General features: G+C 50.0%; 46 protein-coding genes and 1 pseudogene (1 of these 47 cut by a window edge). 27 read left to right on the top strand and 20 right to left on the bottom strand.

Annotated elements, in window-relative coordinates; translation table 11 throughout:
- On the bottom strand, window positions 1–500 hold a 500-nt coding region (locus tag NT002_06605), incomplete at its 3' end, for a potassium channel family protein (protein MCX6828939.1).
- 150 nt (window positions 501–650) lie between these two features.
- Between NT002_06605 and NT002_06600 the strand changes: the two genes are divergently transcribed.
- The 4 genes from NT002_06600 (at window position 651) to NT002_06585 (ending at window position 8,496) form a co-directional block, all read left to right on the top strand.
- A complete protein-coding gene (locus NT002_06600) occupies window positions 651–1,124 on the top strand; it encodes a hypothetical protein (GenBank protein MCX6828938.1) in 474 nt (157 codons plus the stop codon).
- A gap of 652 nt (window positions 1,125–1,776) precedes the next feature.
- Window positions 1,777–5,115, top strand: a complete 3,339-nt coding sequence (locus NT002_06595; GenBank protein ID MCX6828937.1) for a TonB-dependent receptor — start codon at window positions 1,777–1,779, stop codon at window positions 5,113–5,115.
- Window positions 5,116–5,151: 36 nt separating this feature from the next.
- Window positions 5,152–6,105: a PorV/PorQ family protein gene (locus NT002_06590; GenBank protein MCX6828936.1), complete on the top strand. Its 954-nt coding sequence runs from the start codon at window positions 5,152–5,154 to the stop codon at window positions 6,103–6,105.
- Window positions 6,106–6,144: 39 nt separating this feature from the next.
- Window positions 6,145–8,496, top strand: coding sequence for a hypothetical protein (locus tag NT002_06585; protein ID MCX6828935.1), 2,352 nt, complete (start codon window positions 6,145–6,147; stop codon window positions 8,494–8,496).
- A gap of 52 nt (window positions 8,497–8,548) precedes the next feature.
- Here the strand turns inward: NT002_06585 and NT002_06580 are convergent, their stop codons facing one another.
- On the bottom strand, window positions 8,549–10,723 hold the full coding sequence (locus tag NT002_06580) for a glycosyltransferase family 39 protein (protein ID MCX6828934.1): 2,175 nt from the start codon (window positions 10,721–10,723) through the stop codon (window positions 8,549–8,551).
- A 406-nt stretch (window positions 10,724–11,129) separates the two neighbouring features.
- On the opposite strand from NT002_06580, the pseudogene NT002_06575 reads away from it, so the two are divergent.
- The 14 genes and pseudogenes from NT002_06575 (at window position 11,130) to NT002_06510 (ending at window position 23,800) form a co-directional block, all read left to right on the top strand.
- Window positions 11,130–12,401: pseudogene (locus NT002_06575) on the top strand (S8 family serine peptidase).
- A gap of 1,152 nt (window positions 12,402–13,553) precedes the next feature.
- On the top strand, window positions 13,554–13,934 hold the full coding sequence (locus tag NT002_06570) for a T9SS type A sorting domain-containing protein (GenBank protein ID MCX6828933.1): 381 nt from the start codon (window positions 13,554–13,556) through the stop codon (window positions 13,932–13,934).
- 69 nt (window positions 13,935–14,003) lie between these two features.
- The gene (locus NT002_06565) at window positions 14,004–16,754 is read left to right on the top strand and encodes a M6 family metalloprotease domain-containing protein (GenBank protein ID MCX6828932.1); all 2,751 of its coding nucleotides are present in this window, start codon (window positions 14,004–14,006) and stop codon (window positions 16,752–16,754) included.
- Between the two features lie 130 nt (window positions 16,755–16,884).
- Window positions 16,885–17,685: an energy-coupling factor transporter transmembrane component T gene (locus tag NT002_06560; protein MCX6828931.1), complete on the top strand. Its 801-nt coding sequence runs from the start codon at window positions 16,885–16,887 to the stop codon at window positions 17,683–17,685.
- A 2-nt stretch (window positions 17,686–17,687) separates the two neighbouring features.
- A complete protein-coding gene (gene truA / locus NT002_06555) occupies window positions 17,688–18,428 on the top strand; it encodes a tRNA pseudouridine(38-40) synthase TruA (GenBank protein ID MCX6828930.1) in 741 nt (246 codons plus the stop codon).
- Between the two features lie 127 nt (window positions 18,429–18,555).
- A complete protein-coding gene (gene fsa / locus NT002_06550; protein MCX6828929.1) occupies window positions 18,556–19,203 on the top strand; it encodes a fructose-6-phosphate aldolase in 648 nt (215 codons plus the stop codon).
- Complete coding sequence (gene purB / locus NT002_06545; protein MCX6828928.1) at window positions 19,200–20,495, top strand: adenylosuccinate lyase; 1,296 nt, start codon at window positions 19,200–19,202, stop codon at window positions 20,493–20,495. The genes fsa and purB overlap by 4 nt, the downstream gene beginning before the upstream one ends.
- Window positions 20,492–21,151 carry a phosphatidylserine decarboxylase family protein gene (locus NT002_06540; protein MCX6828927.1) on the top strand — a complete coding sequence of 220 codons (660 nt, stop codon included), beginning with the start codon at window positions 20,492–20,494 and terminating at the stop codon, window positions 21,149–21,151. The genes purB and NT002_06540 overlap by 4 nt, the downstream gene beginning before the upstream one ends.
- Before the next feature lie 5 nt (window positions 21,152–21,156).
- The gene (gene pssA / locus NT002_06535) at window positions 21,157–21,921 is read left to right on the top strand and encodes a CDP-diacylglycerol--serine O-phosphatidyltransferase (protein MCX6828926.1); all 765 of its coding nucleotides are present in this window, start codon (window positions 21,157–21,159) and stop codon (window positions 21,919–21,921) included.
- Complete coding sequence (gene purS / locus NT002_06530) at window positions 21,911–22,159, top strand: phosphoribosylformylglycinamidine synthase subunit PurS (GenBank protein ID MCX6828925.1); 249 nt, start codon at window positions 21,911–21,913, stop codon at window positions 22,157–22,159. Before pssA ends, purS begins: the two co-directional genes overlap by 11 nt.
- Window positions 22,156–22,866, top strand: a complete 711-nt coding sequence (gene purQ, locus NT002_06525; GenBank protein MCX6828924.1) for a phosphoribosylformylglycinamidine synthase subunit PurQ — start codon at window positions 22,156–22,158, stop codon at window positions 22,864–22,866. The genes purS and purQ overlap by 4 nt, the downstream gene beginning before the upstream one ends.
- A complete protein-coding gene (locus NT002_06520; GenBank protein MCX6828923.1) occupies window positions 22,853–23,119 on the top strand; it encodes a DUF4321 domain-containing protein in 267 nt (88 codons plus the stop codon). The genes purQ and NT002_06520 overlap by 14 nt, the downstream gene beginning before the upstream one ends.
- A gap of 26 nt (window positions 23,120–23,145) precedes the next feature.
- Window positions 23,146–23,358, top strand: coding sequence for a twin-arginine translocase TatA/TatE family subunit (gene tatA / locus NT002_06515; protein ID MCX6828922.1), 213 nt, complete (start codon window positions 23,146–23,148; stop codon window positions 23,356–23,358).
- The gene (locus tag NT002_06510; GenBank protein MCX6828921.1) at window positions 23,351–23,800 is read left to right on the top strand and encodes a hypothetical protein; all 450 of its coding nucleotides are present in this window, start codon (window positions 23,351–23,353) and stop codon (window positions 23,798–23,800) included. The genes tatA and NT002_06510 overlap by 8 nt, the downstream gene beginning before the upstream one ends.
- An 18-nt stretch (window positions 23,801–23,818) precedes the next feature.
- On the opposite strand, the gene NT002_06505 is transcribed toward NT002_06510, so the two are convergent.
- The 3 genes from NT002_06505 to NT002_06495 are packed head-to-tail and all read right to left on the bottom strand — an operon-like array spanning window position 23,819 to window position 27,713.
- On the bottom strand, window positions 23,819–26,278 hold the full coding sequence (locus tag NT002_06505) for a serine/threonine-protein kinase (protein ID MCX6828920.1): 2,460 nt from the start codon (window positions 26,276–26,278) through the stop codon (window positions 23,819–23,821).
- A gap of 13 nt (window positions 26,279–26,291) precedes the next feature.
- Window positions 26,292–27,020 (bottom strand): metallophosphoesterase family protein, encoded by a 729-nt coding sequence (locus NT002_06500; GenBank protein ID MCX6828919.1) that lies wholly within the window; start codon window positions 27,018–27,020, stop codon window positions 26,292–26,294.
- Window positions 27,021–27,713 (bottom strand): FHA domain-containing protein, encoded by a 693-nt coding sequence (locus NT002_06495; protein MCX6828918.1) that lies wholly within the window; start codon window positions 27,711–27,713, stop codon window positions 27,021–27,023. It lies immediately after the preceding gene.
- A gap of 110 nt (window positions 27,714–27,823) precedes the next feature.
- On the opposite strand from NT002_06495, the gene dusB reads away from it, so the two are divergent.
- From dusB to NT002_06475, 4 genes are read left to right on the top strand one after another with little or no spacing between them, the layout of a single operon-like run.
- A complete protein-coding gene (gene dusB, locus NT002_06490) occupies window positions 27,824–28,804 on the top strand; it encodes a tRNA dihydrouridine synthase DusB (GenBank protein ID MCX6828917.1) in 981 nt (326 codons plus the stop codon).
- A complete protein-coding gene (gene larB, locus NT002_06485; protein ID MCX6828916.1) occupies window positions 28,797–29,567 on the top strand; it encodes a nickel pincer cofactor biosynthesis protein LarB in 771 nt (256 codons plus the stop codon). The genes dusB and larB overlap by 8 nt, the downstream gene beginning before the upstream one ends.
- Window positions 29,568–29,570: 3 nt before the next feature.
- Window positions 29,571–30,764 carry a nickel pincer cofactor biosynthesis protein LarC gene (larC, locus tag NT002_06480; protein MCX6828915.1) on the top strand — a complete coding sequence of 398 codons (1,194 nt, stop codon included), beginning with the start codon at window positions 29,571–29,573 and terminating at the stop codon, window positions 30,762–30,764.
- Window positions 30,761–31,723 (top strand): electron transfer flavoprotein subunit alpha/FixB family protein, encoded by a 963-nt coding sequence (locus NT002_06475; GenBank protein MCX6828914.1) that lies wholly within the window; start codon window positions 30,761–30,763, stop codon window positions 31,721–31,723. Before larC ends, NT002_06475 begins: the two co-directional genes overlap by 4 nt.
- A 49-nt stretch (window positions 31,724–31,772) precedes the next feature.
- Here the strand turns inward: NT002_06475 and NT002_06470 are convergent, their stop codons facing one another.
- Window positions 31,773–32,795 carry a hypothetical protein gene (locus NT002_06470; protein ID MCX6828913.1) on the bottom strand — a complete coding sequence of 341 codons (1,023 nt, stop codon included), beginning with the start codon at window positions 32,793–32,795 and terminating at the stop codon, window positions 31,773–31,775.
- A 310-nt stretch (window positions 32,796–33,105) separates the two neighbouring features.
- Between NT002_06470 and NT002_06465 the strand changes: the two genes are divergently transcribed.
- Genes NT002_06465 through NT002_06450 form a run of 4 tightly spaced genes read left to right on the top strand, consistent with a single transcriptional unit; the run spans window position 33,106 to window position 38,578 of the window.
- Window positions 33,106–35,589 (top strand): hypothetical protein, encoded by a 2,484-nt coding sequence (locus NT002_06465; protein ID MCX6828912.1) that lies wholly within the window; start codon window positions 33,106–33,108, stop codon window positions 35,587–35,589.
- An 8-nt stretch (window positions 35,590–35,597) separates the two neighbouring features.
- Window positions 35,598–36,557 carry a PorV/PorQ family protein gene (locus tag NT002_06460; GenBank protein ID MCX6828911.1) on the top strand — a complete coding sequence of 320 codons (960 nt, stop codon included), beginning with the start codon at window positions 35,598–35,600 and terminating at the stop codon, window positions 36,555–36,557.
- A gap of 8 nt (window positions 36,558–36,565) precedes the next feature.
- Window positions 36,566–37,438, top strand: coding sequence for a PorV/PorQ family protein (locus NT002_06455; GenBank protein ID MCX6828910.1), 873 nt, complete (start codon window positions 36,566–36,568; stop codon window positions 37,436–37,438).
- A gap of 21 nt (window positions 37,439–37,459) precedes the next feature.
- Entirely contained in the window at window positions 37,460–38,578 is a 1,119-nt protein-coding gene (locus NT002_06450) for an isocitrate/isopropylmalate dehydrogenase family protein (protein ID MCX6828909.1), read from the top strand.
- Window positions 38,579–38,754: 176 nt separating this feature from the next.
- Here NT002_06450 and NT002_06445 read toward each other — a convergent pair whose 3' ends face one another.
- The gene (locus NT002_06445; GenBank protein ID MCX6828908.1) at window positions 38,755–39,330 is read right to left on the bottom strand and encodes a hypothetical protein; all 576 of its coding nucleotides are present in this window, start codon (window positions 39,328–39,330) and stop codon (window positions 38,755–38,757) included.
- A gap of 254 nt (window positions 39,331–39,584) precedes the next feature.
- Here NT002_06445 and NT002_06440 point away from each other — a divergent pair, with 254 nt between their 5' ends.
- The gene (locus NT002_06440; GenBank protein ID MCX6828907.1) at window positions 39,585–40,553 is read left to right on the top strand and encodes a hypothetical protein; all 969 of its coding nucleotides are present in this window, start codon (window positions 39,585–39,587) and stop codon (window positions 40,551–40,553) included.
- Window positions 40,554–40,585: 32 nt separating this feature from the next.
- Here NT002_06440 and ligA read toward each other — a convergent pair whose 3' ends face one another.
- The 13 genes from ligA to NT002_06375 all read right to left on the bottom strand — a co-directional run.
- Window positions 40,586–42,595, bottom strand: a complete 2,010-nt coding sequence (gene ligA / locus NT002_06435) for an NAD-dependent DNA ligase LigA (GenBank protein MCX6828906.1) — start codon at window positions 42,593–42,595, stop codon at window positions 40,586–40,588.
- Window positions 42,596–42,633: 38 nt separating this feature from the next.
- Window positions 42,634–45,615: a DNA polymerase III subunit alpha gene (locus NT002_06430; protein MCX6828905.1), complete on the bottom strand. Its 2,982-nt coding sequence runs from the start codon at window positions 45,613–45,615 to the stop codon at window positions 42,634–42,636.
- Window positions 45,584–46,798: a DNA polymerase IV gene (gene dinB / locus NT002_06425; protein MCX6828904.1), complete on the bottom strand. Its 1,215-nt coding sequence runs from the start codon at window positions 46,796–46,798 to the stop codon at window positions 45,584–45,586. The genes NT002_06430 and dinB overlap by 32 nt, the downstream gene beginning before the upstream one ends.
- Window positions 46,799–46,871: 73 nt before the next feature.
- A complete protein-coding gene (locus NT002_06420) occupies window positions 46,872–47,411 on the bottom strand; it encodes a hypothetical protein (GenBank protein MCX6828903.1) in 540 nt (179 codons plus the stop codon).
- Window positions 47,412–47,416: 5 nt separating this feature from the next.
- Window positions 47,417–48,184, bottom strand: a complete 768-nt coding sequence (ybgF, locus tag NT002_06415) for a tol-pal system protein YbgF (GenBank protein MCX6828902.1) — start codon at window positions 48,182–48,184, stop codon at window positions 47,417–47,419.
- A 10-nt stretch (window positions 48,185–48,194) separates the two neighbouring features.
- Complete coding sequence (gene pal / locus NT002_06410; GenBank protein MCX6828901.1) at window positions 48,195–48,707, bottom strand: peptidoglycan-associated lipoprotein Pal; 513 nt, start codon at window positions 48,705–48,707, stop codon at window positions 48,195–48,197.
- 138 nt (window positions 48,708–48,845) lie between these two features.
- Complete coding sequence (gene tolB, locus NT002_06405) at window positions 48,846–50,159, bottom strand: Tol-Pal system beta propeller repeat protein TolB (protein ID MCX6828900.1); 1,314 nt, start codon at window positions 50,157–50,159, stop codon at window positions 48,846–48,848.
- 2 nt (window positions 50,160–50,161) lie between these two features.
- On the bottom strand, window positions 50,162–50,842 hold the full coding sequence (locus NT002_06400; protein MCX6828899.1) for a TonB C-terminal domain-containing protein: 681 nt from the start codon (window positions 50,840–50,842) through the stop codon (window positions 50,162–50,164).
- Window positions 50,839–51,258, bottom strand: a complete 420-nt coding sequence (locus tag NT002_06395) for a biopolymer transporter ExbD (protein ID MCX6828898.1) — start codon at window positions 51,256–51,258, stop codon at window positions 50,839–50,841. The genes NT002_06400 and NT002_06395 overlap by 4 nt, the downstream gene beginning before the upstream one ends.
- Window positions 51,258–51,980, bottom strand: coding sequence for a MotA/TolQ/ExbB proton channel family protein (locus tag NT002_06390; GenBank protein ID MCX6828897.1), 723 nt, complete (start codon window positions 51,978–51,980; stop codon window positions 51,258–51,260). The genes NT002_06395 and NT002_06390 overlap by 1 nt, the downstream gene beginning before the upstream one ends.
- Window positions 51,981–52,278: 298 nt before the next feature.
- Window positions 52,279–53,406, bottom strand: a complete 1,128-nt coding sequence (locus NT002_06385) for a hypothetical protein (protein ID MCX6828896.1) — start codon at window positions 53,404–53,406, stop codon at window positions 52,279–52,281.
- 10 nt (window positions 53,407–53,416) lie between these two features.
- On the bottom strand, window positions 53,417–54,235 hold the full coding sequence (locus tag NT002_06380) for a hypothetical protein (protein MCX6828895.1): 819 nt from the start codon (window positions 54,233–54,235) through the stop codon (window positions 53,417–53,419).
- Between the two features lie 12 nt (window positions 54,236–54,247).
- Window positions 54,248–54,333 carry the final stretch of a glutamate mutase L gene (locus tag NT002_06375; protein ID MCX6828894.1) on the bottom strand. Its footprint extends 1,771 nt past the window's final position, so 86 of the gene's 1,857 nt are visible here — the last part of the coding sequence; its start codon lies off the right edge, out of view — the gene reads right to left on this strand; it ends in the stop codon at window positions 54,248–54,250.

Below are 54,333 nucleotides of genomic sequence, written 5' to 3'. Positions count from 1 at the left end.
TCCTCGGTTGCCGGACCATTAATATATAAGAGACTCTCTTTCTCCAATTCGCCGATAACGGTCGGATTATTCTCTATTACGACAAAGGGGACTTTTCGCCGGGTGTATTCCTCAGCGACTTTACGCCCCACCCGGCCGAAACCGGCAATGACGTAGTGATTACTCAGATTTTTTATTTTGGTATCCATTTTTCTTCTCCCCAAAATGTTGCGAAGCTGGCCTTCCAGGATGAACTGCCCTATGGCCGACCCCGCAAAGGTGACGGTGACGACGCTGGCCACAATGAGAAAGATGACGAAAACCCGTCCGCCCGGATGAAGCGGACTTACCTCGCCGAATCCGACGGTCGACATGGTGATGACCGTCATATAAAGACTCTCCAAAAGCCCCATTCTCTCAACGAGAATGAAACCGGAGGTGCCAAAGGCAACCAGGAAAAGGAGGGCAATAATTGCCAGTTTGATTTTTCCGGTGGGAGTCCAGCCATGATTTTTACTCATGACTCGAAAAGTACAATATGAATGGGCTGCTTGGCAAGACAAAACAAGTGCACTCAAGGGCTTAATTAGCAATATTGGGGAATATGCAATCTCGATTTATTGACACGCTGAAAGGTATGCTTATATTCTTTGGTGTCTTGAAAGGATGATATGTCACAATCCGCGGGATTCTGGTGTACACCGAATTGCGACCCTTATTTGAATATGGCCATTGATGAATGGCTGTTTGGAGCCATGGCTGATTCGGGGCCTTACCTGCCTGCCGCGCTTCGTCTTTATACATGGGCAAGCCCAGCAATCACAATAGGTTACAACCAGGATTCGGCTCGCGCGGTGGATTGGTCTCAGATTGATTCAAACCTGCCTGTTATCAGAAGAATAACCGGAGGACGGGCCATTTTTCATGACCCTTATGAGATTACTTTCAGTTTCTGTGCCCGACTGGAGGCATTGCCGGAGACTTTACAGGGTCTTTCTCAAACCAATGCGCTGATTTCCCTGGCAGTTGTGGAATCATTCAGGGAGGTTGGAATTACGGCCTCCTGGGCCCAGCATTCCGACCGGAGCTTCAGGATGGCCGGAAATTCTGCAGATAAGTCCTGTTTCAATTCCCTATCTAAGTAGGAGATTATTGCAGATGGCAGGAAAATCGCGGGCGGCGCCCAGCGTCGCATAGGCTCTTCTCTGATCCATCAGGGATCGCTCAAGGTTAATGGTATTCAGCCGTTTCCTGCGATAGGGCAGAGGCCCCGGGCGGATGAAGCGATCAGGCCCGGCAATCCGATGCGAAAATATTCTATCGAAGATTTCCGGGCAGTGTTACCAGGAGTTTTTTCTTCAATATTCGGGTTGGCCTTTGTGCCTATGGCTGTTTCCCCTCGGCATCAGCAGGAAATTGATGTTTTGCGGAGGAATCTTCAGCAAAATTCTTTATCACGAAGAGGAATTTTCTAAACGGATTTCCCGATTCGCAAGTCTTTACAGTTGAGAGCAGTAAGGTGTCGGATGAGGTAGCGGGAAAAAAGGAAAAAATCGCTTGACTTGCAGGATGATTGGTAGGTATTTTATAAGCCTATGAGAGATTTTTAGAGGTATGGGAAGTTTGCGACAACCCTGGAGGGAGTGACGCGCAGGGCGGGAAAATTCCTCACATTCCGTCTCTTTCCCCATTTGATGGATAAAACGAAAGGAAATGATTATCTCGATAGATATAGATACAGTGGGAAGAATGATGAAAAAAAAGTTAACGAGTAATAGAGTTGAGGAGGACAGGAAAATGACAGGATTGCCCAGGAAGTTATTATTTTGGGCGGCGATTTTGTCCGTATTGCTGATTTCAACATCTCTCGTTCTTGCCGGAGGCAATGGCAAGATCAAGGGAGTCGTAACGGATAAGGAGACAGGTGAACCAATTCCTGGCGCTTCGGTTTTGCTTACCGGAACTTCTCAGGGTGCAATGACCGATCCCAATGGAAAATATCTCATCAACCTGGTTCCGCCCCAAAAATATATTCTGAAAATCACATCGATTAACTATAGCACAGTTGAGGTTTCCGAGGTGAACGTATCTACCGACCTCACCACGGAAATCAATGTTCAGATGACCAAGGCGGTTACGGATCTCCACACAATCATTAGGGTGACCGCCGACCGCGATGTTATTGACAAATACACGACCACCAACATGGTCAAAATAACGCGTGAAACCATCCAGACCATGCCGGTCCAGAATGTCGACCAGTTGTTGCAGCAGACGGCCGGTGTCGTAACCACTTCCCAGGGTGAAATTATTATCCGCGGCGGTCGTGTCGGCGAGGTGGCCTATGTGGTTGACGGTGTTACTATTGGCGACCCGCTTGGCGGCTATGGCCCGACCTCTTTCGGTCTGTCGCTGACTTCCGGCTCCATTCAGGAAATCAGTATAATTAAAGACGGTTTTGACCCGGAATACGGTAATGCCCTCTCTGGTATCGTGAAGATTACGACTCAGACCGGCGCCGCGGACAAAACCAATATGACCATGCAGTTTGTGACCGACGATTTCGGGAATTCGACGATGAATAAGTACTCCCGCAATTATGACAATATCTATTTCACCCTCAGCGGCCCGGATCCGATTCTGAAAAGCAAGATTTTGCCGGCCCTGAAATTGAATTTCCTCCAGGATAAAGAGGTCACTTACTTCTTCTATGCGGAAATGACCAAGAGCGGAACCGCCTATCCCTATGACAAATATGCAACGCCGATTGCGGCCAAGAAGTATCGTGCATTCAATCTCTTCGGCATAGAGTTGCCGGAACGGCAGGTTAATGATTATAGCATCAATGCCAATGTCATGATGAAACCGCTCAATAATATGAAGATGATTTTCTCCTACAAATCGAGCGTAAATCGCAATACTCTTTTTGACTGGCAATATCGCTATTCTCCCAATACGGCCCCGATTAATGAGACCAAGTGGCAGTCATATGCAGTGGAAATGACTCATCAGCTATCCAAGAACATGCATTACTACCTGAAAGCATCTTATTATAACCGGGAAGTTCAGTACAAACCGGGTGATCCCAATAATCCGGGCAAGGGTCTTAATCCCGATCAGTTCCTGCGCTACTATCAGTTCGAGGGTTATGATGACCGCAACCGCAATGGCGTATATGATCCTCCCGAGCCGGTTATCAATATTTTCCCGGACACGATGATTTACGGAAGGGATCTTGCCGCCCCGGCATATACATACGGTAATTTTCCTTTTCTTAATAACGCTCAGGCCGGATATAACTACATGACCAATTTCAGGTTTAATGATGGGTCTCGCGGCGGCGGGCTGGAAGGCGAGCCATATATTGACCTTAACGGCAACGGGCAATGGGATCGAGGGGATTATCTCTATGATACCGATGGTGACGGCCGTTATGATGCGGACCGCCGGGATGTGATTGATGCCCATGATCCGGAACCTTACCTTGATGGTGATGTCAACCTCGGGGAACCGTTTACCGATGTCAACAATAACGGTTTTTATGATCCGGGAATTGACATTTTTGTCATGTCCCGAGATACTGCTGCTAATCAGGACCTCGACCGGAATTCCCGATATACATACCCGCTTGAACGCTGGACACCGGGAATACCTTTCATCGATCGAAATGGTAATGGTATTTATGACCCGCCGAACCAGAGATATGACGTGGGCGAGCCTTTCACTGACCCTAACGGGAACGGCCGCTATGATTATGGCGGTACCCAGAACTTTTTAAATGTAGGTAGTTATCAAAATGAGACGGTCTGGCATCGTCGCAGTGTTGAGCAATATGTTCTGGAGGGTCGCCTTTTCCGCCAGCTGGGCGCTCACGAAATTAAAGCCGGTGCGGAGTTAAGGAAAGAGTATCTGGTGAAGCAGGATATCCGTTCGCTGGAACAGCCCTATACCGGTCGCTCCGACGCCGGGCTTTATCCCGGTATCGGCGAGTTGCGGGATTTCTATGACTATCGGCCCCTCAACGGCTCAGTTTATCTGAGAGATAACCTTGAGTACGGTTCCATGATTGCCAGCCTCGGTTTCCGTTACGATTTCTTTATTCAGACCAATGGTTTGGATAGTGTGGCGGCCAATGATGATCTGGGCAGCGGGTTGATTCTCGGTGACCGCACAAGGTTTTCGCCCCGTATCGGTTTCTCATACCCGATATCGGATAAGGCCAAGATTCACTTCAACTATGGCCATTTCTATCAGTTGCCTTCCTATTCTTTTATGTATGATAGAAATACCACAGCGGCATCGGCCAACGATGTGGTCGGCAATTACAATCTTGATTATGAGAAGACGATTCAGTATTCCTTCGGTGTCAAATATGCGATGTCGGAGGATTACTCAATTGACGTTTCCGGTTATTTTAAAGACGAATTCGATAAGATCAACAGCGCCAATATCAGGTTGGGTGGCGGTGCTCTGGTGGTTCAGAGATATGAGAATCGAGACTATGGGCGGAGTAGAGGATTTGAGGTCACTGTTGACAAACGGGGCGGCCGCCTGATCAACGGAGAAGTAAACTATACTTATGCCTTTGCTTACGGAAAGCAATCGCAGGCCCGCACCTCCTATTTCAGCGATTTCTATCTCAGCCGTGAATCTCTCTCGGAGAAGCCGCTTGATAACGATATTCGGCATTCGTTGAAATGCGGTATCCAGTTGGTGATCCCTGAAACCATGAAACCGAAATTATTCGGTCTGCCGATTCCTAACGGCTGGACTTTCTCGGTTCAGGGTTCTTATGAAAGCGGAAGACCCTTCACTCCCGGAAAGAAGTATCCCAACCTTAATGTGGAACAGGGAATCGATATCGATGAGAACTCGCTTCGTCGCCCGTCCACGATCAACTTTGATGTTCGCTTCGAGAAATATTTCAAGCTGGTGACGCTCAACTGGCGCTTCATTGTCTGGGTTGACAACCTGCTCAACAACAGAAACGTTCAGGGAGTATTCAGTGAAACCGGCCGTGCCGATACCGGCCAGAATGACGGTTATAATGTTACCGGGGGCACAGAATACGACCGCAATCCCCAGAACTGGCAGTATGGACGACAGATTAAATTCGGTCTCCAGGTGAGTATCTGAAAATTGTGAGTGATTTTTATAGAGGAGAAATGGCAAATGAGGTTTCATAGATTTTACCCAAGTCTGCTGGGCGTGCTGCTTCTGCTCCTGCCGTCACTGGCCTTTAGCCAGGCCAAAGTCGGGACTACGGGACTCAACTTCCTTGAGTTGGGAGTCTCGGCGAGGGCGATGGGGATGGGAGACGCTTTTACCGCCCGGGTCAATGATGCATCGGCGATATATTACAACCCGGCGGCTCTGACCTATGTGTACGGCCGTGAGGCGATGTTCACGCACATCTCCATGCCGTCCGGCATTAATTATGAATTTTTCGCCATGGCCGTTCCGCTGGAAGCGGTGGGGGGAGTTGTTGGCGTTGGGGTTTATTCCCTTAATACAGGGGATATTCTCTATACCAACCACTCCTATCCTCACGGCGTCGATCATGACGGCAATGCGCAATACTTCTCTGCCGGCGATCTGGCGGTCGGTATCAGTTATGGTCGATTCCTTACGGACAAGTTCTCGGTGGGGTTTACGGCCAAATATATTCAGGAGAATTTGGAGACCGTAAGCGCTTCCGGCTGGGCCGCTGATGTCGGCACCTGTTATAACTCGGGGTACCGGAACTTTAAGATCGCCATGGTTATCACTAATTTCGGTCCCGACTTCAAATTCATCGAGAAGGGATTTCCGCTTCCGATCAATTTTAAATTTGGCGCCGCCATCGATCTGCTCAGTAATGACAATCATTCGATGACGATTTCAGCCGAAGGCAACCATCCGTCGGACAATCTCGAGAAATATAATGCCGGTCTGGAATACACCTTTCAGAATAAATTCAGCCTCCGTGTCGGTGAGAGGCTCAACTATGACTCCGACGGATTCACCGCCGGAGGCGGGTTACGCCTGCCCATAGGCGGTGATATGGATCTCTCGGTTGACTATGCTTATCAGGACTTTGGCTGGTTGACCCAGGTTCATAGATTCTCGATCGGTCTGGCGTTTTAGGATGATGGCATCAGGCTTAAATATAATGGAGGAAATAATATGAAGCGGAGTCTGCTGATAATTTCCGCGCTGATATTAGGTATATATATCTGGGGCGGATGCACAAAAGAAATCAAAGGTCCCCCGCGCGTCAATCAGGCGCCGATTGTTGAATTCGTCAACATTCCCGTAGAGGGTGCGCGGTTCTCTTCGGATACGACTGTCTACTGGTATGGCACCGATGTTGATGGCTTTATCAGGCTTTTCCGGTATGCGGTGATTCTTGATTCGATTGTCGGACCCGATCCCGAGGCTTTTCTGGCTGCCAGGCCGGATGATTCTCTGCCCTGGAAAGTCCTTCCGGTCAAGCTGGAAAATCCCAATTCCAAAGACAGGATTAAGATGTCGGCCGACGTCCGAGATCCGGTCAGAAGATACATATCTTCCTGTATCTTTCTTCAGGCCATTGATAATCTGGGCGCCAAATCCAGAATCATTTATCGGAAGTTCAGTAAGAATAATCACTTCCCGGATACTAGGATTTCGGCCAATGAACTCATCGATCCATATGTCAATGCCAAGTCGAGTTCAGGTGTTCTTGAAGGTGTGAGTGTCTCTTTCGAGGGTGAAGACCGGATAGATTATCCTCGCAATGCACCCCCCTTCGAATTTCATTGGAAGTTGTATGGTCCTTTTGACAGTTCGGAGATGGTAAAAATAAACAATGACTATGTCAAGTCCGTTTTTGTCGATTTGTATGGTGATTTCTACAAAAAGGGAGATTTTTATCGGACGATCAGAGATATCGACACGACTATTGATACTACCATCGTCCCGCCGGACACGACCGTCGATACCACCTTCAACTTCATTCTGGTCGATACCTTACAGGCCGGAAGTCCGATTGGGAATTGGTCTAATTTTGTCTTGTTGGACTCCCTGACGGACAGTTTGAATCGTGTGGCTGCGGAGTCGCATGATCCATTAAGCAGCTCCTACTGGACCTATGAGTCCGCTACCAATATTTATGATGTTTTCGGCAAGCAGAGTGTTAAGCCGGCCGAGGACACTACTCGTCTAGAGTATTTTATGTTGTGGTGCCAGGCGCGGGATGATTCCAAGGTACCGGACCCTGTCCCTGAATATAAATGGCTTACAGTCATCGAACCGAAATTTGAGCGTGACGTGCTGGTTCTGGATGCCACCCCGATGGGTTATGCATCCCGCGGCTTCATGAACTGGCCGGTATTCCCGGGAATGAAATATGGTACTGGCCAAAATGACACCTTTCCCTCTACTGCTCCCGCCACGGTAAAGGAAGTCTATGGACGACTTATCAATAATTGGAAACCCGGCTCTTTTGACACGGCCAATATCCTGCCGATGCTTAATATCTATGATACAAACGGAGTATTGGCCGCTGAAATCGACTATCCCAGGTTTCGGTGCACTCAGGATTATTATCAGATTGGCAACCTCAAGAATGCTCCCAGCCTGGGAGTTGGCTCTGTTGGTCTGCGCGATGTTCTCAAGCACAAGATAATAATTCTGATCAAGGATACTCCCAGCAGGCAGTTGCAGATAGCCACTATCGAGGGTCTGGAAATAATTAAGGGAATCAGCGCCGGAATGAGCGCCTGGGCCATGGTGCGCGGGCCGTTCTCGTCGTCACCGACTGATTATATTCCCATGAGAATGGATGCTCCAGAGTCCTACCGGCGCTATTTCGGTGTCGATGCGATTCACTGGACCGCCTGGTTCGGCTTTGATGTTTATTTCCCGCCGCCGGGATCTCCCACTCCGTTTGGGCCCGCGGGCCAGATCCGCATCGAGGATTTTATCGGGGCCTATTCCATGACTTCATTCCTGCCCGATATCAGGCTTGATAGTACTCTTTTGGAGACGCGCTATCTCTGGTATAAGAAGCTTAATACTCCTGGTTTAGGAATCTATGAATTCCCGTATCGCTGCGCGGATGGTTCCATATTGGTTGATTCTGGCGGAGCGCTTCCTGAAGTTGGTTATATTGAGAGGGGGTACGGTACGGAACCGCTTTACCTCTATAGATCGGCATATGGAACACGTTCTCCGAAGATTGAGTATAAGTGCAACATCCGGGTCGGAAATGTGGAGAAGTTTGATGGATCAGTCGTGGCATGCCGTTACGAAACCCCTCTGTTCCGTACTTCTCATTTCTCGTTCACCTTTCTGCCCGTTCCCGAACAGACGGCACAGACGATATTCAATGAGATGATGGACTGGCTGGCGGTTCAGCCATTCGTCACAACGGGAAAGATGGCAAGTTCGGCTCCAGCGGGCGTTGATATCGAGCAATTGCGGCGGATTAACCGCGAGTTGCAGGATCTTAAGAAGAAAGGCCTTCTGCCGAGTATGTCGTCTTTTAACGAATAGGATGAAATAAGCGACTATCGGGCCGGAGATGCGAAAGCACCTCCGGCCTTTTTTATTTTAGTTTTTCCTCGACGGTTTTTATCAATTCATTATTGGGAAATTTCTTTCGGGCGGCGGCAATTACGGCATGCGCCGATTCCCTTTTCCCCTGCAGAAGATATCCCTGAACCAGATTGACATAAGCCTCGACCAGACTTGAATCAATCGCCACGGCCTGACGGCTCATTTCTATAGACAAATCCAGGCGGTTCTGGATTCCATAAAGATAACCCAGCTGATAGGCCGCCTGCGCTCTGATATGCGGCAGTTCGGAACCGGAACCATAGGTAAAAGCATCGTCATCGGTCTCAGCCGCGGCCCGCTTCGCGACAAGAGCCATTTTCAAATATTCTTCGGCCAATTGGAGCATCCCCAGTTGCGAGTAAATGATGCCCGCTTCCAACAGAAGCCGGGGCTCATCGCCCAGATTTTCCCGGGCTTGGGTCAGTGTGCGGCGGAAATCGGCCGTATCAATCCGTGCCGCCTGTATTCTCAGCATAACCAGATATGCCTCGGGGAGGTAGGATGTCAGAGAGATGGCCCGGGCGGCATATTGGGCGGCCGTATCAAGAGAATTCCTTAGATAATAGAGTGAGGCCAGGTTGCTGTATCCCCGAGCGCTGGAAGGGAATGATAGAATCTCTCTCTGTGAATAATATTCCGCAGAATCACCCATCCCTTTTCGTAAGAAGACCGCACCCAGATTGAGATTGGCCTCCGGGTAGCTCGGATCATTTTTCAAAACTTGATGGTACAACTCAATACTTTTATCAAAATCCCTCTGGGCGAAGTAATAATTAGCTTCATTGTACAGGCCGCTGTCGAGATTGGCGCGGTCAATCCGATACCAATTGGAAGTGGCGAAAGAATAAATGATAATCGCGATCAGGACGGCGGCGGACAAAGACCGCCAACCCTGCTTCAGCATCTTGACCAGAGCCCAAATTTCGGCCAGCGCGGCCCCGGAGAAAATGATGAATAACGGGACAACCGGGAGGCGGAAACGAGCATTAATGAAAAACAGTGAGATCAGAAGGAAATAACTGACGATAAATATTAGAATGAAAAACATTTGCCGGGAAAACAGTCGTCGCAGACCGGTCAGGAACAGAAAGATACCGGTCAATGAAAACATGAGGGCAAAATTCAGGGGGAGAGAGTGGAGAACGGGATTGCTTTGGAAGAAAAGGGGAAGGTTGCGGTTGTTTGAGACCTCAAAATTGTTAAAGCAAAAGTAAAGCTTCTTAATATATAACTTCAGAAATTCACCCTGGTGGGATAGAATCCAACCAACCCCTTTCCAGTACCAAAAATCCGATAGCCGGGAATCTTTCAGGGAACGGCCGGTTTCTTTCTCGGCCAGATATCTTATATCTCTAAGCTGCCAATTGGCTCCGAGCGGTGGTGGCATGGTTGCCGAAAGACCATCCGCGGCGCTGTTATTGCCGATATAAAAATTTATTCCGCCCGAAGAAGCTATAAGGGTCGTATCGTGACCGACCAGAATATTTCTCAGGGCGACAGGTAAAATTACGAGCACTACCATGCCGACTATGATAAGCGAATGGACGACCGCCCTTTTCCATCCCCTCTTGCTCCAGAAAACCCATAATATCAGAATGGGCAATAATGGGAGAATTACCGGTCGGGTGATGGACGCCAGTCCGAAAATCAGGCCGACCGGAAGATACCGTTTCCATTTATCATGCTCCGTGGCCCGGAGAAGGGAGAGTATTGACCATTCAATCAATAATGTAAAGAAACTTTCGACCAGCAGCTCACTTTCAAAATATATGGCGATTGGATATAAGGCATGGAGCAGTCCGGCCAGCAGTGCCGCCCTTGTACCGAAGAATCTCTGGGCAAGGCGGTATGTCATATAAATGGAGAGAAGGCCGATCAGGTGGCCGAAAATTCTGGCGATCAATAGAGAATGGCCGAAAATGGCGTACAATAAGCCGAGCAAATAGATGTACAAGGGGGCACGGAAAAAAGGCTCCTCGCCCAGCCAGTTCCCGGCTGCAAGCGAGGCTGCCCAGCGGTCATGGAATAGTGAATCAACCAGAAGCTGATTCCATTCGGGGCTTGAAAGATAAATGAGAAAAAAGACAAGTCGCGCAATCAGACCGACCGCTAGAATGGCCCAAAAGGGATAACTTTTGATCTTCTCTATAAGATTTCCAGACATTTAGAACCAAGATATAACAGATTTATCCATTAAACAATACTTCTCATAATCTGCAAAAGAGTTCCTATATGCACGCATGATTATATGGCTGCAAAAGTAAAGATGTCCGATTCGCCGCCGCTGCATATTGTTCAAAATTTATGCTATGCCCGTAACCATTGGTGTTCTAATATATTAACCAGGACTTGTCGAACCGGGACCGCAATCATCTGCCATATTTTCCGCAATCAAAGGCTCCTGAGGAGGCGGCATATCGATTGCAGGATAGGCTATTGGCTTAAGATGAGGAGAACCAATGCTGCTTATCCTGAAGAAATCAACTTACCTCTTGCTTTGTCTGGTCGGATTCTTTTTAGTCACCATAACATCACGGGCGGCCACTTTTTCACCCTCGCTTGATCAGAGGATGAGCAAAGCCGCCGGCAGCGTTTCTGATTCTTTCGTCGCGGTCGTTCTATTTGTCGATAATTCGGCCCTATCATCGCGGGTCAGCAAGGCAGCCTCTGAGCAGGGAACTGATTTTCAGCGCCGGCACAGTGAGGTCATAAGAGCTCTGCAATCCCGCGATGCGTCTCTTATTGACAACATCAAGAATAGAATCAGGCAGATATACGCTTCCGTGAAAATTACCGAGTATTGGATTGCTCCTGCGCTTTCGTTTCGAATCCCTCTGTCTCAGTTGATTCAGCTTGGCAGTATTCCGGGGGTCGTCGCGGTAATTGAGGATGCCCCGGTGGAATATATTGAGCCGGTCGAATCGACCCCCATAGTTGCCAAGATACAGAGCGTCTCCTCGCACCTGACCGCGCTCAATATTCCTGCACTCTGGAGCCGTGGTCTGAAGGGGAGAGGGAGACTGGTTTGCAGTTTCGACACCGGTGTCGAAGGAACCCACCCGGCGCTCAAAGATAAATGGCGGGGGAATTTTTCCGGCCGTTCGACGGCCTGGTTTGCCCCCTCATCGACCGATACCCTGCCCAATGATAAGATAGGTCATGGAACGCACACTATGGGACTCATGGTGGGAAATGCCGCCGCCGACAGTTTCGGTGTTGCTCCCGAAGCGGATTGGATCAGCGCCGCGGTTATCGACCAGGGACAGACTTTAAATCGCACTATTTCCGATATACTGGCCGCCTTCCAATGGGCGGTTGACCCCGATGGCAATCCGGCCACAACAAATGATGTCCCCGATGTAATTCTTAACAGCTGGGGCATCCCGACCTCTATCCTGCCCCCCTGTAACGAGTCCTTTTATGCGCTGATAGATAACGTTGAGGCGGCCGGTATAGTCACCATTTTTGCCGCCGGTAATGAAGGTCCCGCAGCCCGGTCGCTTCGTCTTCCGGCCAATCGTGCGAGCAGTCCGCTCAACGCCTTTGCTGTCGGCGCCCTCGACGATGCCACCAATCTGATTGCCCAGTTTTCGAGTCGCGGGCCGTCCAGTTGTGATACAATGGAAATTAAACCGGAAGTGGTCGCGCCCGGGGTATCGATATATTCCTCTTATAAGGGTGGAACATATCGCGTGATGAGCGGGACATCGATGGCCGCTCCTTATATTGCCGGACTGGTGGCGCTGCTGCGTCAGTATAACCCGAATGCCACCGTCAGCGAAATCAAAACCGCCATCATAAATTCGGCCCGTGACCTTGGCGCCCCAGGCGAGGATAATAGTTATGGCTATGGGCTTCCTGATGCCCAAAGAGCTTTGCTTTATATGCCGATTCCGATCACTCCGCAAGTATATCTGGCGGGAAAAGTAATCAGTGGTGATGGCATTGCCGATCCCGGCGAGACATTCGATCTCTTCATAAGATTAAATATTCCATCGGGAGCAGTCGATTCGGTCAGCGGATGTATTTCCTGCTCAATCCCCGGCATAACAGTGAGCGCCGACCGGGCTCTCTTTATCTTTGAAAAGGGACTTACTTATTCCATGAATGTTGTCCCTTATGTCATTAGTTTCGATCGGCAATTGATTAATGGCGCCACCATACCTTTTTCGCTTCGCATTCAATTTCCATTCAGCGAAGCTGCCGATACTCTCAGTCTCGATTTGACGGTCGGCCGTGCTGCCAACGGAAATATGATAACACATATTACACCGCGGATACAGATGACGGTCTCCGATTTTGGGCAATTCGGGCTGGGGCCGAATTCCATCTATAATGCAGGCGGCGCCGGATTTCGACTGGACAATTCGGACAACCTTTTGTATGAGGCCGGGATAATCATCGGCCGGAACGCCCTGCAGTTGTCATCGGCGATTCGCGATAGCCTTGGTCGTGCCGATCGCTCCGATTTCAGCCCTTTATTGGCCCTTTCCACCGGCATGCCTGTCTCCGAGGGGGAATTTAGCAGTCACGCGGAGTTTGTCGATACCGGCTCACCGATACCTATCCCAATTACCACCACGCAGACCATCGCCAGCTATTCCATTGCCGGAGATGATAATTATCTGATTATCAGGTTTTTCCTCAAGAATAACTCTATCGAGAATCTAACCGGTCTATATTTCGGATATCTGACCGATTTTGACCTGAATCCTTTCGGCGATAAGGCGAGATTCCTGGCCGACGAAAATCTCCTGTTTCAGGAGGGCGGGTCAAGGGCGATCGGCGTTCTTCCCCTTACCAATTGCAGCGGAATCTTGACTCTGCTTAACGGAACAAAAAAAATTACTCTTACGGGGCAGCAGAAATTTGATTATATTAAGACTGTTGGAATGAATATTGATAGCGTTACGATCGGCGATCAGATGACTTTGCATAATTTCGGACCCTTCAATATAAAACCTCTCGATTCGGTCGAAATCTCCCTGGCCCTCATGGCCGGCTCCGATGTCAGTTCCCTTCAGGTGGCGGCACAACGAGCCCGCGCCCGTTATCGCAGCAGTACCGATGTGCAGAATAACGAGGTTTCCATCCCGGAAGGATTTGAATTGGCTCAAAATTATCCCAATCCTTTTAATCCGTCGACAACGATCGCCTTTGAAATCCCGAGAGCGGCTTTTATGAATCTGTCGGTATTCAATATTCTCGGCGAGAAAGTGGCGACTCTGCTGGACAGCCGAGTGACCGCGGGACATCATGCCATCAGTTGGGATGGTACAACCGATAATGGTCATTCTGTTTCCTCGGGCGTCTATTTCTACCAATTGAAGAGCGGCTCTACAGTCTTCAGCAAGAAAATGTTAATGATGAAATAAGTAATTGATTTGACTGGGCACATAAAACAGGGTGGAAGGGACGTAATAGATGAGAAAGGATGTCTCTGAATGAAAATCGGAAGAAGCTTACTGTTACTATTCCTGACCGCGGTTATGGCGGTTTTTCTTGCGGGGGTTTCCTCTGCGGTTCCTCTTGCCAAAGAAGTCATGGAGAAATTGAGAGCTGATGGTTCCCTGGATGCTCTCACCGCCAGGCTCAAAGACGCCCGTGCCCGGGGAGTGGATGCTCCCGAGCGATTTAAATTCCAGCGTAATCTCGCCGCGGGAACCAATGCCGCCGATACCGTGAATGTTCTGGTGATTCTGGTTGATTTCTCCGATAAACCATACACTGCGGGCTACGTGGCCGCTCTTCCGAAGCAGTTCGATACGGTCCTTTTTTCGGAGGGGAAGCTCAATCCAACCGGTTCCATGACCGAATACTATCTTGAGAATTCTTATGGCGCTTTTTTTATCAAGGGGGATATCAAAGGCTGGTACCGCATGCCTCATCCGCATTCCTATTATTGCCCCCCCGGAACTTTCGGATTGGGAACATTTCCCAACAATACTCAGCAACTGACAATCGATGCGGTCAACATGGCGGCCGACTCCGGGGTCGATTTCTCGACTTATGACGCTTATCCGCCCGGATTTCCGGATGGAGATGTCGACGGGCTGTTCATAGTGCACGCCGGTGCCGGCTACGAGGAAACCGGTGATACGACCCTGATTCACTCTCACAAATGGGAACTGGGGTCATATTATATTCAGAAGAATGGTGTCACCATAAATGCTTTCACTGTGGAGCCGGAGGAATCGGGGTTATCGCATAAAATTTCGCCCATTGGTGTTTTCTGCCATGAATATGGGCATTTTATCGGTTTATCCGATCTATATGACGTTGAAGATAACAATAATCCGGCGGTCTCCAAAGGCCTGGGCGACTGGTCGCTGATGGCGACCGGAAGCTACAATGGCGGTTCTCAGTTCCCCGCCCACCTTGATGCCTGGTCCAAAATTAGAGCCGGATTTGCCAATCCGATTGATATTCTGGCCAACCAGGTAAATGTCCAGATTCCTCAGGCTGAAACCAACCCGGTAATCTATAAGCTATCCAAAGAAGGTTGGTCGTCAGTACAATATTTTCTGGTTGAGAATCGCCGGCGAACGCTTTTCGATATCGGTTTGCCGTGGGATGGTCTTCTGATCTATCATGTTGATGAACTATTTGGCGACCCATATGGCAATAATGCCGGTTTACCTTATCATGTCGCTCTGGAACAGGCCGACGGTTTGCGCCAGCTCGAGACGGCGACCAACAACCGCGGTGATGCCAGTGATCCCTGGCCAGGGGCCCTGGGGAAGAGGTCTTTTGATGATCTTTCTACGCCCGGCAGCCGCTATTATGGACCCGATATCACCCAGATTTCGGTCTGGAATATTTCTGATCCCGATTCAATTGTGACCGCCAACCTGGATATAAGCTGGTCCCGCCCTCATTTTGTCCTTGATACGGCCATTTTTGCGGATGCCAATGCCGACGGTATTTTTGATCCCGGTGAACAGGTCATGTTCTATTTTAATCTGCGAAATGATTGGCTGACCGCTCATAATGCTACAATCACCCTCAGCGCGGACGATCCCGGAATTATTTTTACAACTCCGTCCGTTTTCAGGGCTGTCATAAATGGTGATGGATCCGTGGTCGATAACGCCGGCGACCCGATAGTATTCACCATCCCGGATTCGGTTGTGCCGCGCTACGATTCTTTCTTTGTCACGGTTGAATCCGACGGCGGCGCCTTTAAGGCCGTATTCGGCAGAGAGCGGCAGGTCGGCCGGGCGCAGATTCTGGTAGTCGATGATGATCGCGGCGCCAGATATGATACCATGTATGTTGGCGATCTATACAAGAAACGCGTTCCCTCCGATGTCTGGGAGAAAAAGGCCGTTGGCAGTCCGCCGGGCGCCGTGCTTAATAATTATCATATGGTCGTCTGGTTTACGGGCGACAGCGCCACAGATTATTTGCAGGCGGCCGATATCGCGGCCATGAAAGAATATCTCGATAACGGGGGCAACTTATTCCTCACCGGACAGGGGCTGGCCGGGGAGCTCCGCCTTGAGGATTCGGTCTTCATGGATAATTATCTGCATGCCCGATTTGGAGGAGCCCTCTTCTATTTTCAGCATCTGGGGATTGCCGATTCGCCGATAGGTGAGGGACTAAAAGTGAAATATGACAACAACGGCAAGCAAGTGTTTAGTCTCTCTCAGCAAATCATACCGGTGAACGGTGCGCTGCCGGCATTTAAGTTTTCTATCGGAAGCAACTATTCTGCCCTGAGCTATGCCGGGGCCCATCGGGTAGTCTTTTTCTCGTGGGGATATGAGGCCATCTCAAACACCAATCAATGGCCTTCACAGTTCTCCAATCGCGATACGATTATGGCTAATATTCTCAATTTCTTCGGGGCCATTCCCACGGATATTAGTGATGGTCGGAATCCTGCCGCCTTCCCGAAAAGTTTCGTATTGGAACAGAACTATCCCAACCCATTCAATCCCATTACCCATATTCGGTATTCAATTCAGAACACCGGCGCCTTTCCTATTCCCAATACGATTTTAAAAATCTACAATGTTTTGGGTCAGGAAATCAGGACCCTGGTCGACCGGAAGCAGATTCCGGGAGAATTTGATATTGAGTGGGATGGAAACGATCAATCCGGACACCGCGTGGCCAGCGGTCTCTATTTCTATAAAATCTCAAGAGGTGCGGATAAGGAAACCAAGAAGATGGTTCTTCTCAAATAAGCCCGGTTTCATTATCCATTGCATTAAGAGACCCCCCGGCCCAAACGGGGGGTTTTTTTATCCTGGCCGGGACAATTGACAGAGGAAAGAGAGTCGCTTAAATTGAATTTTAAGAAAGGTATAACCGGAATTGATCAGTCGCATTATAATCGGCCAGTATCAGCCATCTGATTCGTTCGGGCATCGGCTTGACCCAAGGGCGAAGATTTTGGCCGCTCTCTTTGTAATGGTTGTAGCCATGTTCACCACTTCAGCTCTCTTTTATCTTATGATAATTGCAGGGATAATCCTCCTCCTCTTATTCTCGGACATCAGCGCGGGAACAATCTTGCGCAATGGCAAGCCATTCATCTTTTTGGTTCTGATTACCGCATTATATCATCTTCTTTTCTCCGCGCGCGATACCGAAACCGTCATGCAGATATTCGGATTCAATCTCACCAGAGGAGGGATTTCGATGGCGGCCAGCTTCTCTTTAAGGATTCTGCTCTTTGTGGGAATTGCCTTCTTTATCTCACTTACCACCATGCCGGCCGAGATGGCCGAAACCCTCGTCGGCTGGCTGAAGCCTTTGAAGAAAATCGGGGTTCCGGTCAATGACATCGGGCTTATAGTCTTTATCGCCATGCGTTTCATTCCGGTTCTGGCGGAGGAGATGGATACCATACGCCAGGCGCAGTTGGTTCGCGGGGTTGATTTTTCGGGAGGACTCAAGAAACGGGGGCGTAATCTGCTGTTCCTGCTCATCCCGGTTTTTCAGTCGGCCATTCGAAGAGCCGATGAGCTGGCCATCGCCATTGAATCACGAGGATATATAAGTGGTGCGCCGCGCAGCTCTTTAAAGATCTTTCGTTTCCGCTCCGCTGATTGGCTTTTTATGTCGGGTGCCGTTGTGGTCGTAACAATTCTATTTCTTATCATGCGGGGTTGAAAATGCCGAAGGCAAATATCCGGCTTGATATTCAGTATAAAGGAACAGATTTCGCCGGCTGGCAATATCAGCCGAATGAGATAACCATCCAGGGAGAAATAGAAAAAGCCCTGGAAATAATCACCGCTCAGAAAGTGGCTCTTCACGGCGCCGGTCGCACCGATGCGGGCGTTCACGCCCTCGGTCAAGTGGCGAATTTTCATATTGATCATTATCTGCCTGCGGAAAAATATCGCGAGGCGCTGAATTTCTATCTCCCCCGAACGATTCGCATTACCAAATCCGTGGCCATAGCGGAAGGGTTCCGTGCCCGCAAATCGGCGGTCTGGCGGCATTATCGATATATCATTGACCGCCAGAATACCGCCTTATTCTTTGATTATCGATGGAGATACCCTTTTCCGCTCAATATCGAGATACTGAATTGTCTCGCGGAAAGCATTCTGGGGCGGCACGATTTTTCGGCTTTCTGTACCATCGCCTCTCAGAAAGAGGATAACTCTTGTGAAGTCTATGAGAGCTCCTGGCATGAGGAAGTCTCGCTTTTGATTTATGATATCCGGGCCAATCGATTTCTTCACAGCATGGTTCGCTCGCTGGTCGGCATGATGACCGAGGCCGGCAGGGGAGAGGCGGTCTCAGCTCCGGCCGAATTCAGCGAGATTATGGCGTCAAAAGACCATACCCGGATCGGCAATGTTGCCCCTGCCAGAGGGTTATATCTGGTGGAAGTCGGTTATTAGGATTCTCCGGGGAAAATCCTTTTATTGTTGCCAATATATAACGGATTCGGTAAATTCCGTTTTTGAAACTCTTTTCGATGAGGAATTTGGCGCGATTTCAATTTTCAGCAGGAAATGAGGTGTATAAATGAAGCTTTTTATTGATACGGCGAATCTCGATGAAATCAGGGAAGCGGCTTTGATGGGTGTATTGGATGGCGTAACCACCAATCCTTCCCTCATGGCCAAAGAAAAAATGCCCTACCGTGAAATTTTGGCTGAAATCTGTAAAATTGTCAGAGGGCCGGTTTCGGCCGAAGTGCTGGCGGTCGACACCGAGGGGATGATCAAGGAGGCCATGGAATTGGCCTCTATTGCCGAGAACATTACCATTAAGGTCCCTATTATCAAGGAAGGTCTCAAAACTATCAAAACCCTTTCGGATAAAGGGATAATGACCAACGCCACCCTCTGTTTCTCGCCGTCGCAGGCGCTTCTGGTGGCCAAGGCCGGCGCGACCTTTGTTTCGCCATTTGTGGGACGGCTGGATGATGTCTCGCTTACCGGAATGGATTTGATCGCCCAGATTGTCCAGATTTACGGCAATTATGGCTTTGGCACGGAAGTCCTGGTGGCCTCGGTGCGCAATCCGCTCCATGTCGTTGAGGCCGCCATGATGGGCGCTGATGTTGCCACGGTGCCTTTTAAGGTTATTGAGCAACTGATAAAGCATCCGCTCACCGACATTGGTCTGCAGAAATTTTTGGAGGACTGGCAGAAGGTGAATAAGGGATGATTCCACGTTATACTCTCCCCGAGATGGGGGAACTCTGGTCGGAACAATCGAAATTCAAGCACTGGCTTGAGGTCGAATTAGCCGTCTGCAAGGCGATGGCCGAAATGCGGCTTATCCCGCAGAAGGCATTTCGCAATATTCAGAAAAAGGCTGCTGTCGATATTGAGCGAATAAATCAAATCGAATCCGAAACCAATCATGATATGATTGCTTTTCTTACTTCGGTCAGTGAGTTTGTCGGTCCGGATTCCAAATATATCCATTTTGGCATGACCTCATCGGATGTTCTCGACACGGCTCTTTCGCTTCAAATGAAAGAAGCGGCGGAGATGATCGACCGAAAAATTGTCTCGGCTCTTGATAAGATTAAGAAACTGGCATTGCAATATAAGATGACGCCGATAATCGGGCGGACCCACGGCATTATCGCCGAGCCGACCACGCTGGGGTTGAAGTTTGCCGTCTGGCATACCGAGTTGAATCGCAGTCGCGAGAGATTCAGGGCCGCCGCCGAAACCGTCGCCGTAGGAGCCATCTCCGGAGCGGTGGGGAATTTCGCCAATATTGATCCCAAAATTGAAGCACGTGTATGCAAATTGCTGGGGCTTGAGGCGGCCGCGGTCTCCACGCAGGTGATTCAGCGGGATCGTCACGCCGCCTATATCACCGCCCTGGCTATTCTGGCCTCTTCGATAGAAAAATTTGCGACCGAAATCAGAAATCTTCAGCGCACCGAGATTGATGAAATGTCGGAAGGTTTTGCCAAGGGACAGAAGGGCTCTTCGGCCATGCCCCACAAACGGAATCCGATCACGTCCGAACGGCTGACCGGGCTGGCGCGACTTCTGCGAGGATATGCGCTATCCTCCATGGAGAATATTCCTCTCTGGCATGAACGGGATATCGCGCATAGCTCCGTGGAACGGATTATCATTCCCGATAGTACTATTGCGGTTGATTACGGTCTGAAGCTGTTCAACGACATTCTTGACCGTATCGTTATCAATGAGAAACGGATGCTGGAGAATATTTATCGCTATGGCGGGATTGTCTTCTCGCAGCGAGTCCTGCTGAAACTCACGGAAGTGATCGGTAACCGCGACAAGGCCTATTTCCTGGTGCAGCGAGATGCCATGGAGGCCTATGAAGGGACTGATGGATTCCGGGAACTCCTCAAAGAGGACCGCGAAATCATGCAGTATTTGAGCGAGGCCGACATCGACGAATGTTTTGACCTCGACTATTATCTTAAAAATGTCGGAAAGATTTTCAGGAGGGTCTTCGGACAGTGATAGCCGGTCCCGGTCTAAAATTCATTCTTGCCGGCGCCCTGATAACCGTTCTGTTAGCCCTCTGGGCTGCCGGCAAAGACTCCCCGGGTCTTTTGATAGCGGCCGCGATTCTCGCTTTGCTCACCCTTTTCCTGACGTACTTCTATCGCAATCCGCCGCGAACCATTCCAAATGATGAAGCTCTAATTCTATCGGTCGCCGATGGCCGGGTGCTTTCGGTGCAAAATATCGAAAATGACTATATCGGAGGAAAGGGGATAAAAATTTCCATCTTTCTGTCCGTTTTCAATGTCCATATCAATCGCATTCCGATTTCGGGACGGGTAGATTATGTCACATACAATTCCGGCAAGTTCTTCGCTGCTTTTGAAGACAAAGCCTCGACGGAAAATGAACAAACCGAAATTGGATTGGTTTATAAATCAGGAAAGATGATTTTCAAGCAGATTGCCGGAGTGCTGGCCCGAAGGATTGTTTGCCATCTGACGAAAGACCAGAGTGTTCAAGCGGGAGCGGTTTTCGGCATGATTCATTTTGGTTCCCGGGCCGAGTTATTTCTGCCGGATAATATTGAAGTCATGGTCAAACCGGGTGACAGAGTTAAGGCCGGGGAGACCGCCATAGGGCGTTTGAGAACTCCGGATACAAGCAGGTAGAAATTATGGAAGTCGGCAACATCAGAGGCATTTTCCCGGGGACTTTCACCATGGGGAATGTTGTCTGCGGCTTTCTGGCCATTCTCTCCGCCTTTGAGGGTGAAATAACGACCGCCTGCTGGCTGATAATCCTGGCCGGCTTCCTGGATGGTCTTGACGGCAAAGTGGCCCGCCTCTCAGGGGCGAGTTCCCGATTTGGCGTGGAACTCGATTCTCTGGCTGATTTCCTTTCCTTTGGAGTGGCCCCGGCGATCATTATGTATCTCGTCAAATTGCATTCAATGGGCAAATGGGGATGGGTGATAAGTGTGGTTTATATAATGGCTTCCGCTTACCGCCTGGCTCGTTTCAACCTCCTGGCGCAAACCGAAGAAAAAAAGGATTTTCTGGGACTGCCGGTTCCCGGTGCCGCCATGGCTCTGGTGACATACGTAATTTTCAGTTATAAAATCTGGGGCGGTCTGGAATACAGCGAATATCTTGTTTCCATGGTTATTCTTTTTTCCGCCCTGATGGTATCTCAAATCGAATATGACGCCATGCCGGATCGTTTCAATACCCGCAAAAACCGAATCAAGCTCCTTTTTATCCTGATAGCCAGTGCCGCCGCTCTCTGGAAACCGCGACTTTTGCTATTTCCAATTTTTGCCGCATATATTATAATAGGCCTTGTTCGCGAAGCTTATCGTTTCTTCTATCTTGGCGTCGGCTATGTCAGGCGGCGCCAGGCAAACAACCGGGAGGAAGTGGAGAGAACTGATGATGAATAGAAAAGCCGTGGTCTATATCAAGCTAAAAAACGGGGTGCTCGACCCGCAGGGCGTGACAATTCAGCGGGCGATTTTGAACATGGGGTATGATATGGTCTCTTCGGTTAGATCGGGGAAGTTCTTTGAGCTTGAGCTTTCCGGGGATAATGGGCAGATGGAGGCCAAAGTCAGCGAAATCTGCCGAAAACTTCTGGCCAACCCGGTCATTGAAGAATTCCGCGTGGAGTATCAGAAATGAAATTTGGGGTGGTGACTTTTCCCGGCTCCAATTGTGACTACGATGCCTACGCGGCGGGTAAACTGATCGGCGAAGAGGTCGAATTTCTATGGCACCAATCGGCCGACCTTCTGAACTCCAATGTTATTATCCTTCCCGGTGGATTTGCCCACGGAGATTATCTTCGCTCCGGAGCAATTGCCCGATTTTCCCCGATTATGAAGTCGGTCATGAAATTTGCGGCTTCCGGGGGAATGGTTATCGGTATCTGCAACGGATTCCAAGTGTTGGTCGAATCGGGCCTTTTGCCGGGGGCTCTAATGCGGAACGACCATCTCCGCTTCGCCTGCAAATATATCTATATGAGGATAGAGAACAACCGGAACCTTTTTACTTCCGGCTGCAAAGTCGGCGACGTGCTCAAAATTCCCATTGCCCATAAGGATGGCAACTACTACAATTTCCAGGCCGATATTGAGTCACTCCGAAAGGGGAATCAGGTTCTTTTCCGATATTGTGATGCCTCCGGCAATGTCACCGAAGAAAGCAATCCCAACGGCTCGATGGACAATATCGCCGGAATTTCCAATGGGGAGGGAAATGTAGTCGGCATGATGCCGCATCCGGAGCGGGCGGTTGAGAATATTCTGGGTTCATCCGATGGTCTCCGGCTATTCCATTCAATACAGAAACATTTTGCCGAGGTTGTGAAAGTTGAAAGGGCGTGAACTAACATTTATCATAATTGCCCTGCTTCTCGGGGCGATTATCGGCGGGTTTGTAGGAGATCTGATCGGTTCGCTTCTGCCCGAAGGAGCGGCCAAGACTCTTTTTACCAAATCGGTTCAGATCGGGTTTGAAACCACCCGTGTGGAGCTTTATTCCTTATCATTCACCGTTGGTGTAATGTTTAAGATAAACTTTATGTCGGTTTTGACGGTTCTACTGGTTATAATATATTTTCGATGGTGGTATATATAACCGGAGCAAGTTAAGGAGACGGAGGTATGTTTGGAATGGGATGGCAGGAGCTAATTTTAATCTTTCTGGTAATCCTTCTCATATTTGGCGCCAAGAGGATTCCCGACATTGCACATGGATTGGGGAAGGGAATTCGTGAATTCAAGAGAGCGCTCAAGGATACCGAAGATGAAGTTAAGACAAGTATGAAAGAGGAAGAGAAGAAGAAGTCTAAAACAGACGACAAACAAGATGGCTAAGTTTACCGAAGAAGATGCGAAGAAAATAGGCGAGGTTCTGGGCGTTGAAAAAATCGGCCAAGAGAAGGACCATTTCCGCCTGAAGATTTCCAATCGGACAGAGAAGCGGGTGTTAGTGCTCGAAATTTATCCGGAGACTCTTCTGGGACGCACCCGCGGCATGCTGGTGGTCATTTATACGGGCAACTCTCATCTGCAGCTGCATAATTGCTCCGGGTATGTTGTCTCCGAAGAGTTGGGTGAAGTCACTTTTGTCACTGAAACCGAAACCCGTCTGTCCGGCATGGTGGTTGAAAAGGGAGCCTCCTGCTCGCTCTATGCCGGACTGAACAGAAATCTTATCTCAAGCGATTTCACCAAGCTGGGTGTGGAAGTGATGCTTTCCGGGGTGGCCTTATCGCTGGCCGAGGATATTATTAATCCAGACGATAAAAAATCATGATGCGGGATCGTCTGCGGCTCAGACCGGCATGCTCCGCTTGCCGGAAAAAGTCTGGATAAAGTCGTACAGGGCTGTTGCCACATCTCCCGCCTTTTGATACCTCTCATCAGGATTCTTCTTAAGAGCTTTATCAATCACTCTATCAAAGAGAAGGGGAATTGACTTGTCGATTGATGAGGGCAGTTCCGGTTCGGTGTTGACAATATTGTAAATCAAAGAGGTCAGATTTTCACCGCGGAACGGCCGCCGTTGCACCAGCATCTCATACATAACTATTCCCAGGCTGAATATATCGGTGCGGTGATCAACCGGTCGTCCCTGTAATTGTTCCGGCGAAATGTAATTTGGCGTCCCCATGGCAATTCCGGTGCGGGTCATTGATGAGGAATCAACCCGGGCGATACCGAAATCCATGACTTTTATCGTATAGTCATTCAAGACCATAATATTGGCCGGTTTGATGTCCCGATGGACAATTCCCTGGCTGTGGGCATATTCCAAGGCGGAGCAGATCTGAGTTATAATCTGAGCGATGATTCGGTAGTTGAATTTCACTTTTTTGCGAATCATCTCCTCCAGGGTCTGACCCTGAAGATATTCCATGGCAATGTATTGAAGTGTACCTTCAGTTCCCACATCATAGATGGTCACAATATTCGAGTGAGATAGTTTTCCGGCCGCGCGTGCTTCGCGGAAAAGCCTCTCCTTGAGTTCTGCAAACTCCTCCGGGTCCTGCACAAAGTCGAGACGGATGGTCTTAAGGGCGACATTCCGGTTGATGGCCGGATCAACCCCCTTGTAAACGGTCCCCATCGCCCCTTTGCCCAATTCCCCGACTACACGGTAGCGCCCGAGATTCTTTAATTGCGGACTATCAATACCGAATGACGGCGTGCTCGTGATCGGCGATTCCTCAGCCGGCATTTCGGATGCCTCATATTTCTTCGAATTATATTCAAATTCGGTCTCATCAATTGGAGCTTCTTTGACATTGTCGGCCACCATCGAGACTGTTTTTTCAGCCTTAACCGTGGCGGCGGCAGTGGTATCAGGCTGGGCCGCCGCTTTAGGATGCCGAGGAGTATCCATCATGCCGGTGGCTATGTTGCTTTGGGCAGTCTCTGTCGAGTGGCCCGGCATCGCTGCCGGAGGCCTGACCGTCCCGAAATCTCTATGAGGCGTTTCAATCTTGGGCAGCTTCGGCACTTTGGACTTGATCGGCTGCTTTCCCGGTATAGAAGAAAACCGTGATAAAAATTCATTATCCAGTATCGGACCGGCCAGAATCAGAAGAAAGATTTCGAGGCCGATATAAAGCGAACGAATCAGAATCTTCAATGAATTGAATAATATGAAATTCAGATTGGCCAACACGAAGAGACTGATAATCAATATTACCATGCGATAAAGAAGTGATACTCGCGGAAGAATAAAGGCAAAGGCTCCGCCAAGAACAAAAAGGATTAACATGTCGGTTCCGGGAGAGGAATCCATCCGTTTCATAAAATTGGCGTGGACGATGTTCTCTATGACATTGGCGGTTACTTCCGAGGCCGGAAGATTGGGTGAAACCGGAGTATGATAGAGATCAGCCACCCGTTCGGCGGTGACCGAAATAATCGCCAATTTGTCTTTAACTTTCCCGAAATCCACTTTCTCATTCAAGATATCAGCGGCGGAAATCTGGACAAAAGAATTCCCCGGGTTGCTGTAATTTATAAACAATTCTCCCCGGTCGTTGATCGGGATCTGCCGAATGCCGATCCTTACAAAGTCACCACCGGATACAACGATGGATGAGGCCGGTTTCCCCAGGTAATTGGCCGCCGCCATAAGCTGAGCCGATGGGTAGTAATATCCATCATAGTACATTATAAGCGGTTCCCAGCGGATCTTGCGGTCCAGATCCTGGATCACATATTTGAAACCCATCCCGGCGGAATATTGACAGAGTTCTTCGGGAGGAAGGAAAACTTTCTGGGCCAGGAGCGAGGAATTTTCATCGAGAACGCCCAGGTCATTGTTTACCTGGGCTGAAAAGGGATACAGGTATTTGGGTGTAGATATGCGATTGGTTCTGATTTCACCCCGATTTATTTCATAAGGCAGAATGACATTTTTTGTCCAGGACATCTGCCCGGCCAGAATTCCGGTATATCCCAATGTATCTTCAGCCACGTTGGGGTCAAAGAACATGTCCAGGAAGATTGTCTTAGGCTGGCCCGAACCGACGGCGGCTACCAGGTCGGCCACCCGATCCCGGTGCCAGGGCCATGACCCGAACTCGTTCAATGTCCTGTCATCGATGTTAACCAGCACGATATCGGAAATGTTATTCGATTGTCCCCGAAAGCTGTAGAGCAGATCCTGGATTTTCCATTCCAGCCGATTCAGCGGAGAGAAGTTGCTGTTGTAAAGCGCCACTACCAGAATAGAAATCAGCAGACAAAGGATATAGGCTGAATATTTTCTGACCATGCGACAACCTCTATTATTGCCCGACCGCCAGTCTTTCGATCAGAAAATTGGGCAGCCTGGCTTTCTTCATTTTGGCCTGTGTCGTTTTGACATCATAATCGACCCGGCGATAATTGACCTGGTTGGAATCAGTATCGGTGATGATATAGCAGGCGCGCGGGTCATTGTCGCGCGGTTGTCCCACCGAACCGACATTTATCATATATCTTTTTTCCGGAGAGCATTCCAGCGACGATTTTGCCATCTGCGTGATATTCCCTTCTCTGTCCCTGATAAATATCGCCGGTATATGCGAATGGCCGATAAAGCATATTGACTGACTGAAGTGCTCGAATTGAGCGGTGGCCTGGGCGGCGTTGAGTATGTAATGCCATTGCTCCGGTTCCTCGGGAGAGGCGTGCACCAGATGATAATCAAGGAAATCGGCATCCATTTCAAAATCGGCCAGAAAGGAGACCGATTTTTTTGTGATTTTCTCGATGGTCCAGGTCATGGATGCCTGCGCTACCTGATTAAAATTCTCAATCGATTCCAATCCCATGGCCGCAAAGTCATGATTCCCGAGAAGCTTGAATTCGCAATGCGTTGCCACCAGTTTGACGCATTCATTGGGATCACATCCATATCCGACCACATCGCCGAGAAAGTGAATTTTCTCCACTCCTTCTTTTTCGATATCCCGCAGGACGCTTTCTAATGCTTCCAGATTGCCGTGAATATCCGATATAAAGGCTACTTTCATCTATTGCTGTCCTTCCACAAACCGGAAGATTGATTTTCCTACCTGTATAATATCCCCGTTCTTCAGATTCTGGCGAGTGACCTCATCACCATTCACTTTTGTCTTACCTTTTCGTCCCAGGTTAACCAGAACATGCTGCTCGGAGTCCTTCACGATTTTGGCCTGGATACCCGACAGGAGGAATCCCCGGGCATGGACATGGACAAACTTGGCTTTCCCGATGGTGGTCACGTTGCGATCGATGCGATATTCCGAGAAATCGGTATTTTCCTCGCCCAGAAGCACCGTGCCGCCCATTCTCTGGACGATTTCCCGTTCCAGCCGGTCGTTCTCGACCAGTTCTTTATGCTTTTTTGTCTTCAGAACCATGGTACCATCGAGACTGGCGGCGGATTCCTTATTTGCCTCCTGACTGTTGTAAATCAAGCTGTATTTGCCAATAGTAATGACATCTCCATCGTGCAATATTTCTTCGGTTATTTTCCGATTATTTACAAAGGTACCGTTCAAAGACTGATTGTCCATCACCACAGCGGCATTATCATTAAACTCCAGCTGGGCATGTTTACGGGAGACTCCCCGATTTTCGAGGACAACATCGTTATCGGGCGTCCGACCAATCGAGAGCCGTTTCTTTTCCGAGACTACCCTCTCAATTACTTTATCCTCATATTTTACGATAATTTCCGGCATACGGGGCTCCTTTCAAAGACCGCCTTTAGCATATTGATTTAAATGCTATTCAGACAACAATTTTATCTCTGTTGGTTGCCATTAATTTTCGGCTTAATTATATTGTCGGCATGCGCATAGGAAACTTGAACCTTGGCGGAATCCTCATCCTGGCCCCTCTGGCGGGGGTATCCAACCGCGCCTTCAGGCTCCTGGCTCGCAAATATGGGGCGTCTCTCTGCTATACCGAAATGATCTCCTCGGATGCAATCTTCCACAATCAGGGAAAAACCATGTCTATGGTGGACTTGAATCCTGACGAGCATCCTGTTGGGGTTCAAATATTTGGAGCCTCTCCGGAAAAAATCGTCGGGGCCATAAAACGCCTCGAAGAAATGAAACCGGATCTAATTGATATTAATCTCGGGTGCCCCGTAAAAAAAGTGGTCAAGAAGAACGGAGGGGCGGCTCTCCTTCGGGATATGAAACTGGCTGGTGAAATAATGAGAGCCGCTGTCGAAAACACCGCCCTGCCTGTAACGATCAAAATGAGAACCGGCTGGGAAGAGGACTCTGATGTCTATCTGGAGGTCGGAAAAGAGGCGGAAAAAGCAGGGATTTCGGCAATAACCCTGCATCCACGAAGCCGCTCGGCAGGATTTGCCGGAAAATCTGATTGGTCAAAAATAACGGCTCTGAAAGAAGCAGTTTCCATTCCGGTAATCGGAAACGGGGATATCACTAATCCACAGGATGCCGCCGATATGCTGGCTCAAACCGGCTGTGATGCAATTATGATTGGCCGGGCAGCCATGAAAAATCCGACTATTTTCCGGGCTATTGGCTGCTTTCTCGAGAATGGAATCCTCCTGCCTCCGTTATCCATTGGTGACAAAATAGAAATAGCCCTGGAGCATGCCCGACTGATTATTGAGCAATTCGGGGAAAAGGGGGGGGCGCTTAAGATGCGCAAGCATTTGGCCTGGTATTCCAAAGGATTTCCGGGGGGAGCGGTGATGAGAGATCAGTTAAAAACAGTTCTCTGTTACAAAGATATTGAAACCCTTTTAAAGGAATTTCCGGACAATTCCAGGGTGGAAATAGATGGATAAGGCATTTTTTAACAAGCTTCTTGACGATGTCCGCTCCGGCCGGGTTTCCGTGGAGCAGGCGCTTGAGGAATTAAAGGCCTTTCCGATGGAAAACATCGGTTTTGCCCGGGTAGATCATCACCGGGCCATAAGGCGGGGCCAGCCTGAGGTTATTTATGCGCCGGGTAAAACGGACAAACAAATTCTCGAAATATCTAAAAAGATTGTCACTTCCGGCTGCGATGTCTTAATCAGTCGTTTTGAAGCGGCCAGGTTTAAACAGCTAAGTAAGGGAATCAAGTCGGCTCAATATTTCCCTGATGCCCGACTGGGGCTGATCTTAAGCGGCCGCAAGAAAAAACCGCTGAGGCAGACGAAGCGACTGGTATTGGTATGCTCCGGCGGAACCTCGGATATTCCGGTGGCCGAGGAAGCAGCTCTGACCGCCTGGGTCATGGGTTGCCCGGTGGAGAGACTCTATGATGTCGGTGTGGCTGGCCTGCATCGTCTCCTGGAGGGTAAAGAGCTTCTCCGAAAAGCAGCCGTCATCATAGTTGTGGCCGGCATGGAGGGGGCGCTGCCTTCGGTGGTCGGCGGCCTGGTTGACAAGCCGGTAATTGCCGTTCCGACCTCAATTGGATACGGCGCTTCCTTTGGCGGTCTGGCGGCGCTGCTGGCCATGCTCAATTCCTGTGCCTCGGGAGTGACGGTAGTCAACATTGACAATGGTTTTGGCGCCGGTGTGGCGGCGGCCATGATCGCCAGAATTGCAGTTGAAAATTAAATCATGAAAATTCTTTACTTCGATTGTTTTTCGGGAATCTCGGGCGATATGACCGTGGCCGCCCTTCTGGACCTCGGCCTATCTTTCGATTATTTGAAAGAGCAACTGCGCAAACTGAACCTCGCAGGATACGACTTGGGGCAATCGCCGACCGAAAGGCACAAAGTGTCAGCAGTCAAATTCGATGTTCTCATCGAGAATGATAAAAGTCACCGGCATCTGAATGAAATTCTGAGTATTATTGATGCCGCAGATTTGCCGGAAAAAGTAAAAGACATTTCCCGTCGGATTTTCAGGAAACTGGCTGAGGCGGAAGCCAGAGTTCACAAAACCATACCTGAAAAGGTTCATTTCCATGAGGTCGGTGGCATAGATGCGATTATTGATATTGTTGGAAGCGCCATCGGGATTGCCCATTTCAATCCCGACCTGATTCTGTCTTCTGCTCTCCCCCTTGGCCGGGGAATTGTCCGATCAGAACATGGGATGATTCCCATTCCCGCCCCGGCAACGATAGAAATGCTAAAAGGTTTTCCTGTCCGCCGGGAAGAGTATGAAGGGGAGAGGGTGACTCCGACCGGAGCCGCTATTCTGACCACCCTGCTTGAATTAAATGGCGCTCAGGGAGCCGGTCCCGAATTTACGCCACTCCGGGTCAGCTATGGGGCTGGAAACATGGATTTTCCAGATCGTCCCAATCTTCTCCGCATAATCCTGGGCGAAATCAGTGAGGATAATTCCCCCGGGCATGACACGATAGAAGTGATCGAGACCAATATAGATGATATGAATCCCCAAGTATATGATCATCTTCTGGGGCGTCTCTATTCCGCGGGCGCGGCCGAGATGTTTATCACGCCGGTAATAATGAAAAAAAGCCGCCCGGGGAATCTCCTTACCGTTCTCTGCAAAAAGGATTTGGTGGATAAACTCGGCGACATTATATTCCGGGAAACTTCCACCGCGGGAATCAGATTCCGCAGTGAAAAGAGGAGAATTCTGGATCGGGAAATAAAAGTTGTTGAGACAGAATATGGCCCGATTCAGGTGAAAATATTGAAAATAAAAGATGGAATAAAAATTCAGCCGGAGTATGATGACTGCTCCGAAGCCGCCACACGATGCAAGGCACCGCTCCTGAAGGTTATGGAGGCGGCCCGGATTCTGGCTGAAAAACTCGAAGGGATAAAAGAATGAGCATCAGGGTTCTTCTCGTCGCCGAACAGAAAAACGGCAAGCTTTCCAATGTAAGTTACGAGCTGATCAGCGCTGCAAAAAAGATCGGCGGAGAAATTATAACCGTGTGCCTGGCCGAATCAGCCGATGGCCTCGCCTCGGAGCTGGCTAAAAGGGGAGGGGGCAAAGTGCTGGCGGTCTCCAATCCGGCGCTGAAATATCATAACGATGAAATCCTCGGAAGGATCATCACGGAACTGATAAAGAAATATCAACCGCAAGTGGTTCTGGGGCTGGCTACTTTCTATGGCAAGGCCCTATTTGCCCGCCTGGCGGCTCTTAGCGGCGGCGCCATGGCCTCCGATATCACCGGCTTGAAAACCGAGGGGGATAAAATCATAATCACGCGCCCCTCCTACGGCGGCAATGTTATTGTTGACCTGACTAACAGCGACGGCAAGATATTTTTCGCCACAATCCGCCCTAAAATCTTCGAAGAGTCCAAAGACGGTTCGGGCGAGGTGGTGGCCGAGTCGGTGGATTCGACCCTGCTGACGGCCAAGGGAGTGGTGAAGGAAATGGTCGTGGAGTCGGGGCAATCAGTCAATCTTACCGAGGCCGATATTATTGTGACAGCCGGCCGGGGAATTCGCGGACCCGAAAGCCTTCCGCTCGTTAAAAAACTGGCCGATTCTCTTGGGGCCGGTCTTGGCGCCTCACGTGCCATTGTTGACGCCGGATGGATTGCCTACTCGCACCAGGTTGGTCAGACCGGCAAGACAGTCAATCCCAAACTCTATTTTGCGATAGGCGTTTCCGGCGCTATTCAACACCTGGTGGGCATGCAAACCTCGAAAGCCATTGTGGCGGTTAACCGCGACAAGGATGCCCCAATATTTAATATTGCCACCTTTGGCATCGTGGGTGATTTATTTGAGATTGTACCGGCCCTCACGGCCAAATTTGAGGCCAATAAATAGAAATTCTGTCGGGATAAATAAAAAAGCCGCCTCTGAAGGCGGCTTTTTTTTAGCGAAGAGGTAGCCTCAGGTAATTCAGGGAATACCGCATCAGGGTCAGACCATATTTGGTGTTGTGCACGCCACCGCTCTTATCACCCATCATAAAAAGATAGTTGAATAGCGCTCCGGCAGAGTCGGCTGTTGCCACTATCCGCTCCACCGGCAGGCCGGCTGAATCAAGCAGATTCGACTCAATCAGTTTTCCTTTCAAAGTATCAATGGTCGCCAGATAGGCAACCTGCAGAGAGTCATACTGGAAGAAATCGACGACCGGATTCGATTGATGGCAGGAGGCACGATTACAGGTTTCGGCCAGAATAAGCGGGCCATCTTTCAGCTTAAAAGTATGGCCGCCCAGATTAAGGCCCTTTGATTTCTCTTTGTGACAGGTAATACATCCCGAAGTAACAGTTACCGTATGGGAGGAATTCCCTATCGCAGTATCAGCGAAATTATATCCCCCCTCGCCGGCCAGCATGTCGGCCTGGGTTGAACCGTGCGGCCCCCAGGGAAGGGTGATATTAACCGAATCATGAGCCGCCTGTGCAGGATCGGTAGTTGCTTTATGGCAGCGGGCGCAAATATTGGAATGGCCGCGATTGTATGAGGGGCCGGAAGCGAGATTCACCGCCGCCGTATCTCTCAGCGCGAAATCCCAGGTTGTGTGAGGATGATGGCAGGCGAAACAACCGATTTCGCTCGGGTAAGGAACCGAATCCACGGGCGAATTAAGGGAACGCACAAAGCCATCGGTGCTGTGGCAGGCCGGTCCGCAGATACGGGTATTCCGGCCAAAATAAGTGTAATCGGAGAGGGTATCCGAAGAATGGGCGGAATTATCCCACTGCTTTATGGCAGTTGACATGGTGTTGCTGATATCGGAATGACAAACCGCCACACAGGTGCTGTCAATTATGGTATCGGTCACATAAGTGGTGTTTTCTTTGGTGACCAGCTCATCGCAGCCGGGAATTATGACCGCCAGCAGGCCCAGAATTGTCAAAATGATCAACGGCAATATTCTCTTCATACAGTATTTCCTCAGGAATGGGATTTCCTCTAAGAAACAGCACCCGGGGCGGTTTGTCAAACCATTTCCTTTCAAGGCTTTATTTGCGGGAAAAACCATATTATTGGCGGGAGCAGGGTGTTCCCGGGTTTTAATTTGATTTTATCCGCTTGACTTGGGGAAAATTTGAGTTATTTTTACATTTTACGGAGGTGTTGCGTAGCGAGTCTTGATAAAGAAGCGAACCTGATATTCTGAGTGGATGGATTGAAAAATAGCGGTAGCCGGACTTTAATTATTAGTCTTCGGCTATTTTTTTTAGGAGATAAAAGTGAAAAAAGCAGTTTTCCTGATTCTACTGATCCTGGTTCCCGGCTCTCTGATGGCAATGTTGATGGAGACCTTTGAGCAGCCGATTGAAGGACTTTCAAACAATGCGGTGATCGATATCGTGACCCACAAGAACGGCATCTGGCTGGCCACCGGGCGGGGCGTCAGTTTCACTCCGGATAGCGGCGCCACCTGGTTTTATTTTGACAGCACCAACGGCCTGGTTTCGGATGAAATTTCGGCCATATACTCGGACGATCTCGGCGGCAGGCTATGGCTGGCCACTAATCATACTGTCAGCAGAAATGAGAGTACTTTCCCTTATGCAGACGGTCTCTCTTTTACCGATAACGAGGGAGAATTATGGGATACCTTGATGGTCAAAGGCTCATATGGACCCCAGGCCACTGTGTTCGATATCACCGGCGATGATACGCTTCTATTCGGGGCGTCCTGGGCAGGCGGGCTGTTTGGGAGTTTCGACCGCGGAGCCAGCTGGCAGAGTCTCTATGCCAGTATTCAGGATTCGCTGACGCCTCTGGCCTTCAGCAACCTCTATTTTTCGGCCGCCTTTGATACTCTGCATCATGATTCACTGGTGCTCTGGGCCGGAACAGTCGATGGCTTGGTACAATATATCTTTGCGCCGGCCTACGCCAAACCGTCTTCAAACTACATCTTCAGCATTTCCTCCGCTGACAGCTTCATCTATATCGCCGGCGATTCGGGTCTGACCCGGCGCATCGTAAGAGACGGAAAGGAGAGTTTTCTTTCCTCATTTCAGGCCAATGGTCTGCCGGGAAGAGCGGTGACGGCTGTCTTCAGTTTTGGCGGCCGCCTTTTCGCAGGGACGCTTGATTCTCTTGGCGGCCTGAGCACCGGGCTGGCAGTTTCTGATGATAATGGGATCTCCTTTCAGCCGGTTACAACGGGACTGACGGGATTGATTGGGCCGAAGAAATATCCCGTGGAATTTGCGGCGGTCGGACCAAATCTCTTTATGGCGGCATATGAAGCGGGTCTGTATATGACTCCGGATACCGGTCATGTCTGGCAAAAAATATATGTTGACACGCTTGATACAACACTTGTAAATGGCCGAAGTATTGTCCATTCCGTCGCGGCGGATTCCTCTAATCTCTGGGTGGGTACCGATTCCGGCCTGGTGAAACTCTTTCTGGACAATCTGGGCCTTGTTGACTCATTCCGATATTTCCCTTTTACCGACAGTGACACGACCGGCGCACGCTCTATCCGGGTGGGGGTTCAGGAGTATCATGACAGTGTGGGCGTTCATGATTCCACCGCCATCTGGAGTATCAATCATCCGCTCAATCCAGCTGTGGGCCACTGTTCGGTTCACCGTTTCAGTGTCTACGATAATCTCTGGGATATATTCCTGGCCGATACACCTTACTATGATATAGATTTTATCGACTCTGCAGTCTATCTGGTGGGGAAGAACTGGTTTTCTTTTTCCCCAAATGGCAAAGGCTTTGCCAGTCAGCCTTCCGGCACCATCAATGATTATCATAATCCCACTTTGAACCTTGACAAGCAGGACCTGAACTGCATTGATATCTTCCAGGATACAATTTACATAGGATCTTCGAAGGGTCTGGCGATATCGCCGGCCGGCGCCAATCTCTGGTTTCTGACCATTGCTAATAACAACCCGAAACATCAGGATCTGGCTACCCGGTATACAATTTCTTCAATCTATCCCATTTCCGGGAATTGGGTCACTGCGCTTGGCGTTCAGCCGCTTTCGGAGGGAACGGGTAAAATCTGGGCCACCACTCGCCCCGGGGCATCAGGCAATGGGTATGATGGAATCTCGGTCGCCTCTCTAGACGGTCAGGGATGGGAAGTGAAGAATTCAGGGGTGATTTGCTGGAATTATGCTTTCCTCGATTCGCAGGTATTTGCCGCGACCACGGCGGGACTGCTGCACAGCCGCAACGTCGGCCAGAGCTGGGATACCATAAAAATAAGCGGCGTGCTGGCCAATTTCGATCCACCGGTTCCTTACTCGATTTCTCCGGGGACGCCCGCTTATGCCGTGAAGATTGTCGGCAATTATCTCTGGGTTGGCACCGATGACGGTGCGGCGAAAGTCCGCCTTGACAGCCTTGGGATTTCGGATTGGAGTATTTACCGGGTGAACGACACCACGCCGGAAGTATATGCCTATCCCGTTCCATTTTCGCCATATGGTGAAGGTCTGCTCACTTTTCATTATCCGATACCCAGGGACGCTTATGTTTCGGTCAGCGTCTACGACTTCGCTATGAATCTGGTAAAAAAAGTAATCACCTCGGAGTGGCGGTCGGGCGGCCCGAAAGTAGTGGCCTCGTATGACCACTGGAATGGTCGCAATGCGAAGGGCGAGGAAGGCGAAATCGTCTCGGCCGGCATATATTATTTCAAGGTGGAGCTGTCGACCGGGGAAAAATACTGGGGCAAATTGGCCATTATACCGTAGGACAAAATATGAAAAGAATAGCCGTATTTATGATTTTGTGTCTGGTTTTCAGCCAGATTGCCGCCGCCGAGACGGAAGATGGTGGCTATGCCGGAGCCTTTTTGAAGCTGGCGGTGCAGGCCCGTCCGGCCGGAATGGGGGGAGCTTATATCGGGGTGTCCGATGACGCCGCCGGGCAACTCTTCAATCCCGCCGGTGCGCCGGCCGTGCAGACCAAGACCATTGCCAGTTCTTATCGTGTCATGGATCTGGGGAGGAAACTTGGTTTTGTCTCATTCATGCTGCCGACGCGCGGAGCCTCCGGACTTGGACTGAGCTGGCTTTATGCCGGCTATGGCGAGGTCGACACACGCAACAGCAGCGGGCAGAAGTTGGGGGGAACTATTTCTTCCAGCGAAAATGATTTTGGCCTTACCTTCGGTAAGCAGTTCGCTCCTTTCCTGGGGTTGGGGACCAAGTTGAATTATTATTATAAGCGACTTTCCGACCTCAGCGCTACTTCCATTGGCATTAACATGGGAATAATGATTTCGATCGACTCCCTTTTTCAATATGGTTCAATGGAGGGGAAACCGATCACCGATATCAAAGCAGGTCTGGTGTTCAGCCATCTCGCGGCCAACTATTCCTGGAGTGATAAGAATGCCGGGTTGGCTGCAACACAGGACGACAAATTTCCTAATCTGCTGGGTCTGGGCGTATCCTGCAGGGCGATTGATAGAAAACTGCTGGTGGCGCTGGACCTGGAAAAGAATTTCAAACAGGCGCTGGTGTCTCGTTTCGGAGCGGAGTATGATTTCAGGAACCGCCTCCTGCTGCGGGGAGGTCTCAACGAGGGGGCCGTGACCGCCGGGATGGGGTACACATTTGCGCTAAAGAAGGCCACCCTTTGTTTCAACTATGCCTTTTCCGCCGAGCGCACGGATGAGGGCAGTGACCATATAATCAGTCTGGATTTGAAATTTTAGAGGCCCTTATGAGAAAAACCCTGATTATTTCAATCGCCCTTTGCCTTATATCAGTTCCGCCGATTTTCGGCCAGACCGGATTGGATTTGCTCACGGTCGAAGCAGGGGCACGGCCCAGCGGTATGGGTGGGGCATTCACGGCCGTAGTGCAGGATCCCTATTCGGCGGGGTACAATCCGGCCGCCGCTTTCGGTATCGGACCCCTGGCCGCCTCGATTGGCCATAATACATATTGGGAAAATATCCGAATAGAGACCGGCTACCTGTCATTCCAGAAGAAATCGATCACCTTTTCCGCCGGCGTGCAGTTTGCGGTGGACGGTAATCTTCAAGGACGCGGCCTGACACCAACCAGCGATTACACTGCTTTCGATGCCCATGATATATCATTCAAGACCGGTGTGTCATTTGAGGTGGATAAGGATGTCGTTTTTGGCTTCATGCTGGGATGGATGTTTGAAAAGATAGAAAATTTCCACGGCTCGGCTTTTAATGCCGATATAGGGCTTCTAACCCGCCCAATGACCGACCTTAATGTCGGTTTCGCTGTTTTGAATCTGGGCCAGAAAATGAAAATCCGTGAAGAGGAATATAAACTTCCGACTGCTTTCCGCGCCGGTGTTTCCTATCGTTTCGCTCGTTTTCTCCCGGCGGCGGACATAGTTATCCAGGATGATGATTTCCATCTTCATCTGGGCGGGGAATACAAAGTATCAAGCAGTCTCTTCTTGCGAACCGGATATCGTTTCGGCTATGATACAAAGGATTTCTCAGCCGGCGCCGGATTTGCCAGAAGAAATCTGCGCATCGATTATGCTTTCCTGCCGTATAAAGACAACCTGTGGGATTCACATCTCATCAATCTGACATTTCAATTATAGTGAAGGAGAATCTAAAACGATATGGCCAAGTACAAAATTGCCTGGATACCCGGTGATGGAGTCGGCTGCGATGTCATGGATGCGGCCCGAATCGTCCTGGATAGGTTCAAATTCGATGCCGAATATATCCCCGCCGATATCGGCTGGGAGTTCTGGTGCAAAGAAGCAAATCCTCTTCCTGACCGCACGAAGGAGATTTTAAGAAACACCGATTGCGCCCTGTTCGGCGCTATTACTTCCAAGCCCAAGGAGGAGGCCGAGGCGGATCTGTCTCCCGAACTCAGAGGGAAAGGACATATCTACTCCTCGCCGATTGTTGGGTTAAGGCAGGAATTCAATCTTCGCACCAACCTGCGGCCGTGTAAGGCTTATCCGGGAAATCCTCTGAACTACAAGGAAGGGATTGATATCGTTGTTTTCAGGGAAAACACCGAAGACCTTTATGCTGGTGTGGAGTTTTTCCCTCTCCCCGATGAGGTCCGGGAGGTGATCAAAAAGCATAATCCCAAGATGAAGAAGTTTGACAAGCACCCTGCCGGCGAAGTAGCGGTATCATTGCGAATCAATACCAAAACCGGGTGCCGCAATATTGTAACCGATGCCTTCGAATATGCGAGGAAAAGCGGACGCAAATCGGTGACGGTGGTCGAAAAGCCGAATGTGGTGCGGGAGACCTCGGGGCTGATGGTCCGGACGGCGCGTGAAGTGGCCAAGAACTACCCCGATATTCAGTTCTGGGAGGCCAATATCGATGCCATGTGTATGTGGCTTCTGAAAAACCCGCTCGATTATTCGGTGCTGGTGACCTCAAACCTTTTCGGTGACATCATCTCCGATTTATGCGCTCAGCTGGTTGGCGGACTCGGCTTTGCTTCCTCCGGCAATATCGGCGATAACTATGCCGTTTTCGAACCGACCCATGGTTCCGCTCCCAAGTATGCCGGATTGTATAAAGTCAATCCGATGGCGATGTTGCTGACTGTGGTGCTTATGATGGAATGGCTGGGAGAGAAAGAAAAGGCAGTGCAACTCGAAAACGCCATTGCGATGGTCATAAAAGAGGGAAAAGCCCGGACTTATGATATGGGCGGCAAATCAACCACGCTTGACATTGCGCATGCGGTTGCGGCCAAACTCTGATCTCTTTGCGATAATCAATATCAAGGCTGTCGGGATCTGCTCCCGATAGCCTTTTTCATTCCGGATGTCAGAGGATGCTCAGGAAATAATTAGAAAAATCTTGTGATTTATATTTGCAGCCTGCGACTGCGAATCAATCGATCACCTGTTTATTGCAGGGATGATACCGGAAAATCTCAGAACCAATCCAACTCGTCAAGAGCGGGGATTCCGTCTTTCAGCTGATCCTGCAAATCTTCAAGTTCGGAGGCCATGTCTTCCAGCTTGTCGGCTTTGTCTTCCAATTTGTCGGCTTTGGCCTCGATTTTCTTTGATTCTCTTTTGATTTCGCGTTCAAAATCCTCTTCATCATAATCGGTAAAAATGAGGCTCAGCGCTTTGCCGGCCGCTCTGAGGCCTATTTTGGCCCCTTCTATTCCCACCTCAGCCCCAGCCAGGCCGATATCCTCAGCATATTCCGTCATTTCCAGAGCCCGTTCATAATAATTTCTGACAAGCTTCTGCTGCTGCTGATCGAGTTCTACCCGGTGACCGTCAACATACAACTCATCTCCATGGACAATTTTGACCGAGCCGGAGCTATGGTCATTGTGCCGGATAATGACAACATCGTCGTCGGTATTGATGCTGACATCCTCCAGATGGGCGTAATTATGACCATGTGAGCGGAATCGCTGACAGGTCTCATTGTCAGCCGATGCCAGAGGAAAAATCAGAATCACGAGACAGAGAATCAGGAATAATCTTTTCATCGAAACCTCTCTGCATATTTATGGTTTTCTACTTGGAATACGGAAAACCATTATGAAAGGTTTCAACAGGCAGAAGGCTGGGGCAAGAATGAAATAAACCATTCAGCCGGGAACTTCGTCATGTAACTGGAGCCATCGATTACGGCGGGTCGAGCAAGATTTCCTCCCGCCTCAGGCGGCTCGCCGAATAGACTTGACAGGAGTGATTAACCTGATATTGATTAAAATGATTTTGGCTGAAGGAGGGAAAATCTATGACAAGGGAAATTATCAGGCGGAAAATCACGGCTGCCTTCAATCTCTGCCTACTTCTGGCCGTGGCGATCTTATTTCTGCTTAACAGTTGCGGCGAAAAGAAAATGACCGGAGACGCCGACGATTCGCTTCCCTATGGAATAATTGTCGATAAGACCGATTGCAAGCCGTCGCCGCCAATTCAATCTGCCGACTCCATTCCTCCCAATAGAGACTGCCTGGAATATAGTTATCATGGAGAGAATAGGATTCTTCGTGTCAAACACATTAATGCCGTCTTTAACTGCTGCGCCATAATCAATGCCGATCTGGGTGTCTTAGGCGATACCGTCCTAATCAAAGAGAAGGAATCCTATGGTCCGAACGGCCCCTGCCACTGTCTCTGCTATTATGATGTGGAATATGAAATCAGAAATCTGCCGGTCGGAAAATACGTTATCAAAATAATTGAGGTTTACACCCTGGGAAATGACCTGCCATTGGCCGTCGCTACCGACCTGGAAAATGAACCCACAGGGATATACTGTATTGAGAGAAATATCCTCCCGGAAACAGCCTCAGGCTATTTGGCAAAATATAGCGGCTGCAAGGAAGGGGAGTACTCATTCGACGGTAACCGCCTATTGTCCCCCGGAAATTGTGTTACCGTTGAATATGACGGCAAGAGAGTTCTGCGCCTGAAACATATCAATGCTGTATTTAACTGTTGCCCCGATTCAATCCTGGCCGATATCCGGATTTCGCGAGATTCAATTACCATAACCGAAAGAGAGCTTAATTCCGGTTGCAGATGCCTCTGCAATTATGATTTGGATTATGAAATAATAAATCTTAAGCCCGACGACTATACTGTCACTTTCATTACTCCATATCTCCTCCCCCTTATGGAGTCTCTTATATTCACGATTGATCTGCGAGTGGACACAACCGGGCTATATTGCTGGCAGGGGCGTTGGGGGCCGATGTGATGGAATCATTTTTCTGACGGGGAATTGGGCGCTTATGACAGGAGTTTTCCGAGTTCCTCTTCGGTTATTATTTTCACACCCAGCTTTTTGGCGCCATCGAGCTTGCTGCCGGCATCTTCACCGACCAGGAGATAGTTGGTCTTCGAGGAAACCGACCCGGAGACCTTTCCCCCGGCATCTTCAATAAGCTTCTTAAAATGATCCCGCGGCAAAGAAAGGGTGCCGGTTATGACAAAGGTTTTCCCCAACAGAGAGGATGATTTTCTCTTCATAGCGAAATTGGGGAAGCTGACTCCGGCCTTCTTCATTTTGGCAATCATTTCCTTATTGCCGGGGTTGGCGAAATAATCAATGACTGATTGGGCGATAATCGGGCCGATTCCTTCAATTGTGGTCAATTCTTCAAAAGTGGCCCGGTAGAGTTTCTCAAATTCTCCGAAATGTCCCGCCAGAGCCCGGGCGGCGGTCTCTCCGACATTGAATATTCCCAGCGCGACAATAATCTGCGGCAAATCCCGTTTCTTGGAGACCTCTATGGAATCGAGGAGATTCTGCGCCCGCTTATCACCCATAAGCTCCAAGGGGAGAAGCATTTCTTTTGTCAAATAGTAAATATCGGATGGGTCTTTGACCAGTTTGGTTTCCACCAGTTGCGCCGCCATTTTCCCACCCAGCCCCTCGATGTCCATGGCTTCTTTAGAGGCAAAATGGAAGATTTTTTCAATTATCTGAGCGGGGCAGGCCGAGTTTAGACAACGGTGCGCCGCTTCACCCTCAGGGCGAACCGTCTTGGTACCGCAGGAGGGGCAGGTTTCCGGCATGGTGACACTTTTTTCCTTCCCGGTTCGCTTTTCCTTGATAACCTCCATCACCTCCGGTATGACATCTCCCGCTCGGCGGATTATGACCATGTCGCCGATCATGATATCAAGTTCCTTCATTTCATCTTCGTTGTGAAGGGAGGCATTGGAGACAGTTACTCCCGAGACATGCACCGGCTCGAGCTGGGCCACCGGCGTGATAACACCGGTGCGGCCGACCGAGAATATGATATTGCGTACCACTGTCTCGGCTTCCTCGGCGGCGAATTTCCAGGCCACCGCCCAGCGCGGGGCGCGCGAAATCTCACCCAGTGTGCTCTGCTGATTGAATCGGTCGACCTTTATTACCATGCCATCGATTTCATAATCCAATTTTGGTCGGATGTCCGCCAGTTTATAAAACTTCTCGGTAACTTTGTTAACGCCTTTTGCGCGGTCGACAAATTCATTAATCAGAAATCCCTCGCGCTTGAGAAATTGCATGATATCATATTGGGTGGTCATGTTGGGCAGATCGGTGGCGGAGATGCCATAGGCATAGAAAATCAGCGGCCGGCCGGCGGTGATTTTGGAATCAAGTTGACGAAGCGACCCGGCGGCGGCATTCCGGGGATTGGCGAAGGGGGCCAGCTCCTGAGCGGTCATTCTATTATTTAATTTAAGGAATGATGATTTTCTGATAATTACTTCGCCGCGCACTTCCAACAGGGGATATTTCCGCGCTGCATCATCCGAGAGCTTCAGCGGGATGCTTCTGATAGTCCGCAGGTTTTGAGTGACGTCCTCACCGCGACTACCATCGCCACGCGTAGAACCAGTTGTCAGAATGCCATTATCATATATCAACTCGACCGCCAATCCATCCAGTTTTGGCTCCACCGTATAGGTAATGTCTTCATTGGCCTCCAGCCCTTCGTGTACTCTGCGATCGAATTCGACAAATTCCTCTTTCGAGGTTACCTTTTGCAGCGAGAGCATTCGTGCTCGGTGCGCAATCGACTTAAACTCCGGCAGCGGGGTGGCTCCGACACGCTGTGAAGGAGAATCCTGAGTGACAATTTCGGAATGCTCTTTTTCGATTTTCAGAAGCTGGTCGAAAAGGCGGTCATACTCGGCATCGGATATCTCGGGTTTATCGAGGATGTAGTACATCCGGTCGTAATGTCTGATCAAGGCAACCAGACGATCATATTCTTTTCTGTCTTTCGCTGGGATCGGCATACCGCAAATAAAGAAATGGCAAGCTCTTATGTCAACTCTTAAATATGGCGAGCTTCCTTTAGCCCGGTTGGCGCCGGAGTAATCCTTTCCGCGATAATGGCCGGATTACCGTCATCGAAGGAGAGTTTTCCCTCCACGGTCAGGTAGCGATAAGAGCGAATCGTCTCGCTGTACTTATCATAGGCCTGCGGAAAAAGAATCACCTCAAAAGTATCGTGCAGGGAATCAAAAGTCAGAAAGACCATCGAACGGCCGTCTTTGGTTTTGATTCGTTTCCGGTCGGCCAGCCAGCCGGAGAGGGTCAAAGAGAGATTCCTTCTTCGGTCGATAACCTCCTGCAGATTGAATTCCCGGTAATCATTGAATAGGGTTAAAGGATGGAAAGAGGCCGAAAGCTCCAGAATCTCCCTTTCGGCGCGGAAAATATCAAATGGGGCGCAGGGGGAAAGGGCGAGAGTGCGCATTTTGGGTATCGGCGACCTGCCTTTGAAAAGATCGTCCTTTCCAATCGTCCGTCCTTTTCCCCACAGGCGGTACTCCCAGAGGAGTCTGGCCCGCGAGGTCTCCAGTGAATCAAAGAATCCGACTTTTATTAAATTCTCCATCTCCTGCCCGGATATCTCCACGCGGGAGAGGAAATCGCTCAGGGAAGCGAATGGTTTTCCGATTCTGATCTGTTCCAGGGCCGATCCGGTTATCTCTCTGACCCGCCCGATTCCAAGATAGATTCGGCCGCCTTGCAATGAGTCGATATTTTCCGAATGATTTATATCGGGAGGGACAACCCTGATGCCGAGGCGACGGGCCTCGGCCACATAGACCGAAGAGGGATAATATCCGCCGCCGTTACGCAGAACGGCGGTCATGAAAATGTCGGGATAATGCGTTTTGAAATAGGCGGATTGATAGGCCAGATTGCCGTAGGTGGCGGCGTGGGCTTTACAGAAACCAAAAGAGGCAAATTGAGCCAACTGGCCGAAAATGCTCAGCGCCACGGCACGGTCAATCCCCATCCGGCGGGCCCCCTCGAGAAAGCGACTCTGCAACTTCGCGTGTTCCTTTTGATGCCGCTTTTTCGTGATGGCGCGTCGCAGCAGGTCGGAGGCGGGAAGATTGAATCCCGCGATTTTCTGCGCGGCCAGAATCACCTGCTCCTGATAGATAAATACGCCAAAGGTTTCCTTCAGCACGGGCTCCAGGTTTTCGTGCGGATAAGAGGTTTTCTCTTTACCATGGAAGCGGTTTAGGAAAATTCTCTTCATTCCTGATTCCGACACCCCGGGGCGAATCAGCGCCAGGGCAAGCGTGATATCATTTAATTCTCTCGGTTGCAGGTCTCTCAGAAGGGCCCGCAGTCCGGGCGATTCAATCTGGAAGACTCCAATTGTTTTTCCCTTGCGGAGAATATCATAAGTATCGGGATCATTTTCGGGAATCTTAAAATTATCTCCTTTGATTTTCTTCACAGCTTCATGGCAATCGGCGATCACCGCCAGGCCACGCTGTCCCAGGATATCAATCTTCACCAGCCCGATTTTTTCCGCCTGATACATATCGCACTGGGTGACCACAATCCCCTTGGTGGCTCGTTCCAGCGGGATATAATCGGTCAGGGGTTCGGGCGTGATGACAATTCCGCCAGGGTGGATTCCCAGGTGGCGCGGCAGCCCGGAGATTGACCGGGCCGCCATAAGGGCGGGCCGGAAGCGCTCCCGGTCAAGTTTGAGTTTGGTGGCCGATGGCAGAGAGGCGGCTTCTTTCTCCAACTGCTCCAGCGAGGTGTGCGGGAGGCGCTTGAGAAAGCGGTCGATTTCCTCGGGGGCAAAACCGAGCGCCTTGGCCGTCTCGCGGACGGCCAGCCGCGACTGAAAATGAGTGTATGTAGCCATCATGGCCACATGTTCGGCGCCATATCGCTTATAGATGAAATCAAGGACATCATCACGGCGGCGCCAGTCGATATCGAGATCAATATCGGGGCAATCGGAACGGGCCTCGTTGAGAAATCTTTCGAAATAGAGCCCCTCGCGCAGGGGATCAACCTGGGTTATCCCCAGACCATAAGAGACCAGCGACCCGGCGGCCGACCCGCGCCCCACGACGGGAATATCATGTGAACGGCAATAGCCAATAATTTCCCCGACAATCAGAAAATAATCAACAAAACCGGTGCGCTGAATCACCGACAGTTCGTACTCCAGCCGGGAGAAATATTGCCCCGAAAGATGCGGCAATCGTTGTTTCATGCCGGAGAGAGCATCGTTTCGCAATTTTTCAAAGTGGTCGCCATCAATGATAATATCCGGCAGAATGTTTCGTTTCCGGGGGAAGGTCAGGTGACAGGCCTCGGCGATCGCGAGGTTATTCTTTACCGCTTCAGGAAAGGAAGCATAGAAATCATTGTAGAAGGATGGCTCCCTGAGATATTCTTCCAGGTGCGCGACCGTATGCTCGGGAAGGTTGTCCAGGAGATGGCCGCCATCAATCGCCCGCAAGAGGCGGTGCACGGCATATTCCTCTCTCCGCAGGAAAGTCACGGCGGGAAAGGCCACCGGTTTTATGCCACTCTCGCCGGCCAGACGATAGGATTGCGAGGGTTTGTCGTAGCCAATCGAAAGATATAGCCGGTCGCCGAATATCTCCCTGAGAAGTTCCAGGGAGGGAATCCTGCCGGTTACACAAAACAGGTTCCGGCTGTAACTGCTAATGGTCTCGACGGAGGGCTTTCCCTCCAGTTGATAGCTGGTAATAAGGCGCGAAAGATTCTTGAATCCGTCATGGTTTTCACATATCAGGAAAAATTCGCCAATGGCCGTCGTAAGCTCCGCGCCGATTATGGCTTTCTGATTATTTTCCAGAGCCTGATAATAGAAATCATAACAGCCGTAGAGGTTATTTCGGTCTGCCAGAACCAGGCCGGGATAGCCGTAGCCGGCGGCTGCACGCAACAATGCCTCGGGCGAAGAGGTGCCATAGAGCAGCGAAAAACTACTGCGACAGACCGGGAGTACGAAGTTCATAGCCGGTGTCACCTCGCTTATATCGCTCCGAGAGGGAAAGTGTCCGCCCGGTGGTCAGGGCAAAAAAGCCGGCCTTACGCCGCGCGGTATCAAGACCCCGCCGCAGCCGCTTCTGCTTCTCGATGCGATCATCCAGAAAAGTCTCATTGTCGATGTAATTTTTCAGATTGGCCAGAGACACCCCGACCAGCCGGATTCCGAGCCGCCGGGTGAAAAGGCGACGAAACATCATCTCGACCAGAGGAAAGATGTCGCTTTCGTTGTCGGAAGCCGGCGCAATCCTTGTTGCTCCTTCGACTCGTTCGAAGTCGGCATAACAGAGTTTGATTTTCAATCCGGCGGCATGTTTGCCGAGAGCCCGCAGGCGTGCGGCGGCCCGCTCCAAAAGGTAGTAAAGATGCGACAGCAGCACCGTCTGGTCGGTAATATCCTCGGCGAAACCGGTCTCCCGACTGATCGAACGGATGACCTTATGATCACGCAGGGGCAAGCCATCTTCACCGCGGCTATAGGCGGCGATTTTGAGGCCATTCAATCCAAAAATGGTCTGAAGATAGTTTTCCGGCACGGCGGCCAACTGACCGGCGGTCCGGATGCCCATTTCATGTAATATCTTCTCTCTGCGCGGGCCAACTCCGGGGATTTTGCCGATGGGGAGTTGGGAGAAGAATCCGCCCAAATTCTCCCCGGTGAGGATTGTCAGCCCCATTGGTTTTTTATATTCTGAGGCAATTTTGGCGGCCACCCGGCTGGGGCCGACACCAACGGAAGTCGAAAGGGAAAGCGCCTGCCATATTTCCTTCTGAAGCTGTCGCGCCAGTCTCTCTGTGGCATCATCTTTTGCCACTATTCCCCCCAGCGCCAGACAGGCCTCGTCCTGCGAGATGCGATCTAATTGAGGCGTGTATTTCCCAAGAATATCATAAAACCTGTCTGAGAAGTACTGATAGCAGTGGAAATCACCGAGGAGAAAGACGCCATGAGGGACGAGCCGGGCGGCATCATGAAGCGACATCCCTGTCCTGACTCCCAGCACCCGTGCCTCATAGCTGGGGCATGATACCACCCCCCGCTCGTGCGCCAGCCCCCCCACCATGACCGGTATCCCCGCCAGGGCAGGATTGATTGATTGCTCCACGGAGGCAAAAAAGGCATCAACATCGATATATAAATATGGTCCCATAACTTCTCCGTGTACAATAACGGAAAAATCCTGGGAAACGGTATCACATCCCGGTCACATCTTGAGAGAAAAACTAGCGAGGGGGGATGGCAGGCGGTGTTCCGGTAGAGACTGCCTTTCGCCAGGCGGCTATTTCACGCCCGGCCATGTCATCGATTATATCAGAAACCCAGATGGCGGCCAGGCGGCTGTCGGCATCTGCCTGCGCAATAAGGTTCTGTGCCAGAAAGTAGTTATGAACGGCCGGGCCGCGTGAAAATCGAATCAGAATATTTTGCCGGGTCCGGTCGGAGAGAATGGCTGGAGCCGGAAATGATTCCCGGAAATCCAGAAATCGGATATCGACCGGCTCGGCCTTTTCCGGCACAACCAGATTCTCACGCACCGTCCAGCGTCTCCGCGGGATCGTAATCTCGGCCAGGATAAGGCGTCCCTGGCCATCCACCTGTAATGAAAGGGTCTCTGATTCCAGGTATGAAAAGAATCTTTCATCTGCCACCGGATAATGAAGGGGAAGATAGAGAGCTTCTTCTTCCAGCTGATAAAAACCCCGGCCAGAGGGTATTGGTCCGGTCGGGGTTGAGACCTTTATTTTGAGGGCCTTTATCGGCATAAAGATTATTTCAGCTCTTTTAGTTTCTCCTTGGCCTGAGAGGCCTCAAGGGTGCCGGGATAGTCGTCAACCAGCGTCTTAAATTTGGCTTTGGCTTCTTTCTTCTGTCCCAACTCCTCATAGGAACGGGCTATCTTATAGAGAGCGCCCGGTCGCTTTTCGGATTTGGAGTAATCACGCAGCAAGGTCTCGAATTCGGCAATCGCCTCTTTGTATTTCTCCATCGAGTAATACGACTCGCCAATCCAGAATCGAGCATTGGCCGCCCCCTCTTGTGTCCCACAGTATTTCAGGTAATCGCCGAATCCTTTAATGGCATCTTCATACTGGCCGCGTCGAAGATTGATAAAGGAATCATCATACAGCGCCTGGCAATCGACCGCCGGAGCGGTGCGTCCCGTCGCGCTGTCGCCGGCATTTGCTCCCGGAAGATTGGAGGAAATTACCGGACGGGAGGAATGATTCTGCGAGAGCATATTGACTTTATCCTGGAGATCGCTGACGGAGGCCTGCATGCCCCGGAATTGCTCGATCATATCGCCGATCGTGCTCCGAATTTCCGCCCGCAGTTTCAGAGAAGCATCCGATTCGGAACTAAGCAGCGAATCCAGACGCATCACAACATCTCTGGTCTGCTGCTGGTCGGTGCGGATAGTGTCCACCTTCGTCTCAAGCTGGACTATATCCCGCTTCATGGCACAGCCGGCCAAGAGAAACAGGGCCGTCATAAAAAATATGGCGGCCGGTCCGATTATTGTTCTGCGCGTGTCCATCGCCGAAGGATCACTGCGATATTATTTTAAAATCGTCACGCCGATTCTTGGCCCATGAGGCTTCATCATGACCCAGGGCAACCGGTTTTTCTTTGCCGAAACTGATAGTCTGCATCTGTGATTCCGGAATACCCAGGCCCATCAGAAATTGTTTGGCCGAATTGGCTCTTTTTTCGCCGAGAGAAATGTTATACTCCACGGTACCTCGCTCGTCACAGTTACCCTCGATCCGGACTATCACGCTCGGATTGTCTTTGAGAACCTGAGCGTTGAAGTCGAGAGCGGCTTTAGCCGAATCAACCAGATTATATTTGTCGAAGTCGAAGTACACGGCCTTAAAATCAGACTCGGTGATCTTCTTGATAACCGGCTCCGGTTTTGGCTCCGGCTTCGGTTCCTCTTTGGGAGGGGTCGGCTCGGTTATAACGGGCTTGGTCTCCTCAACCGGTTTCGGCTTCGAGCCGCATCCGAAAAATAACATCAGAGTTGTCAGGGCGAGTACCAGCAGGAATAATTTCTTCATTAGATCCTCCTTGAATCGATTCATATATTACTCTTAGATTTGACTGTATTTTAAATGTTTTTACGCGGATGGTCAACAATAAACAAGAAAAAATCGATATTTTTTTACTTCGATTCGGGCTTGGCGGTCAGGCCCGTTCTATTTTCGCAATGGCGACCAGACCGGGTTGGAATACCCCCCGTCAGTCGTTATTCTTTGCTGTTTGCGGCCGAATAAATCCATCATATACAGATCCGACTGCCCCCAGCGGGTGGAAGAAAATATGATATGATTGCCATCCGGAGAGAAATGAGGGTTTTCATTATCTCCAATTTCGGCCAGAACTCGCAGGTCTCTTCCGTTAATGTCGACAGAATATATCTTAAATATTCTGTCACGACTGATATAGGAAATCCTGTCACCGCGGGGCGACCAGCAGGGGGAATCATTGTATTTTCCTTCAAACGTGAGCCGTCGGACATTCAGCCCTTCGGCATCCATAACGTATATTTGAGGGGAACCGGTGCGATCCGAGGTAAAAGCTATTTCTTTGCCGTCCGGCGACCAGGTGGGTGACGATTCTATGGCCCAGCTATAGGTCAAACGTTTGATAATCTTGCCTTTTCTATCAAGCGTATATATTTCAGAATTACCGTCCTTGGAGAGAACGCAGGCAATCTGTTTACCGTCGGGTGAGACAGCCGGTGCGGCATTTATCCCGGGATAGCCGGCAATCAAATTCATGCTGTTGTCGCTGGTCGTAAGCATATAAATTTTGGGAAACCCATCGACATAACTGGTAAAAAAGATATACTCGCCGTCAGGGGAAAAGGTCGGAGAAATATTGATCGCCTTATTGTTGGTCAATTGCCGCTCGTCAAAACCGTCGTAGTCGGATATGAAGAGTTCCTTATTGCCTCTGACATGCTTAATATAGGCTATTTTGCAGCGAAATATCCCCTGATCGCCGGTTAGGAATTTGACGATATCATCGGCCATCTCATGCGCCAGGGCCCGGTAATAGATTTTGTTGGTCTCGAATTTTTCCTTATGGATTTCTTTTTCGGAGTCGGCTGCAAATAGCCGATAGCGCAGGCGCACATTATCCCCGGGGAATTCAGCCTCGAGCCTGACGACATAGGCGGAACCGAGCCATTTCCATCCGAGTAAGGTCATCTCCTGCAGCTCCATATGCTTCATAAAGAAACTATCAACCAGGACAATTTCGAAGTAGGGAGAAAAATCAAGGTCTTTTCGAAGGATGGCGCCGCATTCCCGCATAATCAGCGAGTCGGCGGCAGTGATGTAATTGATGCCGACATATCTCACTTCCTCGACACCGATTTTGGTCGGCTCAAAGGAGCTCTTTTCGGTCAGGCGGCCACGGATATCGCGCACCGGCCCGCTCTGGGCAAAAAGGGTGGTCGATATGAGAAGCACGCCGAAGAAGAATAATCTTGTTATGGTTTTCATTTTCATTGAGGCACGTATGGAAATTCGAGGTGGATACCGATGATTTCATCGGCAAATTCGCCGGGTAGCGGCGGTAACGGCTCGGATGTCTTAATCGCTTGCTCGCAGGCACGGTCGAAAGTATCGATCCCTGAGGTTTGCTCTATTTCTATCTTAATAATCCGCCCGGAACGAATCACCTGAAAATAGACGATACAGGTCAGAGCCTGGTTGGCATAAACCGGATTACTCCAGTTGCGTTCGATCTTACTGAAGGCCTGGACAAACCAGTATGGATAGTCAAAGGAACTGTTATCGATTGCGGCGCTGCCGAAAATCGATCCGGGGCTGAGATTTTCGCTTACATCCTTTGCGCCGGTATCGGTTCCGGGAATATCTTCGAGGCCTCTATCAAGGGCCGGTTTCTGTTTTTTGTTATCCGTCTTGGTGGGTTTGGTTTTATCCGCCGGCCCGGCCTTGGCCTTGTGGGGGAGAGGAGTCGCTTTCTTTTCGGCGGTCGTCGCTTTGGGAATTACCGCCGGTTTCGCCGCACCCCGGGAAAAAGAGGGAGGAAGCGAGGCCAGATTGACTTTGATAATGTCGCCAAGATTTGGCTTATACTGCGGCTTGAATGGGGCGGTTATGACCATGGCGGCTATCAGCACGACATGCAGAAGTATTGAGAAAAGAAGGTCCTGCCTCATTTCTTTTTGGCCTTTTCGGATTCTTCCTTGGTGGTTATCAGTCCCAGTTCCTTTATCCCCATGCTCTTCATGCGGCCGATGACATCAACAACGATACCGTATGGTACAAGAGAGTCGGCACGCAAGTAAACTGATGATCGGCTGGCTTTTTTAAGTTCCTTATCGAGAGCCGTCTCAAAATTGGCAATTTTGGTCCAAACATCGTTGATGAAAATACCGCCTTTCTTGTCAATCGTAAGAACTACCCCTTCCGCTTGGTCGTCAAGAGCGGCTGTTTTGGTTTTGGGAAGATCGACCTCGATCCCTGATTGAAGAAGGGGCGCCGAAATCATGAATATTATCAATAAGACCAAGACGACATCGACCAGATTGGTAACGTTTATCTCCGCCATGGCTCTGTATTCACGGCGTCGCATTAACTCGCCTCCTTCTTGATCCGGGTCAGAAGCTCGAGCGAAAAATTGGAGGTTTGGTCATAGAAATATTTGAGCTTGTTATTGGCCCAGTTAAACCCAATCACGGCCGGTATGGCCGCTCCCAGGCCTACGATAGTGGCCAGCAGCGCTTCGGCGATGCCGGGTGCGACCACCGCCAGAGAAGCCGATCCCCGCTCGCCAATTGACCAGAAAGCATCCATCACGCCGACTACGGTGCCCAACAGGCCCAGAAAGGGGGAAGTGTTGGCGGTCGTGGCAAGGAAAACAACATATTTTTCCAGACGACCGACTTCTTCAGCCGTGGCGCGCTCCAGAGTCATCCCCACGATTTCGATTTCGTCTTTCTGGAGCCGGCGGGAATTTCCCGAGACGGTCCCGGTTTCATTATTACGATTGATGATATCCCGAATTTCATTATAGCCTGCAAGAAAGAGACCCGAGTAGGGGGTCAGTTTAAAAGTGTTAGCCTGACTGAAAACGTCGGTGAATTTGTTTGACCTTCGGAACGAACTCAGAAACAGCTTGCTCTGCTGGTCAACTCTCTTGAATAAACGCCACTTGTTGAACATGATGGCCCAGGATATCAGCGAGAAGCAGACGAGAATTATCAGAATAATTGAACCGAACAGGCTGGATTGTCCCACTATTTGCCAGACACCTCCGGAAAGAAGTCCCAGAGATAGAATGTATTGAATTTCCATATTGTACCTTTTTACGCTCGAGCGGAAGGAAGGTTTAAATTGTTCTTATCCGCCCATAGTCATCATATATTTGGCTTAATCTATGGCTATAAAAACGGTTCGTCAACAAAAACTGGGCGCTCAAATTAAATGGGCGGCGCTTCATCCCGATTAATTCTCTCTGTCTCAGAATGGCAATAGAACATCAATATGATTTTCTCAGCTGTAAGGCGGAGAATAAAGAAAAGAGGCCTACCTGCGGCAGACCTCAATTAATTCCCGGTTCAATTCGAGCAGTTGTCCCGGCCGGCAATGCTTCTTATGATTCGAGCATCTCCACATTGGCTCTGGGGACTATCGCCCTCACGCCATCCTTAAATTCCACCTCCAGGACTCGAGCGTGAGAGCCGGACTCCAATTCCATGAGGGGAGCAGGCAGGTCGGTGACGACACCGAGCTTTCCGAAATGGGGATGACGGATAACGCGGACCGGTGAGCCGGTATGCAACCCTTGTTCGCGATAATCGGCATGCTCCGTTTTGGCATGGACATCACCATCGCTGGGGATTATGACCTCCGGCCGAATGACGCCGGCGCGAATCTGCGTGGCACCGTTAATGCAAGCCAGTTTTCCTTCTTTTAATTTCAAAAGCTCGAAAGTCTTCTCGGCCATGTTTATCTGGCCGAAACCCTCGGTGACCACAAGCGTGATGCCGATTTCCTCCGAGCCGGTGATAGCAACTCCCAGGTCATACCCAAGAAAATCGCGCAAGTCTTTATCATCAAATCCGCCGACTACAATCCCGGTCGCGCCCACTTTGACCGCCTTCTTGATGGCCTCGGCCGTCACCATGGAGCCGCCGACCACTACCTTACCCTTGCATTCAGGGCCGATCTCCTGATCGGTCAAAACAAATGTGTTATCGGGGACGACCACCTTTATGGGGCCGTGAGTCTCGCCACCTATTCCAAAGATGCCCTGGACAAAGGAACCCCACGTGGATACAGCCACCCCTTCATTGGGGAATATTTCAACCACTTCGCCGGTGACATAGGCTTTAACTACGACCGGAATAGGAGCCCCCCGCAGCAAGACCTGACCGGTGACATGAGAAATTGATTCAACGGTCCCACTTATTTTGGCTTTGCATTCGGATTTAAACAACCCAAAAAATGATTTTGCCCGGGCAATTACTTCGCCCTCCGTAACCGCCTCGCCCTGCTTCCTGAGCATTGCCTCGCTGATATCTTCCGGAGGAAGCCCGAGAATGTTGGCGACATTAACCGGTTCTACTGTTCCGGGGAGATGTGTGCGCGCCACCACGTTATCCGGATTGACCAGATCGCCCTTTTTAACGATCACCTCGCCTTTCAGCGGGAGAATCCGATTCTTGGTTACTAGAATCTTTTCGGTCACTTTCAGACCGGGCGTATATGCATGACCCATAAAATGCCTCTTAATCTATTTTCGAATCCGCTGTTTTTTTCTTTTTATTCGCCCAGATACTCAGAATCCCGGCGCCGAGGACAACCAACACAATCAGCGATATGATTATAGTCTTGTTGCCACCGGAGCCATCGGCGTCATCACCGTCGGATTCCGATTCGATTTGCCCGGCCGAAGACGCTTTCCTCTGAGATAAATCCACCACTTTCAAACTCTCTTTGGGGGCGACTTTATCAAGGTCTCTGGTCGAGAAGGAATTCAGCATACTTATGAAGATTGGTTTGGCCGATTCGTACATTTCGCTTGGAGCATAACAAAGAAATACGGCGCAACCCTTCTCATAGAATTTTCTTATTTCCATCGATATTTTGTTTGCCACATCGGTTGTAATAGGTTTGACAACCGCCACAGCATTGAGCGACCGGTCGTAAACGGGACGATCGAAAGTAAAAACCACGTCGGCCGTTTTTAGGGAGCCTTCGACATAATCCTTGCCGTATTGGGCTGAAATTGATTTCAGGGCCGAGTCGATTTCTCTGCCGTCTAATTGCCAATCGGCAGTGAGGGTGATGAACACATAAGGCTCCAGGAAAAATGGCTGGTCGGTCTTCTTAGCCAGCACAGCGTCAAAATCGAATCGGTTGGGATCAATCCCCTGCGTCTGAAGAAAAATATCTACCGTCGAATAGGGGACATGAAACCAGTCATCAGGATAGCTGACATAAAAGCCGCCTCGCCAATCAACAAAGGTATTACCCGGTAAAGCCGATGGGACGACCATCACCGCAGCAAGAATCATTGCCAGAAATATTCCGCCGGATTTTATCATATTTCTCCCGCCTTACAGCCGCTCCAGAGCATCTTTGGGGTAAATATTAAGCTCAAGCATCCACTCTTTCAATTTATTGACTCTGATCGTTTCGTCGG

This window comes from Candidatus Zixiibacteriota bacterium (genome assembly GCA_026397505.1).
Lineage (GTDB): Bacteria > Zixibacteria > MSB-5A5 > GN15 > PGXB01 > JAPLUR01.
The sequence above is the reverse complement of the archived record's forward strand: the minus strand, read 5'-3'. Positions and strand labels throughout refer to the sequence as shown.

Bases quoted from the DNA above. Each gene is read 5' to 3' on its own strand.
- NT002_06505 (MCX6828920.1), bottom strand. From the start codon at position 26,278: ATGGTCAGAAAATATTCAGCCTATATCCTTTGTCTGCTGATTTCTATT.
- tolB (MCX6828900.1), bottom strand. From the start codon at position 50,159: ATGAAAACCATAACAAGATTATTCTTCTTCGGCGTGCTTCTCATATCG.
- NT002_06390 (MCX6828897.1), bottom strand. From the start codon at position 51,980: ATGGAAATTCAATACATTCTATCTCTGGGACTTCTTTCCGGAGGTGTC.
- NT002_06440 (MCX6828907.1), top strand. From the start codon at position 39,585: ATGACAAGGGAAATTATCAGGCGGAAAATCACGGCTGCCTTCAATCTC.
- NT002_06590 (MCX6828936.1), top strand. From the start codon at position 5,152: ATGAGGTTTCATAGATTTTACCCAAGTCTGCTGGGCGTGCTGCTTCTG.
- larC (MCX6828915.1), top strand. From the start codon at position 29,571: ATGAAAATTCTTTACTTCGATTGTTTTTCGGGAATCTCGGGCGATATG.
- NT002_06595 (MCX6828937.1), top strand. From the start codon at position 1,777: ATGACAGGATTGCCCAGGAAGTTATTATTTTGGGCGGCGATTTTGTCC.
- purB (MCX6828928.1), top strand. From the start codon at position 19,200: ATGATTCCACGTTATACTCTCCCCGAGATGGGGGAACTCTGGTCGGAA.
- NT002_06600 (MCX6828938.1), top strand. From the start codon at position 651: ATGTCACAATCCGCGGGATTCTGGTGTACACCGAATTGCGACCCTTAT.
- purS (MCX6828925.1), top strand. From the start codon at position 21,911: ATGATGAATAGAAAAGCCGTGGTCTATATCAAGCTAAAAAACGGGGTG.
- NT002_06380 (MCX6828895.1), bottom strand. From the start codon at position 54,235: ATGATAAAATCCGGCGGAATATTTCTGGCAATGATTCTTGCTGCGGTG.
- NT002_06460 (MCX6828911.1), top strand. From the start codon at position 35,598: ATGAAAAGAATAGCCGTATTTATGATTTTGTGTCTGGTTTTCAGCCAG.
- NT002_06475 (MCX6828914.1), top strand. From the start codon at position 30,761: ATGAGCATCAGGGTTCTTCTCGTCGCCGAACAGAAAAACGGCAAGCTT.
- NT002_06430 (MCX6828905.1), bottom strand. From the start codon at position 45,615: ATGAACTTCGTACTCCCGGTCTGTCGCAGTAGTTTTTCGCTGCTCTAT.
- NT002_06445 (MCX6828908.1), bottom strand. From the start codon at position 39,330: ATGAAAAGATTATTCCTGATTCTCTGTCTCGTGATTCTGATTTTTCCT.
- truA (MCX6828930.1), top strand. From the start codon at position 17,688: ATGCCGAAGGCAAATATCCGGCTTGATATTCAGTATAAAGGAACAGAT.
- NT002_06510 (MCX6828921.1), top strand. From the start codon at position 23,351: ATGGCTAAGTTTACCGAAGAAGATGCGAAGAAAATAGGCGAGGTTCTG.
- NT002_06470 (MCX6828913.1), bottom strand. From the start codon at position 32,795: ATGAAGAGAATATTGCCGTTGATCATTTTGACAATTCTGGGCCTGCTG.
- NT002_06385 (MCX6828896.1), bottom strand. From the start codon at position 53,406: ATGGGTCATGCATATACGCCCGGTCTGAAAGTGACCGAAAAGATTCTA.
- NT002_06395 (MCX6828898.1), bottom strand. From the start codon at position 51,258: ATGCGACGCCGTGAATACAGAGCCATGGCGGAGATAAACGTTACCAAT.
- ligA (MCX6828906.1), bottom strand. From the start codon at position 42,595: ATGCCGATCCCAGCGAAAGACAGAAAAGAATATGATCGTCTGGTTGCC.
- purQ (MCX6828924.1), top strand. From the start codon at position 22,156: ATGAAATTTGGGGTGGTGACTTTTCCCGGCTCCAATTGTGACTACGAT.
- NT002_06455 (MCX6828910.1), top strand. From the start codon at position 36,566: ATGAGAAAAACCCTGATTATTTCAATCGCCCTTTGCCTTATATCAGTT.
- NT002_06420 (MCX6828903.1), bottom strand. From the start codon at position 47,411: ATGCCGATAAAGGCCCTCAAAATAAAGGTCTCAACCCCGACCGGACCA.
- NT002_06400 (MCX6828899.1), bottom strand. From the start codon at position 50,842: ATGAGGCAGGACCTTCTTTTCTCAATACTTCTGCATGTCGTGCTGATA.
- dinB (MCX6828904.1), bottom strand. From the start codon at position 46,798: ATGGGACCATATTTATATATCGATGTTGATGCCTTTTTTGCCTCCGTG.
- NT002_06450 (MCX6828909.1), top strand. From the start codon at position 37,460: ATGGCCAAGTACAAAATTGCCTGGATACCCGGTGATGGAGTCGGCTGC.
- NT002_06570 (MCX6828933.1), top strand. From the start codon at position 13,554: ATGGCCGGCTCCGATGTCAGTTCCCTTCAGGTGGCGGCACAACGAGCC.
- larB (MCX6828916.1), top strand. From the start codon at position 28,797: ATGGATAAGGCATTTTTTAACAAGCTTCTTGACGATGTCCGCTCCGGC.
- dusB (MCX6828917.1), top strand. From the start codon at position 27,824: ATGCGCATAGGAAACTTGAACCTTGGCGGAATCCTCATCCTGGCCCCT.
- NT002_06495 (MCX6828918.1), bottom strand. From the start codon at position 27,713: ATGCCGGAAATTATCGTAAAATATGAGGATAAAGTAATTGAGAGGGTA.
- NT002_06585 (MCX6828935.1), top strand. From the start codon at position 6,145: ATGAAGCGGAGTCTGCTGATAATTTCCGCGCTGATATTAGGTATATAT.
- fsa (MCX6828929.1), top strand. From the start codon at position 18,556: ATGAAGCTTTTTATTGATACGGCGAATCTCGATGAAATCAGGGAAGCG.
- NT002_06580 (MCX6828934.1), bottom strand. From the start codon at position 10,723: ATGTCTGGAAATCTTATAGAGAAGATCAAAAGTTATCCCTTTTGGGCC.
- ybgF (MCX6828902.1), bottom strand. From the start codon at position 48,184: ATGGACACGCGCAGAACAATAATCGGACCGGCCGCCATATTTTTTATG.
- tatA (MCX6828922.1), top strand. From the start codon at position 23,146: ATGTTTGGAATGGGATGGCAGGAGCTAATTTTAATCTTTCTGGTAATC.
- pssA (MCX6828926.1), top strand. From the start codon at position 21,157: ATGGAAGTCGGCAACATCAGAGGCATTTTCCCGGGGACTTTCACCATG.
- NT002_06565 (MCX6828932.1), top strand. From the start codon at position 14,004: ATGAAAATCGGAAGAAGCTTACTGTTACTATTCCTGACCGCGGTTATG.
- pal (MCX6828901.1), bottom strand. From the start codon at position 48,707: ATGAAGAAATTATTCCTGCTGGTACTCGCCCTGACAACTCTGATGTTA.
- NT002_06500 (MCX6828919.1), bottom strand. From the start codon at position 27,020: ATGAAAGTAGCCTTTATATCGGATATTCACGGCAATCTGGAAGCATTA.